51 protein-coding genes and 4 pseudogenes (2 of these 55 cut by a window edge) are annotated in these 57,671 nt (G+C 38.7%); 23 read left to right on the top strand and 32 right to left on the bottom strand.

Going from position 1 to position 57,671, the window contains the following annotated elements; genetic code table 11:
• The 13 genes from AOR04_RS21360 to AOR04_RS21300 form a co-directional block, all read right to left on the bottom strand.
• On the bottom strand, window positions 1-312 hold the 5' end (the start) of the coding sequence (locus AOR04_RS21360) for a tetratricopeptide repeat protein (RefSeq protein ID WP_096794624.1). Its footprint begins 1,029 nt before the window's first position; the window shows 312 of its 1,341 coding nt (coding positions 1-312); its start codon is at window positions 310-312; its stop codon lies beyond the left edge, outside the window.
• A gap of 51 nt (window positions 313-363) precedes the next feature.
• Window positions 364-969: an energy transducer TonB gene (locus AOR04_RS21355; RefSeq protein ID WP_007377598.1), complete on the bottom strand. Its 606-nt coding sequence runs from the start codon at window positions 967-969 to the stop codon at window positions 364-366.
• Between the two features lie 9 nt (window positions 970-978).
• Window positions 979-1,389 (bottom strand): ExbD/TolR family protein, encoded by a 411-nt coding sequence (locus AOR04_RS21350; protein WP_007377599.1) that lies wholly within the window; start codon window positions 1,387-1,389, stop codon window positions 979-981.
• Between the two features lie 51 nt (window positions 1,390-1,440).
• Window positions 1,441-1,968, bottom strand: a complete 528-nt coding sequence (locus AOR04_RS21345; RefSeq protein ID WP_007377600.1) for a MotA/TolQ/ExbB proton channel family protein — start codon at window positions 1,966-1,968, stop codon at window positions 1,441-1,443.
• Window positions 1,969-1,971: 3 nt separating this feature from the next.
• Complete coding sequence (locus AOR04_RS21340) at window positions 1,972-3,339, bottom strand: MotA/TolQ/ExbB proton channel family protein (RefSeq protein WP_008139039.1); 1,368 nt, start codon at window positions 3,337-3,339, stop codon at window positions 1,972-1,974.
• A gap of 10 nt (window positions 3,340-3,349) precedes the next feature.
• The gene (locus tag AOR04_RS21335; protein ID WP_096794623.1) at window positions 3,350-4,102 is read right to left on the bottom strand and encodes a DUF3450 domain-containing protein; all 753 of its coding nucleotides are present in this window, start codon (window positions 4,100-4,102) and stop codon (window positions 3,350-3,352) included.
• A 231-nt stretch (window positions 4,103-4,333) separates the two neighbouring features.
• Window positions 4,334-4,948: a DsbA family protein gene (locus AOR04_RS21330; RefSeq protein WP_007377603.1), complete on the bottom strand. Its 615-nt coding sequence runs from the start codon at window positions 4,946-4,948 to the stop codon at window positions 4,334-4,336.
• 8 nt (window positions 4,949-4,956) lie between these two features.
• Window positions 4,957-6,045 carry a GGDEF domain-containing protein gene (locus tag AOR04_RS21325; RefSeq protein WP_033029660.1) on the bottom strand — a complete coding sequence of 363 codons (1,089 nt, stop codon included), beginning with the start codon at window positions 6,043-6,045 and terminating at the stop codon, window positions 4,957-4,959.
• 933 nt (window positions 6,046-6,978) lie between these two features.
• Window positions 6,979-8,232 (bottom strand): sugar MFS transporter, encoded by a 1,254-nt coding sequence (locus tag AOR04_RS21320; protein ID WP_096794622.1) that lies wholly within the window; start codon window positions 8,230-8,232, stop codon window positions 6,979-6,981.
• A 291-nt stretch (window positions 8,233-8,523) separates the two neighbouring features.
• Window positions 8,524-9,417: a substrate-binding periplasmic protein gene (locus AOR04_RS21315; RefSeq protein ID WP_096794621.1), complete on the bottom strand. Its 894-nt coding sequence runs from the start codon at window positions 9,415-9,417 to the stop codon at window positions 8,524-8,526.
• A gap of 363 nt (window positions 9,418-9,780) precedes the next feature.
• The gene (locus AOR04_RS21310) at window positions 9,781-10,293 is read right to left on the bottom strand and encodes an RNA methyltransferase (RefSeq protein ID WP_096794620.1); all 513 of its coding nucleotides are present in this window, start codon (window positions 10,291-10,293) and stop codon (window positions 9,781-9,783) included.
• Window positions 10,293-10,805, bottom strand: coding sequence for a YcgN family cysteine cluster protein (locus AOR04_RS21305; protein WP_096794619.1), 513 nt, complete (start codon window positions 10,803-10,805; stop codon window positions 10,293-10,295). The genes AOR04_RS21310 and AOR04_RS21305 overlap by 1 nt, the downstream gene beginning before the upstream one ends.
• A gap of 97 nt (window positions 10,806-10,902) precedes the next feature.
• A complete protein-coding gene (locus AOR04_RS21300; RefSeq protein WP_096794618.1) occupies window positions 10,903-12,744 on the bottom strand; it encodes a DUF885 domain-containing protein in 1,842 nt (613 codons plus the stop codon).
• Window positions 12,745-12,898: 154 nt separating this feature from the next.
• Here AOR04_RS21300 and AOR04_RS21295 point away from each other — a divergent pair, with 154 nt between their 5' ends.
• Entirely contained in the window at window positions 12,899-14,176 is a 1,278-nt protein-coding gene (locus tag AOR04_RS21295; RefSeq protein WP_096794617.1) for a Xaa-Pro dipeptidase, read from the top strand.
• 319 nt (window positions 14,177-14,495) lie between these two features.
• On the top strand, window positions 14,496-16,916 hold the full coding sequence (locus AOR04_RS21290; RefSeq protein ID WP_096794616.1) for a TonB-dependent receptor: 2,421 nt from the start codon (window positions 14,496-14,498) through the stop codon (window positions 16,914-16,916).
• Window positions 16,917-16,987: 71 nt separating this feature from the next.
• On the opposite strand, the gene adhP is transcribed toward AOR04_RS21290, so the two are convergent.
• Window positions 16,988-17,998: an alcohol dehydrogenase AdhP gene (adhP, locus tag AOR04_RS21285; protein ID WP_096794615.1), complete on the bottom strand. Its 1,011-nt coding sequence runs from the start codon at window positions 17,996-17,998 to the stop codon at window positions 16,988-16,990.
• A gap of 207 nt (window positions 17,999-18,205) precedes the next feature.
• Here adhP and AOR04_RS21280 point away from each other — a divergent pair, with 207 nt between their 5' ends.
• A complete protein-coding gene (locus AOR04_RS21280; protein ID WP_033015088.1) occupies window positions 18,206-18,751 on the top strand; it encodes a GbsR/MarR family transcriptional regulator in 546 nt (181 codons plus the stop codon).
• 40 nt (window positions 18,752-18,791) lie between these two features.
• Here the strand turns inward: AOR04_RS21280 and AOR04_RS21275 are convergent, their stop codons facing one another.
• Window positions 18,792-19,808, bottom strand: a complete 1,017-nt coding sequence (locus AOR04_RS21275) for a lytic murein transglycosylase (protein ID WP_096794614.1) — start codon at window positions 19,806-19,808, stop codon at window positions 18,792-18,794.
• A complete protein-coding gene (locus AOR04_RS21270) occupies window positions 19,801-20,088 on the bottom strand; it encodes a YcgL domain-containing protein (RefSeq protein ID WP_008134235.1) in 288 nt (95 codons plus the stop codon). The genes AOR04_RS21275 and AOR04_RS21270 overlap by 8 nt, the downstream gene beginning before the upstream one ends.
• A gap of 155 nt (window positions 20,089-20,243) precedes the next feature.
• Between AOR04_RS21270 and minC the strand changes: the two genes are divergently transcribed.
• Genes minC through minE form a run of 3 tightly spaced genes read left to right on the top strand, consistent with a single transcriptional unit; the run spans window position 20,244 to window position 22,028 of the window.
• Window positions 20,244-20,948: a septum site-determining protein MinC gene (gene minC, locus AOR04_RS21265; RefSeq protein WP_007377617.1), complete on the top strand. Its 705-nt coding sequence runs from the start codon at window positions 20,244-20,246 to the stop codon at window positions 20,946-20,948.
• A gap of 5 nt (window positions 20,949-20,953) precedes the next feature.
• Window positions 20,954-21,763 carry a septum site-determining protein MinD gene (minD, locus tag AOR04_RS21260; RefSeq protein ID WP_007377618.1) on the top strand — a complete coding sequence of 270 codons (810 nt, stop codon included), beginning with the start codon at window positions 20,954-20,956 and terminating at the stop codon, window positions 21,761-21,763.
• A gap of 1 nt (window position 21,764) precedes the next feature.
• A complete protein-coding gene (gene minE / locus AOR04_RS21255) occupies window positions 21,765-22,028 on the top strand; it encodes a cell division topological specificity factor MinE (RefSeq protein WP_007377619.1) in 264 nt (87 codons plus the stop codon).
• Between the two features lie 155 nt (window positions 22,029-22,183).
• On the opposite strand, the gene rnd is transcribed toward minE, so the two are convergent.
• The 3 genes from rnd to AOR04_RS21240 all read right to left on the bottom strand — a co-directional run bounded on the left by rnd (window position 22,184) and on the right by AOR04_RS21240 (window position 25,985).
• Complete coding sequence (gene rnd / locus AOR04_RS21250; RefSeq protein WP_007377620.1) at window positions 22,184-23,314, bottom strand: ribonuclease D; 1,131 nt, start codon at window positions 23,312-23,314, stop codon at window positions 22,184-22,186.
• A gap of 51 nt (window positions 23,315-23,365) precedes the next feature.
• Complete coding sequence (gene fadD / locus AOR04_RS21245; protein WP_096794613.1) at window positions 23,366-25,018, bottom strand: long-chain-fatty-acid--CoA ligase FadD; 1,653 nt, start codon at window positions 25,016-25,018, stop codon at window positions 23,366-23,368.
• A 115-nt stretch (window positions 25,019-25,133) separates the two neighbouring features.
• Window positions 25,134-25,985 (bottom strand): alpha/beta hydrolase, encoded by an 852-nt coding sequence (locus AOR04_RS21240; protein ID WP_096794612.1) that lies wholly within the window; start codon window positions 25,983-25,985, stop codon window positions 25,134-25,136.
• 520 nt (window positions 25,986-26,505) lie between these two features.
• On the opposite strand from AOR04_RS21240, the gene AOR04_RS21235 reads away from it, so the two are divergent.
• Window positions 26,506-27,858, top strand: coding sequence for an IS4 family transposase (locus AOR04_RS21235; RefSeq protein ID WP_096794611.1), 1,353 nt, complete (start codon window positions 26,506-26,508; stop codon window positions 27,856-27,858).
• Window positions 27,859-28,189: 331 nt separating this feature from the next.
• Window positions 28,190-29,479: an alkaline phosphatase gene (locus AOR04_RS21230; protein ID WP_096794610.1), complete on the top strand. Its 1,290-nt coding sequence runs from the start codon at window positions 28,190-28,192 to the stop codon at window positions 29,477-29,479.
• A 98-nt stretch (window positions 29,480-29,577) separates the two neighbouring features.
• Here the strand turns inward: AOR04_RS21230 and AOR04_RS21225 are convergent, their stop codons facing one another.
• From AOR04_RS21225 to AOR04_RS21205, 5 genes are all read right to left on the bottom strand, one after another.
• Window positions 29,578-29,907, bottom strand: a complete 330-nt coding sequence (locus AOR04_RS21225; protein ID WP_033029686.1) for a hypothetical protein — start codon at window positions 29,905-29,907, stop codon at window positions 29,578-29,580.
• 68 nt (window positions 29,908-29,975) lie between these two features.
• Window positions 29,976-30,677 carry a tRNA (adenosine(37)-N6)-threonylcarbamoyltransferase complex dimerization subunit type 1 TsaB gene (tsaB, locus tag AOR04_RS21220; protein WP_096794609.1) on the bottom strand — a complete coding sequence of 234 codons (702 nt, stop codon included), beginning with the start codon at window positions 30,675-30,677 and terminating at the stop codon, window positions 29,976-29,978.
• A 9-nt stretch (window positions 30,678-30,686) separates the two neighbouring features.
• A complete protein-coding gene (locus tag AOR04_RS21215; protein WP_008138579.1) occupies window positions 30,687-32,603 on the bottom strand; it encodes an ATP-dependent DNA helicase in 1,917 nt (638 codons plus the stop codon).
• 106 nt (window positions 32,604-32,709) lie between these two features.
• Complete coding sequence (locus AOR04_RS21210) at window positions 32,710-34,572, bottom strand: M28 family metallopeptidase (protein WP_096794608.1); 1,863 nt, start codon at window positions 34,570-34,572, stop codon at window positions 32,710-32,712.
• An 89-nt stretch (window positions 34,573-34,661) separates the two neighbouring features.
• On the bottom strand, window positions 34,662-36,854 hold the full coding sequence (locus AOR04_RS21205; protein ID WP_008138583.1) for a M4 family metallopeptidase: 2,193 nt from the start codon (window positions 36,852-36,854) through the stop codon (window positions 34,662-34,664).
• Between the two features lie 520 nt (window positions 36,855-37,374).
• Between AOR04_RS21205 and AOR04_RS21200 the strand changes: the two genes are divergently transcribed.
• Together AOR04_RS21200 and AOR04_RS21195 are read left to right on the top strand one after the other, a co-directional pair.
• Window positions 37,375-38,658 carry a cation:proton antiporter gene (locus AOR04_RS21200; protein WP_096794607.1) on the top strand — a complete coding sequence of 428 codons (1,284 nt, stop codon included), beginning with the start codon at window positions 37,375-37,377 and terminating at the stop codon, window positions 38,656-38,658.
• Between the two features lie 283 nt (window positions 38,659-38,941).
• Window positions 38,942-40,798, top strand: coding sequence for a cytochrome c/FTR1 family iron permease (locus tag AOR04_RS21195; RefSeq protein WP_096794667.1), 1,857 nt, complete (start codon window positions 38,942-38,944; stop codon window positions 40,796-40,798).
• Window positions 40,799-41,154: 356 nt separating this feature from the next.
• Here the strand turns inward: AOR04_RS21195 and AOR04_RS21185 are convergent, their stop codons facing one another.
• A complete protein-coding gene (locus AOR04_RS21185) occupies window positions 41,155-41,391 on the bottom strand; it encodes a hypothetical protein (protein WP_096794606.1) in 237 nt (78 codons plus the stop codon).
• Window positions 41,392-41,810: 419 nt separating this feature from the next.
• Here AOR04_RS21185 and hisG point away from each other — a divergent pair, with 419 nt between their 5' ends.
• The 10 genes from hisG to AOR04_RS21135 all read left to right on the top strand — a co-directional run bounded on the left by hisG (window position 41,811) and on the right by AOR04_RS21135 (window position 49,763).
• Window positions 41,811-42,710, top strand: a complete 900-nt coding sequence (gene hisG, locus AOR04_RS21180) for an ATP phosphoribosyltransferase (protein WP_007376294.1) — start codon at window positions 41,811-41,813, stop codon at window positions 42,708-42,710.
• A 5-nt stretch (window positions 42,711-42,715) separates the two neighbouring features.
• Window positions 42,716-44,017: a histidinol dehydrogenase gene (hisD, locus tag AOR04_RS21175; RefSeq protein ID WP_008138593.1), complete on the top strand. Its 1,302-nt coding sequence runs from the start codon at window positions 42,716-42,718 to the stop codon at window positions 44,015-44,017.
• A complete protein-coding gene (gene hisC, locus AOR04_RS21170; protein WP_096794605.1) occupies window positions 44,007-45,116 on the top strand; it encodes a histidinol-phosphate transaminase in 1,110 nt (369 codons plus the stop codon). Before hisD ends, hisC begins: the two co-directional genes overlap by 11 nt.
• Window positions 45,113-46,174, top strand: coding sequence for a bifunctional histidinol-phosphatase/imidazoleglycerol-phosphate dehydratase HisB (hisB, locus tag AOR04_RS21165; RefSeq protein WP_008138596.1), 1,062 nt, complete (start codon window positions 45,113-45,115; stop codon window positions 46,172-46,174). Before hisC ends, hisB begins: the two co-directional genes overlap by 4 nt.
• Window positions 46,171-46,761, top strand: a complete 591-nt coding sequence (gene hisH / locus AOR04_RS21160; protein WP_002960265.1) for an imidazole glycerol phosphate synthase subunit HisH — start codon at window positions 46,171-46,173, stop codon at window positions 46,759-46,761. Before hisB ends, hisH begins: the two co-directional genes overlap by 4 nt.
• A gap of 33 nt (window positions 46,762-46,794) precedes the next feature.
• Window positions 46,795-47,529, top strand: a complete 735-nt coding sequence (locus AOR04_RS21155) for a 1-(5-phosphoribosyl)-5-[(5-phosphoribosylamino)methylideneamino] imidazole-4-carboxamide isomerase (protein ID WP_096794604.1) — start codon at window positions 46,795-46,797, stop codon at window positions 47,527-47,529.
• The gene (gene hisF / locus AOR04_RS21150; RefSeq protein WP_007376298.1) at window positions 47,511-48,290 is read left to right on the top strand and encodes an imidazole glycerol phosphate synthase subunit HisF; all 780 of its coding nucleotides are present in this window, start codon (window positions 47,511-47,513) and stop codon (window positions 48,288-48,290) included. Before AOR04_RS21155 ends, hisF begins: the two co-directional genes overlap by 19 nt.
• Window positions 48,281-48,895, top strand: coding sequence for a bifunctional phosphoribosyl-AMP cyclohydrolase/phosphoribosyl-ATP diphosphatase HisIE (gene hisIE, locus AOR04_RS21145; protein ID WP_096794603.1), 615 nt, complete (start codon window positions 48,281-48,283; stop codon window positions 48,893-48,895). The genes hisF and hisIE overlap by 10 nt, the downstream gene beginning before the upstream one ends.
• Before the next feature lie 119 nt (window positions 48,896-49,014).
• Window positions 49,015-49,569, top strand: a complete 555-nt coding sequence (locus tag AOR04_RS21140; RefSeq protein WP_096794602.1) for a hypothetical protein — start codon at window positions 49,015-49,017, stop codon at window positions 49,567-49,569.
• Window positions 49,570-49,571: 2 nt separating this feature from the next.
• On the top strand, window positions 49,572-49,763 hold the full coding sequence (locus AOR04_RS21135) for a DUF1289 domain-containing protein (RefSeq protein ID WP_033029706.1): 192 nt from the start codon (window positions 49,572-49,574) through the stop codon (window positions 49,761-49,763).
• Window positions 49,764-49,797: 34 nt separating this feature from the next.
• Here the strand turns inward: AOR04_RS21135 and AOR04_RS21130 are convergent, their stop codons facing one another.
• On the bottom strand, window positions 49,798-51,069 hold the full coding sequence (locus AOR04_RS21130) for an O-acetylhomoserine aminocarboxypropyltransferase/cysteine synthase family protein (protein WP_096794601.1): 1,272 nt from the start codon (window positions 51,067-51,069) through the stop codon (window positions 49,798-49,800).
• Between the two features lie 867 nt (window positions 51,070-51,936).
• Between AOR04_RS21130 and AOR04_RS21125 the strand changes: the two genes are divergently transcribed.
• Complete coding sequence (locus AOR04_RS21125) at window positions 51,937-52,242, top strand: hypothetical protein (protein WP_096794600.1); 306 nt, start codon at window positions 51,937-51,939, stop codon at window positions 52,240-52,242.
• Between the two features lie 472 nt (window positions 52,243-52,714).
• On the opposite strand, the pseudogene AOR04_RS21115 reads toward AOR04_RS21125, so the two are convergent.
• A pseudogene (locus AOR04_RS21115) lies at window positions 52,715-52,888 on the bottom strand (S46 family peptidase); the annotation flags it as partial.
• Between the two features lie 210 nt (window positions 52,889-53,098).
• Here AOR04_RS21115 and AOR04_RS21110 point away from each other — a divergent pair.
• Window positions 53,099-53,305, top strand: a complete 207-nt coding sequence (locus tag AOR04_RS21110; RefSeq protein ID WP_096794598.1) for a ParD-like family protein — start codon at window positions 53,099-53,101, stop codon at window positions 53,303-53,305.
• Window positions 53,298-54,074: a type I methionyl aminopeptidase gene (gene map, locus AOR04_RS21105; RefSeq protein WP_096794597.1), complete on the top strand. Its 777-nt coding sequence runs from the start codon at window positions 53,298-53,300 to the stop codon at window positions 54,072-54,074. The genes AOR04_RS21110 and map overlap by 8 nt, the downstream gene beginning before the upstream one ends.
• Before the next feature lie 293 nt (window positions 54,075-54,367).
• Here the strand turns inward: map and AOR04_RS21100 are convergent.
• From AOR04_RS21100 to AOR04_RS21085, 5 genes and pseudogenes are all read right to left on the bottom strand, one after another.
• Window positions 54,368-54,580, bottom strand: a pseudogene (locus tag AOR04_RS21100) (S46 family peptidase); the annotation flags it as partial.
• 29 nt (window positions 54,581-54,609) lie between these two features.
• Complete coding sequence (locus AOR04_RS21095) at window positions 54,610-55,707, bottom strand: ISAs1-like element ISPsesp1 family transposase (RefSeq protein ID WP_096792602.1); 1,098 nt, start codon at window positions 55,705-55,707, stop codon at window positions 54,610-54,612.
• 55 nt (window positions 55,708-55,762) lie between these two features.
• Window positions 55,763-56,338 (bottom strand): annotated as a pseudogene (locus AOR04_RS21090) (S46 family peptidase); the annotation flags it as partial.
• 48 nt (window positions 56,339-56,386) lie between these two features.
• A pseudogene (locus tag AOR04_RS21990) lies at window positions 56,387-56,469 on the bottom strand (hypothetical protein); the annotation flags it as partial.
• A 391-nt stretch (window positions 56,470-56,860) separates the two neighbouring features.
• Window positions 56,861-57,671, bottom strand: the end of a protein-coding gene (locus tag AOR04_RS21085; protein WP_096794596.1) for a M61 family metallopeptidase. Its footprint extends 977 nt past the window's final position; only the last 811 of its 1,788 coding nucleotides appear in the window; the start codon falls outside the window, past its right edge — the gene reads right to left on this strand; the stop codon is at window positions 56,861-56,863.

The raw sequence follows: 57,671 nt of genomic DNA, 5'->3' as shown, positions 1-57,671 counted from the left end.
CATCATCGCAATTTCGTACGAGTTCATACTCGATGAGCGCTCATTTATGCTATCAAGTGCTTCAAGTCCTGCCTTAACATCGCCATCATCGGCGAGCTTTTGTGCACGTGCCAGCTGGCTGTATACTTTTTCACGTAAAGCTGGCACACGTTTAGTTTTTTGCTCTTGCGCCGCATTGGCTGTAGCTACATCTACACTGGGTAAAATGCTCAGTGCACTAGGAGTAATAATACTTGTACTTATCGCTGCGGTACAAAACAGTGTTAATTTTAAAAGTTTTGCCACAGGTTGTAATGTTGTCATTGATTTCATAATCGCCTCGCTTTTCGAACCATTTACTCGTAGGTTTAATTAATCGCTAAATTAACCACTGATCTGGAAAGAAATTTTGTTCTGAACACCCGCAACTTCAACAGCTTCGCCATTAACTACGCGCGGTTTGTATTTAAATTTAAGGGCTGCATCCATTGCAGCTTTATCAAATAGTGACTCAGGCTCTGCTTTTAAAACGTGGGGCTCACGCACAGTACCTTGTTTAGTTACAGTGAATTCAACAATAACGTAACCCTCAATACCACGTGACAATGCACGGCGCGGGTAAACTGGAGCCACTTTTACTATCGGTAAATATTCGCCATCACTTGAGTCCAGCGATAAGCCACCTGATAAATTGACATCCGCATCAACATTGGCACCAAAGTCAAAGTTGTTAGCATTTGCATTAGCATCACTACTTTGCATTTGCGGTGACTCCATTGGTGGAGGCGGTTCTTTTGGTGTGGGTGGCTTTTGTGGTTTACGTTCTTTTTTTTGTACGCTTTCTTCTTTTTTAAGCCTTACAAAATCAAGTACGTTCCCTTTAGCGGGTTCACTCATCGCTCCATCGCCGCCAGTTATAAGTGCTTGCATGCCTAAAAAAAGCATGAAAGTCACTACACCAGCTATAATTAATGCTACTAAATAACGCATTGCTAACCCTTATGCTTCTTGAGCTGCAATCGACACATCAAACACACCTGCGGCACGTGCTGCATCCATTACCTTTATCAAGGTATCTGTTGTAGATTTTTTGTCTGCCTGAATTACAACACTGCCTTGAGGATTTTCAGCTTTTAAACGCTCAATGTTTGCTTGAACTGCTCGTATATCAATTTGACGTTTATTGATCCAAATCTCACCTTTGTCTGAAATAGCCACTAGTATGTTTGCACGTTCCTTTTTTACAGCTGTTGCAGCTTCTGGACGATTTACATCAATACCAGCTTCTTTAACAAACGATGCTGTCACAATAAAGAAAATAAGCATTATAAAAACAACATCTAACATAGGTGTCATGTTTATTTCTTCTGCTTCATCTTCTTGCATTAAATTACCTAAAGGGGCTCTCATTTTTTATTCTCCTAGGATAAGCGAACTTGTAAGGCGCTTATCAAAATTTATTTAATGGTCTAACACCATGCTGTCTTCAAGAAGCTCTACTTCGCGCTTAGCTTTACGTTGTAAGTACGTTGAGGCAAACACTCCTGATAACGCACCTACCATACCTGCCATTGTTGGAATAGTTGCTTTAGATACACCTGACGCCATTGAGCGAGCACTACCGGTACCTGTAATTGCCATAACATCAAATACTTCTATCATTCCGGTTACCGTCCCTAATAAACCGAGTAGCGGGCATAACGCCACCATCACATTAATTAAAGGCAAATTGGTATTAAGGCGCATACTTGCTCGCGAGATCATAGCTTGACGTATTTGTTCAGCATTCCAGCTATTACGCTCATCACGAATAGTCCATGTGCTTTTAACACCTTTTTTATAACTGCGAAAACCATTGAAAAAGTAAATAAATCGCTCGAGTATCAATAACCACATCGCGAAGATTAACACCCCGATGACCAACAGGACTTGGCCACCGGTGTCGAGAAAATCACGGATAGCATTGATTGAATCAATCAATAGCACCATGGTTTATGCTCCCTTCTCGCTTCGCTCTGCGATAATACCTGCGCTCTGCTCTTGTAAAATAAGCAGTAACCCTTTTGAACGTGTATTAAGCAGCGTATATATGAACACAGTAGGAATCGCGACAACTAAACCTAGGACCGTTGTTACTAGTGCTTGTGAAATACCACCCGCCATGAGTTTTGGGTCGCCTGTGCCAAATAAAGTAATTGCTTGGAAAGTATTAATCATACCGGTTACCGTACCTAATAAACCCAATAACGGTGCAACAACAGAGATGATTTTAATGAGAGTAAGGTTACGTGTTATTTTTGGCATTTCACGTAGAATAGCTTCGCTTAATTTTAGTTCAAGCGTGTCGTAGGCCACATTTGGATAGTCGTCTTTTACTTTCATAACACGACCCAGTGGATTGTCATCTCGCGCTACATTATCTTTTAGTTGACGACGAATTTTGCCACCAACAAGTAATAAAGATACAAAGCGTTCTATCGCAATCAACAGTGCAAGTAAACCTACACCTAAAATAACATAACCAACCGCACCACCTTGGTGTACTTGCTCAGCAGTATCTGGGGCTTGTACTAATAAACCTAAAATTGAACCGCCTGTTGGGTCAAGTGCAAACTGAACTGCACCACTTTTAGCATTTTGTAGATCACTCGCTGTTGCGGTAAAACGTGAAACAGGCTGACGAGTAAGTTCACTTAACGTGTTTGTACCTGGATTGTACTCTAAGTATTTACCATTTGAGATTAAATTAAATGCACCAACACGAAGTACTTCTTGCTCTGCCTTGTTACCACCTTCGACTATGACGGTGGTATTAAAGCGACTTACTTTGCCCTGCTCAGTCATTTCACGTTGTAATTCGTACCATACTTTTTCAATATCTTCGATTGATGCAAGTTTAGACGTCGACCCCATTTTTTGTGCTAACTCATCCATAAATGCGCTGCGACCAGGGATTTGCGCCGATACGACAGATGTCGCAAATTTATTACTCGAATCACCAGCAACCTGCTGTAATACACCAAATAGTTCTTTAAGTGAGCCCATACGCTTTGATAAGGTATCCGTTAAATTGGCTAATTTAACTTCATTTTCTTCAAACTGCGTTTCCAGTCGCTCTGACTCAACAAGCATTTGATTACGTTTTGCTTGTGTGTTTTTTAACATTTGCACTTGTTCATTTTGACGCGTTGCAAACGCTTGCTCTCGTTGTTGGTTTTGTACGCTTTGGGCTGATTTACCCTCTTCTAACGTTTTAAGTAATGAATCAAGGTTCATTGGCTCAGCGGCTAAACTCGAACCGGTAAAGCTAAGGCTTGCAACGAATAAAGCCATTTTTGTCATTTGAGTAAACAATTTCATTTTCAACCTCTTATTCTGCTGCATGTACTGGCAGAGTTAGCATATCTGGGGCAAGTTGTTTACGCGCTATGCGCAAACCTTTGTTAATTTGACTTATTGTCGAATCAGGCAGTGCTGCAAACGATTTCGTTTCTATATTCCAGCTACCTGCTTGTTTGCCATCACGTGTTAAGTAAATAAGTTCTAAACGGCCTATGCGTAAGAAATCAACTTCACGTTCTTTGCCACTAACTTCTAACAAAGCGGTGTACGCTTCGATTGTACGGCCGTAATCAACTTCTACTTGGTACGCTTCGAGAACACGACGAAACTTTTCGCTTGAAGTAATATCAGCACGATCCATCATCGTTTTTAAAGACGTTAAACGTTTTGCACGTTCATCTTGTAAAAATGGCACATCAAGAGATATGAACTGTTCAAGACCAGTGATCATGCGCATCATTAAAGGTGTTATTTGACGTTCAATAATCGAAACCTGATCCATTGATAAATTCAATGATTCCATTTCTTCGATTTGATTATTTAATTGCTTAGTTAGCTGAGAGTTGTAAACAGCTAAGCCGTCAATTTCTTTATTTAGGGTTTTAAATTGCTGTAAACGTCCCTGCATTGAATCTGCAATCTTGTCTATTTTTGTTTGTGATTGCGCAGCGGATATATTAATTTCACTGCTTTTATCAATAATCTTATTTAAATCGTTTGCCTGTACTGCTGCACTTGCGGCCACAATACCAGCTAAGATTAATGGTTTAACGCCTTTCATCGCATACACCTTCACTCGTTAATTAGCAGATTTGCTAGTTTATTTTTCAAGGCCAAAAACTTTGTTAGACAAATAATTTATGGCTTGAGATTTCCAATGAGCAGAAGTTTATAGATAAAACATGACAGGGATGTTGCGCAAAAAAGTCTATTTTATGACAACTGAAACAATTAAGACTTAAAAGGAAGGAGTGAGTATTTGTTGAGCAAACACTCACAATAAAGAGATAAATTAATCTAACAGTTTAATAATTTGATTATACGTGTGGCGCCAGTCTTTATAATTAATCTCAATTGAATACAGCTTATCCTCACGAAGAAATACTAAAGATGGGAATCCATGAATAGGTAAACTCCGTGTATATTGTAATTCAGCTTTGAGTTCATTATTAACTTCATCTGATAGGAAAGCGACGGTAAATTCATTTTTATTTAAACCTATTTGTTCAGCTAAACAAATTAAAACGCTATCATCTGACGGGTTTTGTGCATTTAAATAATAAGCATGTTGAATTGCTTCGATCATTTCACTTTCTTTATTTTTTTTTCGTGCAATTAATGCAGCTCTACATGCTGGGTATGTTGAACGTCTTGGTTGGTTTTTCTGCCAAAATTCGAAATTAAATTGTGTACCTAATTCGCTCTCTATTTTATGCCATATACTTTCAAGCCGCTCTTTCATATTTTGCGTCATTGCAGTTTGGCTATCAGGGGCTAAACCACCTACTTTATATTCAACCGTCAGTTTATTTTCAAGCTCAGCTTTTAATTTAAGCCAGGTTGGTGTGTAGCCCCAACACCAGCTGCACATTGGGTCATGGATATAAATAAGTTTACATTGATTCATATTAATCCTTAATCTTTTGTAGAAACAACCTTGTTACGACCAAGCGCTTTGGCGTTATAAAGATACTCATCAGCTTGTTTTAGCGCACTATTATAATCGCCTACTTTATCAACTTGTACCACACCAATACTACAGGTAAGTGATATTTGTAGGTTATCTTCAGCTAATAACACTTGTGCTGCTACGTGTTCACGAAAACGGTTAGCAATATCAACAGCATTCGCACTTGTTTCTTTTGGTAAAATAACAACAAATTCTTCACCGCCGTACCGTGCTTTTACTGCTGATGTAGGAAATTGTGATTCGAGTATTTTGGTAAATTCAATTAACACAATATCACCAAAATCATGGCCGTACGTATCGTTAAGTCGTTTAAAATGATCTAAATCCAGTAATAATAATGAAAATGGAAGGTATTCATTCGGTCGACTATCAACAAGCTTTAAAAAATGAGAAGTAATAAAGCGTCTATTAGCAATCCCTGTAAGTTGATCGGTATAAGCATCTTGTTTTTGTTCCAGTGTAATATCAGCAATTGCCATATGACTTCGATACCTAAAAAACTCACCAATAAATGAGAATATGTACACTAAGGTAAACGATGCTATAAATCGTGTTTTTTCAATATCACCATAAACAACTTGACCGAAATTTGGACCATATAAAATGGCGATACAACACAGTAATAAAGTTAAACCTAGCCATGTGCCCAGTCTTACACCTAGAGAAGAAAAGGTAACAACAGGATAAAACATGAGCCAATACAATGCAGTATTTTCTTTTCCTCCAGTATAAGTAAGGACAATACACAATATAAAAACAATACTCATACAAATTAATGCGACAGTTTCTAATTCCCCAGTTTTTATAAAGTAAAACATACTACAAATAATGGTTACATTAACTGCAATTAATGCACTTGTTAATATTGGTGAGTAAACATCATAATTCAAAAAAATTAGAATGCTAATAACAACAATAGATATAGCAATCATAGTGAATAAAGAAAACGCTTGACGTTGTTTGTCAGAACTATAAACACTGTCAATGTTAATTAAGTTTAGCCAGCTTTGTTTGTTAGAAATTTTATTCACCATTGTTTTATTACTTTAAATACTTTATGAGAGTTGTTAAATGCCTTGTATTTCAATAAGAATACGTCGACAAGGAGGGTTTTCACTCGTCATCATACTGGTATAAGGTAAAGCGAAAGCCATTTTTAATTTTTCTTCAACTTATTTATACGTATAGCCTATCAAAAATAAAACCGCTTCATCATTTAGTAAAAATAACTGACTAAATTTATTCACATACATGTAATTAATCGAATACGGCTAAAATACGAAAGCTTAAATGCATAACGCTGCAATAGTCACCTTGCTATAAAGTTCAGGCTTAGCGGACATAAATGCATTATTTTTATATTCGTTAGCCTGTTAATTTTAGCAAAATTTAGAAAGTTTTCTTACTTAATAACCCCTGTAAGCTGCGATTTCGTTAAAAATAAGAGTAAAGGACTAACTGACAGAACGTAGATTTTCTGTGCGATGAGTTAAACATAAAATTGGAACGTTCTACAAAGTAACGGCTTGATTAGTAATTGAATACGTATTCAATCACTAAAAACATTGTGCATGAAGGGATGAATGTACGTTAACTAAATAAGGTTTAATCACTGCAAAGGAGTATTTACCATGGTCGGCTTATTTTCAGGCAGACCTATGTGGTGTCGTTATTTCCCGTAAATAACCGAGAATACAGTGTAGACGTCAAACATGCGCAGCGCGGTAATTAAATTTACTCGTTAGAGCAACTTTCGAATTGTAAAAGTTAGTAAGCCCTAATAAAATCTTCAATCGCCTTTTATAAAGACAACAAGCTGAGCTAGTTTACTTGTACCAATCTGCATAGGTATTTGGACAACTTAACAAATTAAATTACCTCATATCTAAGCAGATTGGTATTATTTAAACCAAATATAATAAAAGCTTAAACTTATGAAATTAAAAAGATTAAGTACAACGGCTCAATCACCATTTTTTTGCTAGTTTAACTACGTTCAAACCGTACCAAGCAATAAATACATAACACAACATTGGGACAAAGAAACTAGCTTGTATATTAACCGTGTCAGCAAAGTACCCTTGTATCAGAGGGATCAACGCGCCACCGACAATTGCAAGACACAACCAACCAGATCCTTTACTCGTTAATGAGCCTAATCGTTCTATTGCAACAGAAAAGATGGTTGGAAACATAATAGAATTAAATAAACCAACTGCTAATACTGAATATAATGCAACGTCGCCGTCGCTAAATATTGTTATCAATAATAAAACAATGACACTGCATGCATTAAAAGCAATAGCTTTAGATGGTGCAATTTTTTGTAAAAGTGCAGAACCAATAAAGCGACCGACCATGGCACCTCCCCAGTAATAACTAATGAGTTTAGCTGCTGAGTGTTCTTCAAGACCTGCAATATGTGCCTCGCCAAAGTAATTAACTAAGAAGCTTCCTATAGCAACCTCTCCTCCTACATAACAAAATATAGCTAACACACCCATTGTTAAATGAGGCGCTTGAGTTAATGAGCGAGTTTGAGTTTGTTGATCGTTATTGTCTTTATGCGCTTCTATTTCTGGTAATTTAATAAAGGCAAAAATAATAGCAATTGACAACAGAGCTGCTGCTAGCAGTAAGTAAGGAATTTTCACTGATTCTGCAGAAACTGCTGAGACAGCAAGGCTACCTGCAGCGCCAAAAAACAATAACCCACCAACATAAGGACCAACGGTGGTACCTAATGCATTAAGAGCTTGTGCTAAGTTTAAGCGCGACGAGGCTGTTTTTTCAGGACCAAGAGCGGCCACATAAGGGTTTGCAGATACCTGTAAAACTGTAATACCTGAAGCAAGGACAAATAGCGCACTTAAAAAAAGCCAATATTCATGCACAACCACAGCAGGATAAAATAACATGCACCCAATCGATGCCACAACTAAGCCAGTTAAAATACCTTTTTTATAGCCTAGTTGTTTAACTAAAATTCCAGCGGGTAACGATACAATAAAATAAGCACCAAAAAAGCAAAATTGCACAAGCATTGCTTCAAAGTAGCTTAAATCAAATACGCTCTTTAAGCGGGGTATTAGTACATCATTTAATACCGTTATAAAACCCCATAAAAAAAATAGGGTTGTCATTGCAGTCAGCGGAAACAGATAATTTTTCTTTTGCTGTTCGTTGACCGAAAATGATTGTTTTGTATTTATTTCACTCACGTCGTTTTCACTCCATTAACAAATTGAAAACGATTTTACATGTTTATTTGTGAATAATACGCCACCTACTAGGAACGTTCCACTACAACATTTATTGTTACTAACCTAAACTCTGGTAAAGAGATTTACTAACGTATTGAATTATGATTAAATTTATTTTCTCTAACCGGAGATTTTAAGTGGGGACAAGGCGAATTTACGCGTCAATAGCTGACCTATTGCAGTAACCCAACGCAGTTAGCGCTGAAAATAGCTGCTCGAGATAGATTTATTATTCACAGTTCAGGTTAACTAGTATCCACACTCAGAATTAAGGCTATCAATTAAACGTTGAGTTTCGCCGCTATTATTAAATTTATATAATCCCTTATTAATATCCTCCAAAACACCAAGCCAATTATGGCTCAATTTACTTATTGCAAAATACAGAGGGTTATTTTGTAGTGGGATACTTTCTTCTTCGATTGAATTTAATAAAAGTTGTTTTTGTGAATGACTTAACGATGAGTATTGTACTGAAAACTTTAACACTGTCGGATCGCCAATAATTAAATCAACTCTTTTCGCCACTAATAGCTGAACAAGCTGTAAGTCATCAACTGAATGCATTATTTGAAATTCATTATTGTCCATCATTGCATCAAACTCAGGCGTATTTTGATAGCCACGGACCACACCAATCCGTTGACCTTTGAGTGATTTCAAATTGCCAGAAAAGCGGTCAGCCTCATGCTTTCTTTTTAGAAACGCAATTTCGCCCCCTTTAAATGAATTTGATAAACCTAATAAGTCGCTGCGAGTTTTTCCTAATACATAATCAGAAGGTGCTGTGTCTTCAATAAAATATTCAGGCATTAAAATATCTGCTTTGCCTAACTCAACATTTCTTACCGCTCGTGCCCAAGGTAAAAATTCAATATGGACGCTATAACCTTGACTATTAAGTAGTGAAACTGCAAATTGGTACACCCACCCTTTATTGCATAATTTATCACCAATGTACGGGGGCCAATCTAATGTCGCAATATGAAGCGTTTGTTTACTGTTATTTGCTTTATAGAGCGTCCCTGATTTATAAGGTTCACCGTGCAGCATAATATTATTACCGCTACTTTGATAAGTAATCGGTATTTCAGCAGCCGTCTCCGCAGTAAAGATCAAAAGGAGAATAAACAAAAATCGCATGGCATACCTATTAAAAAAATAGTATTAATAGCAATAAGTGTAGGAGAAAATTTAGCCTTGTGTATTTATATTCTCTTTAATTAGCCTAATTAAAAAGTTAATAATGTTAAACACGACTTTACTTAATACTTACCAGCTTACTTAAATCATCGAAGCCAACTTCTACGCAAGTGAGAGCAAGCAAGTGTAATTCGTTTACTCTATGTCCAAATCTTTTAAGCACAAATATATTAACTGCGGCATGCTGAATTAGGGTTATCATTTTAAATAGGCAAAAAAAACACCAACCCATTTAGATGCGGAAAGATTAAAAAGCCAGTAAATTAAATGACTTACAATGATTTGCGTAAGAAAAAAGATGAGCTAAGATTTCACCCATTTCATTTTATTGTTTGTATCACGAGAGCTAATAATAGTATCGTCACTACTCTCAACGCCGCCTAATTTAGCTAAGCGATCATACAAAACAACATTACAGGTAGCCGCTAAGTTCATGCAGCCAATAGTTGGAATATACACAACTTCATCACACCACTTTAGAACGTCTTTTGATACAGAGCCATCTTCGGGGCCAAATACATAAAATGCATTTTCAGGGTGTTTAAACTCAGGTAAAGGTGTTGCACCTTCAATAAGCTCAATAACAACAACGGTAGCGCCCTCTGGTTTTACCGTCTCTAAACTGTCGGTTTCAGTTAAAGGAATACGTTCAACCACATTTTTTGTATCTGTATGAAATTTTTTAGCATTTAAGTAACGATTGCCTGTAAAAAAAACTTGTTTAGCATCGTAACAACCTGCTGCACGCAATACACCGCCAACATTAGTCGGGCTTTTAGGATTGATTAAACCAATTACGGCTTGTTGCTTACTCATTAATCTACGTCCTTTGTTGGCCATTCTGCAATGTACAAATCAAAGTCATCGAGCTTAACATCACAATCTTTAACTGTTTTGTCTTTTACAGAAATACCTAACTCATGCATACTCGTTTTATCGCCATTATTTAATAACGGGTGCCAAGAAGCCAAACCACGACCTTCGTGTAAACGACGGTAACTGCAGCTTTGTGGCATAAAAAAGATGTCTTTAAGGTTTTCTTTTGTGAGTTTTACACAAGAAGGAACAAGCGTTTGGCGGTTTTCGTACTCGCTACAACCACAGGTGTTGTTATCAAGATACTGACATACAATATTAGTAAATATTAATTGCTCACCTTCGCGTAACTGATCGGTGGCGGTAAATTCGTCTTCATCTTCGCTATCAATAAACGTATTTAAACAACATTTTCCGCATCCATCACAAATGGCTTCCCATTCATTTTGACTCATGTCGCTTAAGCTTTTTTTAAGCCAAAATTGTGTATTTGCTAATTGTTGATCAAACATAGTTTACTCGTGCCCCCTAAAGAGCGCGCATTCTACCGTATTGCTGTAAATGGCGCAAAGCCAATACCCTTTCAAAGTACAGGCTTTGCGCTACAAATTAGCTTTGAGATTTAACCCAACGCTTAATTTTTTCCTCTAATATTGGCATTGGCAATGCGCCATCAATTAATATTTGCGTGTGGAACGCTTTAATATCAAATTTATCACCCAGTTGTTTTTTAGAAAAATCACGTAACTCTTGAATTTTAAATTGCCCTAACTTGTAAGAAAGCGCTTGTCCTGGCCATGCAATATATCGCTCAACCTCTGCAATTACATCGCTCTTTGCCATAGACGAATTTGTAAGCATGTAATCTATTCCCTGCTGACGCGTCCACCCTTTTGCATGAAAACCGGTATCAAGCACTAAACGCATTGCACGTAATTGCTCATCCGATAAACGCCCGTACCACATGTAAGGGTCGGTAAATAAACCTAGCTCTTTGCCTAAGCTTTCTGCGTAAAGCGCCCAACCTTCTGCAAACACAGTGTAACCACCAAATTTACGAAAATCAGGTAAGCCCTCTATTTCTTGCTGAAGTGCTATTTGAAAGTGATGACCTGGGGCTGCTTCGTGAATTGATAAAGTTTCGAGTAAAAATTTAGGCTGCGCTTTTAAGTTATAAGCATTGATATAAAAAATACCTGGGCGAGAGCCATCAGGTGCCGGAGATGCATATGATGCACCTGCTGCAGACTGGGCTCTGTATGCTTCAACCGCTTTTACAACGTAAGGGGCTTTGGGTGAGATGTTAAAAAGCAGAGGCAAACGCGCGTCTATTTTTTTCTTAACGTTTTCATATGCTGCAATTAACTCCTCAGGCGTGTCGTAGTAAAATTCATCTGAATCACGTAAATGATCAAAAAATTCAGATAGTTCACCTTTAAAGCCTACGGTTTCTTTTACTTTTTTCATTTCGCTTAAAATGCGCGACACTTCACTTAAACCAATGTCATGAATTTCATCTGCAGATAAGCTAAGCGTTGTGTTTTTCTTAATTTGGTATTCGTACCACGCTTTACCGTTTGGTAAATCACTGTAACCTACGCTTTCTCGACTATTAGGAATATACTGATTAGCTAAAAAGTCACTCATGCTTTTATAAGCCGGTACTAAGTGCTGCATAATCAATTGACGATACTGCGCTGTAATTTTTTGCTTTTGCTGTGCGCTAAACGATTCTGGTAATTTTTTAATTGGTCCCCAAAACAATGAATCTTCGGCATTTTTAACTACATGAGCTGCAAATTGTGGCTGCAGTTTTTCGGCAAGTGGTTTTGGTAACGTAATACCTAGTTTAATGCCTTGCGCCATTGAACGCTCTACACTGGCAAGCCACTTTACAAAACCTTCGCTACGCGAGATAAAAGCCGTGTAATCTTCAACGGTATTAAACGGCTGAGCACTTTGGCCTGAACCAAAACCTGCAAAGGTGTTATGCGCACCCGCCATTTGATTTATTGGTAGTAAATAATCAGGAAACTGCATGCCTTCTAATTTAAGTGCGAGGTCGCGCTCTAATATTTCAAAACTTAAAAGCGACTGCCCTGTTAACTGTGCTTTATCTATAAAGTTTAAGTGCTGTTGATATTTTTTATAAAAAGCCGCTTTTTTAACTCTATTTTCTTTTGAAATCGCAGGCGTAAATTGGTCGTTAAACTCATTACGACCATTGTACGTTGCGCTGATAGGGCTGTATGTGAGCGATTCATCGTAATACTGCGCAACAAGTACATCGAGTTGTTGCTCTGCCGAAAGCTCTGAAACAATACCTGCCGATGCGTTAACGGTGTTTAACTGCGCACTGGTATTAGTGTGTGTACTAAACCCAGTATTCATACAGCCACTTAAAGCAAACATAACGCCGCTGGCAACTAATGCTAATTTAATTGATTTCATGATAATCCTTTTTAATATCGTTTTTTAATTATGCGCATTAAACCGTGCTTAATAAAGAAATTACGATAGATTGCATTCATCGTATTAAATTTGCACTTTTATCTGAACTTGTTACATTTCTATTAATTCAAATATGATTTAAAAGAAAAATAAAATGAAAAAACAACTACTCAGCACCTCTATTGCCTTACTTTGCTTAACCACTTTTAATACCTATGCAGTTACATACCTATCAGCTAAAGCCATGGTTGATGTTAAAGATGGCAAGCTCATTAAATCCCCCTTAATTACTATTGATGATGGCGTGATCACTAATATTGAACAAAATAAAAAACCAACGCTGACTAAAGATGATAAACATATTCAACTACCTGATTTAACCCTTATGCCAGGTTTAATGGATATGCATGTGCATTTAACGAGCGATCCTACGGTGCCGCGCAGCGAACGTTTAGGCCAGTCAGTTCCTAGAATGGCGATTAAAGCGGCTCATTTTGCAAAAAAAACCTTAGAAGCCGGATTTACAACTGTACGTAATGTTGGCGCAGAAGGTTACAGCGTTATAGCGGTGCGTGACGGCATAAATGCGGGTGACATAGTTGGCCCTCGTATTTGGGCTGCGGGGCCATCACTCGGAATTACTGGCGGGCACTGTGATAACAACCGACTACCTCCTGAGCTTAAATATACTTCAAGTGGCGTCGCAGACGGTCCATGGGCTGCACGTATAAAAGTACGCGAAAACATTAAATATGGGGCAAACGCTATTAAGTTTTGCGCCACAGGTGGAGTATTTTCGAAAGGGACTAAAGTAGGTGCACAGCAGTATTCTTTTGAAGAAATGAAAGCCATCGTTGATGAAGCCCATATGCGAGATTTACCTGTTGCAGCTCATGCACACGGTACAAGCGGGATTAAAACAGCCATTAAAGCAGGTGTTGATAGTGTTGAACACGCCAGCTTTTTAGATGACGAGGCCATAGCGCTTGCCAAAAAGCACGGTACTTGGCTTTCTATGGATATTTATAATACCGAATACACGCTAACTTATGGCGAGCAAAACGGCGTAGACGAAGAAAACCTAAATAAAGAACGCCAAGTATCTAAAAGGCAACGAGATAGCTTTAGCCGTGCTGTAAAAGCGGGTGTGAAAATGGTGTTCGGTACTGATGCAGCAATTTACCCGCACGGAGATAATGCAAAACAGTTTAGCCGCATGGTTAAGTTTGGCATGACAGAGCTGCAAGCAATCCAAGCATCAACGATTAATAGCGCGAAACTATTAAAAGTGGATGATCAGTTAGGACAAATTAAAGCAGGCTTTGCCGCAGATATAATTGCCGTAAAAGGCAATCCATTAACAAACATATCCCTTTTAGAGCAAATCCCTTTTGTTATGAAAGCAGGTGTTGTGTATAGAGCTAAAAAATAATACCGAGCTTTGGGTAAAGCCGCTATTTTCAGCGCTAACTGTGTTGAACTTACTTACCATAGGCCACAAAACCTAATAAAAGGCTGAATAATTAAAACTCAGCCTTAATTATTTTTTAACATATACATTTTCTATTTTACCAAACTACTCCCAAACTAAATGTTAACAAATTTGCATTAATGTTTATAAAAAATCACTTAAAGCTCAAATATAAAGCAATCAACTCTATTAAATAAAAATTATTGAACTTTTTATTCACTTTAAAAACAATAACCATTATCATTCGCGCAAATAGTTAAATACGAATGCTTATCTCCTTATGAAAAAATTTAAATACTCATTACTTACCTTAGCTTGCTTGAACGCGCACGCAACAATCGCAGCGACAACCTCTGTTGTAGACGATATTGAACGCATCAGCGTATACGAAAAACAAAACCGCGTTGTAATGAGCTCTGGTCTTGCTACTAAGTCAGACATGTCTTTAATGCAAACACCCGCACCGGTTGTAGTTATTGACCGTGAATTAATTGAATCTCAGGGCGTTGATAGCCTTCAAGATTTAGTAAGGAACGTAAGTGGCTTAACGCAGGCTGGCAATAACTATGGTATTGGTGATAATTTAGTAATTCGTGGTTTAGACGCAAACTACACCTACGATGGCATGTACGGTGGCGCAGGTTTAGGCAATACATTTAACCCAACTCGTTCACTTACAAATGTTGAATCTGTTGAGGTTTTAAAAGGCCCTGCAACAGGTTTATATGGCATTGGTAGTGCAGGTGGCGTAATTAACCTAATTGAAAAAAAACCGGAGTTTGAAGAAAAACACAAAGTAGCGGCTGAGCTTGGCCAGTGGGATAGCTATTCATTATCATTTGATAGCACTAACGCTATAACAGATGATTTAGCTTATCGTGTAATGGCTAAAACAGCGTCAAGTGACGGCTTTCGTGATTTAAAAGAAGATCGCGATGAAATTTATACCTCACTTAAATACGTGCTTAATGACAGACAAAACATCATACTTTCTGCAGCCTATATAAAAGATGAAATAGCGGTTGATTCTATTGGTCACCCTATTCGTATTTACAATGCAGAAACTGCAAACGGCTTAAGCGCGGGTGAAGTAACTGGTGCCGATTTAGTAAACGATCCGACAGGAAGCGGCGTACAGTTAAGTGATGCACAACGCGACCAACTTGCTAATTCACTATCGGCATCTGATGGTTTAACACCTTACAGCTTTGGCACAAATGGTATAATTTCGCCAATGGCAGATGCTAATGAAGGTGAAGAACTGCGTTTTAAATTAACGCATAACTATTATATTACTGACGATTTGTTTTTAAACCAGCAGCTACAGTACCGCAACTACACATCAAGTTTTGCACGCCAAACCGGTGCTTATAACTACGTTTATTCAACGCGCAGTAACATTATTAATAATGACCCTCGTGCACCTTTAGTTGAAGACGGCGTACTTTACCCGTTTGCAGCACGCCGCCAAGAATACCGCCAAGTAGAAGCCGATGAAAAATCATGGCAGTACTTTTTAGATTTACGCTATGACTTTATGCTAGGCGACGTAGATAACGAGCTACTTGTTAACGCAAACTACGAAGATAGAGATATTCGTTTTAAACAATTCTCAATATGGGATCAAGATTACGTACTCACAAACAATGATGGTGATGTAACGTACCAAGGTTCATTGCCATATATTTACGACATCAGAGAACCAAATTGGCCATCGGGTAGCTTTGATGATTACGATCCGCTTAAAACAAGCAACTATAATAAAAAAGTACAAGCATGGGGCTTAGGTATTCAACATGTAGGTTATCTAACGGAAGAGCTTACAACGCGTATTGGCGTGGCATATAACCGAATTGAGCAAACTTACGAGCACTTTGGTGTTGATGAGCGTTACAGCTCTAGCCGTGCAGAGCCAACTCCTGAAGCGAGTACATCAGATTCTGGCTTAACATATAACCTTGGTGCAACTTATCAGCCATCTGAAGATTTATCTGTATTTGTAAATCATTCAAAAGGCCGTACAGCGTATAGTGTATTAGGCTCAGTGGCAGGTAATGAAGCTGACCGAGAAGATTCAGAGTCTATAAGTAACGACCTAGGCTTTAGATTTAAAGCATTTGATGACCAACTACTGGCATCTGTTGTTATATTTGAAAGCGCTCGTACAAATTTAGAATATGCAAATCCACTTTATGACGCTTTAACATCAAGCTCAGATGTACCTGAAAGCTATTATGATGGTAAAGAGCAAACAAAAGGTGTTGAGCTTGATTTAAACGCTTACTTGAACGATAAATGGAAAGTAAACGTAAACGGTATTTATCAAGATGCACGTGACAAAAGTAATCCTAACAGCAGCAGTTACGACACACGCCAAAAAGGTGTGCCTTACGTAACAGCAAGTACGTGGGTAACCTACTACGCAGATATGTTTAACTTACCTGAAGCTGTGAATATAAGTGGTGGTATTACGTTTGTAGATAACCGCAGTACTAATTCAAGTTCGTTCTCGATCCCTGATGGTTATGTACCAAGCTACACGATTTACGATACAGCGGTATCGTACACCACCGATAAATGGCATATGCAGTTAAACTTAAATAACTTGTTCAACAAAAAGTATTACTCAAAAGCGATGTTTTTAGGTGGTATGCCAGGGGAAGAGCGTAATGCAAAACTAAGTTTTAGTTACACACTTTAACTAGTTAAATACTTAAAAAGCACGGTTTTTTAGAAACCGTGCTTTTTTGTTTGATGAGCGCTTAATTTAGGTCAGATAGTAACCACTATGCGACCGTTAATTTCACCTTTGAGCATATCGTCAAAAATTTCGTTAATGTCCTCTAAGCGCTTTTCTTCAATAATTGCTTTTACTTTACCTTGAGCAGCAAATTCTAAACATTCTTGCAAATCTTTACGTGTACCAACAATAGAGCCCACTACTGACACGCCATTGAGCACTGTATCAAAAATAGGAAGTGGCATATCCTCTGGAGGTAATCCCACTAATACACATTTACCGCCTCGGCGTACACTCTTATAAGCTTGTTCAAACCCCGCTTTAGAGACCGCAGTACACACAACACCATGCGCGCCACCTACTTGTTCGAAAATAGCTTCACTCGGAACCACGTCTTTAAAATCGAGTGTTATATCTGCGCCAAGCTCTTTAGCAAGCGCGAGTTTTTCTTTGCCTGTGTCAACAGCTATTACATTAAAACCCATTGCTTTGGCGTATTGAACCGCTAGGTGCCCAAGACCACCGACGCCAACAATAGCAACCCACTGCCCTGGTTTAGCACCGGATACTTTTAATGCTTTATAGGTTGTAACGCCTGCACAAAATAATGGAGCGGCCTCAGAAAATCCTAACCCCTCTGGTATTTTTACAACGTAATCGCCATGGGCCAAGCAATACTCTGCATAACTACCATCAATAGAATAACCAGTATTATGCTGCGATAAACACAGTGTTTCTTTACCATCTAAACAAAACTCACAATGCCCACATGCACTGTATAACCAAGGAATACCCACTCTATCGCCAACTTTAAGGTGCTTTATGTTACTGCCTAGCTTTTCAATAACACCAACCCCTTCATGCCCTGGTACTAGTGGCATTTTGGGTTTTACAGGCCAATCACCATGACAGGCATGCAAATCAGTATGGCAAACACCACAGGCTGCTATTTTTACTAGTACATCGTTAGTTCCAACCTCAGGAATTGGCAGGTCAGTAATTTCTAATTTACCTTTATATTCATTATTTATTGCAGCTTTCATAATCATTCCATCGTATGTAAGAAGTCGTAAGTTAAAAAAAGTATTTTCGTGAGGTTATTTAAATAACATAACCTAATATAGGCGGATACAAGTTAATCTAAATCAAACTTTAGTAGCGAAAAACAAATTTTACACTGCGTAAGATCTTGCTATCCAAAATCAGCGTGCTAGCATTTACTTTCTGAAATTATTGAAAGTTAATAAGCTATGAGTTTATCCGAAAAGAATTTTGCCTTTGTAATGCATTGTGGTGAGATGGGCAGCCGCTGGGGATTCAATCGTACCATCGGACAAATGTGTGGTTTGCTGATTATTACTAAAAACCCAATGACAGCCAATGAGATTGCAGATGCGCTTAGTATTTCTCGCGGTAATGTAAGTATGGGTATTAAAGAGCTGCAATCGTGGCAGTTAATTAAGGTGCAACATATACCTGGAGATCGAAAAGAATACTACGCCCCTGCAGGTGAGATTTGGGATATGGCAAATCGAGTATTTGAAGAGCGTAAAAAGCGCGAAATTGAGCCCACCTTAACGCTACTACGCGATAACTTGTTAGACGAAGCCAGTAATGACGATGAACTTTACGCGCAAAAACAAATGGGGGAAATTCACAACCTACTTGAAACCGTCACTAAATGGTCATCAGAGCTGCAACGTTTAACGCCAGAGCAACTTAATAAGCTGATGAAGCTAGGTTCTGGAATTGGTAAAGTTATTGACCTAAAAGATAAGATATTCAAAAAAGAATAAAGCCGCAATTGCGGCTTTATTTATAGGTATATTTCAAAAATTAGATTTTTGGATAACCAATTCTATCCGACAAGTAACCTACGCTAGTAGCAAAGTAATACGAGCGATTCCAATGCATAAACACTTTGTAGTTATCGTACGCTAAGTACATACGGCCATTTATATCATCAGGCATAACCAGCGCAGCACGTACGTCTACATTCGGTAAATCAGAACCATCAGCTTTACGAACACCCAGTGCTTGCCAATCAGCTAATGAGCGCTCTGAGTCGTTCCAATATTCTAACCACTGCTTGCGTGTTTTTGTTCCACGCACTAAAACGTATTTACTATCAAAGTTTTCAGGTAAATGAACTTGGCGACCCCACGTAAGAGAGTCGTTCCAGCCTTCTTGCTTTAGATAATTAGCAATTGAGGCAAAAGCATCTTCTTTTGTAGTCCAAATATCTTTACGACCATCGTTGTTGTAATCAACCGCGTAAGCATTAAAAGAGGTAGGCATAAATTGCGTTTGCCCCATTGCGCCTGCCCAAGAGCCCTTAAATTTATCAAGCGTTATGTGGCCCGACTTTAAAATATCCAGTGCAGCCCAAAGTTGGCGCTTATAAAGTGCTTCTCGGCGTCCATCAAAAGCAAGTGTCACTAATGATGAAATAACGTTATGACCGCCTTGAATTGTACCAAAGTTACTTTCAAGTCCCCAAAGCGCGACTATAAAGCGTGCTTGTACGCCAAACTCTTTCGCTACTTTTTCAAGTACCTCTTTGTTTTCTGCGTAAAGCTTACGTGCGCGGTCAATTTTCCATTGTGGTACACGTTTTGGTAAATACGTTTCAAGGGTTTCTTTTACTTCTGGCTGGTTTTTGTCAGCCGAAACCACTTTTTCTTTATACGTTGCTGTTGCAAACGCATCGTCAATAAGTTTGGCCTCATAACCTTTTGCAATAGCTTCTTGCTTTAAATTAGCTAAATAATCTTGAAAATCAGCCTGAGTTTTTGCAATCACAGGTGAGTTTAAACATACACCACATAATATAACGATAAGTTTTTTAATCACTATCGACTCCATTGTCTTTTCGTAATTGGCTTAGCAAATTTTGCTCAGGTGGTGGAATTTGTAAGTAGTAGCCTTTATCAGGGTTTGATAACGCTGCTTTTACTGTTTCTAAATCTGCCCCACCTAAATGCTCACGTTTTGCTAAATTGATGATCATCACATAAACAGGTTGACCAAACATAGTCATCAAAGGTTCCGGAACTTTACTAAAATCATCTCTTTTTTCAACAAATAAGAACGTATCCGCTTTTTTCTTACTTTTATATACTGCAGTGAGCATTATGGCCCTATAAATTCTTGCTTAACAATGCCGCACACTATAACATGAGAGTAATAATAAGTTAGAAAAATTAGATTAGAAATTTCATTAAAGGCCTTATTCAGCCTATGTTTATCTAAGATTAATTTCTGATCAGACAATTCAATTGAGCGTGTATGTCGGACCAAATTTTTGAGTTAAAAGGGAATCTTTTTACGTTATCAGTTTTGCATCTCTATACTACTGATATAAACCTTTTAGCAGAACAACTGTATATAAAAATAGCCCAAGCACCTAAGTTTTTTGAGGGTGCACCTATTGTTGTTAACTTAATTGAGATAAAAAATAGTTCACTCGATTTTGTTCACTTAAAATCATTAATCGAGCGGATGAGTTTTAATGCTGTTGGTGTGTGTAATGGTTCTGATGAACAACACATAGATGCGAAAGCTGCTGGGCTCTCTGTTTTAAATTATTCACAAGACGTTAAGAGTGAACCTGTTAAACAGGAAACTAATACGTCTATCATTGAAAAAAATGTAATTTTACCAGCACAAATTATCAATGGTGCTGTACGTTCGGGACAGCAAGTTTATGCAAAAGACAGAGACCTAATTGTGTTAGGTGCTGTAAGTCATGGCGCCGAAGTTATTGCCGATGGTAATGTGCATATATACGGAACTCTTCGCGGGCGGGCTATCGCCGGTGCAAAAGGATTAAAAAATGCACATATATTCTGCCAAAAATTAGAGGCAGAGCTTGTTTCCATTAATGGTAATTATTGGATCAGTGATTCACTCCAAGGTGAGCATTGGGGAAACGCCGTGCAAATACAACAAAAAAATGAATCATTAGAAATTTCAGCTTTGGTTAAAGGATAAATCTCATGGCAAAAGTAATTGTCGTTACCTCAGGTAAAGGCGGTGTTGGAAAAACAACATCAAGCGCTGCAATCGGCACAGGCTTAGCACTAAAAGGCTATAAAACTGTTATTATAGATTTTGATATTGGTTTACGTAACCTAGACTTAATTATGGGTTGTGAACGCCGTGTGGTTTATGACTTTGTAAACGTAATCAACGGTGAAGCAAAACTTAATCAGGCGCTTATTAAAGACAAGCGTGTTGATAAATTGTTTTTACTCCCTGCATCGCAAACGCGTGATAAAGACGCATTAACACGTGAAGGTGTTGAACGCGTACTAAACGAATTAAAAGAAGACTTTGATTACATTGTTTGTGACTCGCCAGCTGGTATTGAAGCCGGTGCAATGATGGCAATGTATTTTGCTGACGAAGCAATTGTGACAACTAATCCAGAAGTGTCGTCAGTTCGAGATTCGGATCGTATTTTAGGTATTTTACACAGCAAATCGAAACGTGCTGAAGAAGGCCTAGAAAACATTAAAGAACACTTACTATTAACACGCTACAATCCTGATCGAGTTGCTAAAGGTGAAATGTTATCAGTCGAAGACGTACAAGACATTTTAGCTATTGATTTATTAGGTGTTATTCCAGAATCTCAAGCGGTACTAAGTGCATCTAACTCAGGTCAGCCAGTTATATTAGACAGTGAATCTGACGCTGGGCAAGCTTATGCAGATGCTATTAACCGCTTACTCGGTGAAACCGTCGATTTTCGCTTCTTAGATGTAGAGAAAAAAGGCTTATTTAAACGGATTTTTGGAGGTTAACGTGTCTTTACTTGACTACTTCCGCTCAGAAAAGAAAAACAGTGCGTCATTAGCAAAAGAGCGATTGCAGATCATTGTCGCGCACGAGCGTTCTCAACGAGGAACGCCGGATTACTTACCACAATTAAAACAAGATATTTTAGATGTGATCCGTAAATACGTGAACGTAAGTAGCGATGCGGTACAAGTTCAATTCGATCAAAACGAAGATGATCTAGCTGTTCTTGAGCTAAACGTTACGTTACCTGATGAAGAAAAGAAGTAAATATAAAATGGGCGCTTAAAGCGCCCATTTTATTTATATCTGCTTTGTAATAGCGGCTCTAAATACCTATGCTTTGATCCTCTGCGCTGAACTAAAAGTTTTTCACCATGCAAATCAACAGATAAATGTCACACAATTAAAGGGTATATTTAATCTTAAGTATCCCACTCTTTTAGCGCATCTTGAACATATGAATAACGCCAAGAGCTAAGTAAGTCAGGCTTTATATGACTCCTTTTTTGCTCATTAGTAAGCTTCCAATTCCAACTGATCAATTGATTAATTTGCTTTTTAGAAGCCATAACGTCTTCTGGTATATTGTGCTCTTTAGCTACTTTGGTGATTTTTTGCTTTATATCTTTAGCAACTTTTTTGTAAGTAGGAAAATCAATTAAGCGCTTAAGTACTTCGGGGTGCTCGCTCTCAGGTATTGCTTTAGCTGCTTCAATACATTTTAGTACCTCAACACCAGAACGATTAACTTCTATAGCTTCAACACCAGGAATTTGACGAAGAGCATTTAGACTAGAAGGGCCACGTTTTGCAATTTCAGTCATGTTATGTTCTTTTAAAACAAAATTAAGCGCTAAATTTTTTCTAATTGCTTTATTTCGTCGCCATACAGCAAGCTCTTTTAATACAGCCAGCTCATGTGGTTTAAGTTGCCATGCATTTTTAATATCTTTATATAAAAGTTCATCGGGTGTTTGAAACGCACGTTTATTAGCAATTAATTCGCTTTCATTAATAACAATATCAAATAAATCAGCTGCTTTAATACGCTCAATAATTAATTTAAAACACGGCAGCAAATGAAATGTGTCAGCTGCTGCATAATCAAGTTGTTTAGTCGTTAACGGACGTTGCAACCAATTAGTACGCGATTCACTTTTATCTATTTCAATACCCAGCAGCTCTTTTACCATAAGCGCAAAACCCATACAGTTGCCTTCACCTAGCAATTGCAGTGCAAATTGTGTATCAAATAACGGCGCAGGGACAAAGCCTGCGTATTTTTGAAATACTTCAATATCCTCTGAAGGTGAATGTAATACTTTTAGTACGGTGGGGTCTTTTAATATTTGCCAAAAATCAAACAAAGAAAGTTCAGCCAGTGGATCAATCAAAGCTAAATGCTCGCCATCAAATACTTGGATAAGTGCAACTTCTGGATACAAAGTGCGACGACGCATAAACTCGGTATCAATAGCTAAAATAGGCTTGTTTTTTATTTGTTCAACAAAAGTGTTCAGTTGATTTTGTGTTTCGATTAATTGATATTGCACTTAGTCTCCTACAATAAAAAAGCCGGCTATTGCCGGCTTTTTTATAGGTTGCTAATCTTTCAAGGCTCTTCTGAGTATTTTACCTACATTAGTTTTAGGTAATTCATCCCTAAACTCAACGAGCTTGGGAACCTTATAATTAGTTAAATTATCACGACAGTGATTTATTATATCTTTTTCAGTCAAAGAAGGGTCTTTTTTTACAACAAAAACTTTAACTTGTTCACCGCTTGCATCATGTGGAATACCAATAGCTGCTACTTCAAGCACACCTTCGTGCATAGCGATAACTTCTTCAATTTCATTTGGGAAAACATTGAAACCAGAAACAATAATCATGTCTTTTTTACGATCGACGATAAAAAAGAAACCTTCCTCATCATAGGTTGCAATATCACCTGTTGCAAACCAACCATCTTTTAAACATTCAGCGGTTGCATCTGGTCGCTTGTAGTAACCAAGCATTACCTGAGGTCCCTTAACCCATAGCTCACCAGGCTCACCTTGTGCAGCCTCTTCACCATTATCAAGAATTAACTTTATATCAGTATTTGGCGCTGGTAAGCCAATAGAACCGTTGTACGCTTTCAAATCGTAAGGACTGATAGTCACTAAAGGAGCACATTCAGTAAGGCCGTAGCCTTCCATTAATTTTGAGCCAGTTACTTTTTGCCATTTTTCAGCGACTGGACGTTGAACGGCCATACCGCCGCCTAATGACATTTTCAAATGGCTAAAATCAAGTTCAGCAAAACCTGGAGTATTTAACAAGCCATTAAATAACGTATTAACACCCGTAATGGCAGTAAATTTTGTTTGTCCTAATTCTTTAACAAACCCGGGCATATCGCGCGGATTAGTAATTAATAAGTTTAAACCACCATATTTCATAAAGGTTAAGCAGTTAGCCGTTAATGCAAAAATATGATAAAGCGGCAATGCGGTAACAACAACTTCTTTACCTCGTTCCAATACTTTATCTAAACAGCCCGATACTTGCTCAAGATTCCCCACCATATTACCGTGGCTCAGCATTGCTCCTTTAGATACACCCGTTGTACCACCAGTGTATTGTAAAAAAGCTAAATCGCTTAAGTTCATTTCCGGGCGTTTATATGCATCTGCATCTGCTTCTAACAAGTCAGAAAACTTAATCGTATTAGGTAAATTGTATGTAGGCACCATTTTTTTAACGTGCTTAACAACAAAGTTTACTATGTGTTTTTTAAGGCCACCAACCAAATCGCCTACTTGCGTAACTACGATATGTTTAACATCAGTATGTGCAAGTGATTTTTCAAGCGTATCTGCAAAGTTTGCAAGAATAAAAATTGCGGTGGTATCAGAGTCTTTTAATTGATGCTCTAACTCACGCACGGTATAAAGTGGATTAACGTTAACAACCACACAACCCGCACGTAAAATACCTAAAATTGATATCGGCGTTTGCAATAAATTGGGCATCATAACAGCGACTTTGTCGCCTTTTTTGAGACCTAAATTATTTTGAATGTAAGAAGCAACTTTTTTGGTTGCTGTATCAATTTCGTCATAAGACAATGTTTTACCCATATTAGTAAATGCAGGTAAATCTTTGTAGTCACTAAAACTTTTTTCGAACACTTCGAGTAACGAGTTGTAATGCTCAGGATCGATTGTTTCAGGCATACCCTCTGGGTAGCGCTTAAGCCAGATTTTTTCCACTCTTAGCCCCTGTTTATAATTATATTTTTATTAACCTTAATCTAAGTAAGGCACTTTAACAATTGAGCAAATACTCTAATGCGGGAATAATCCCACATTTATCGACAATATACAATTAACGTGCACCACTTTGCACCATAAATGCTTGAATATATTCAAAACATTCGTTACTACTTTGCATATGACAATGATGTCCACCACCAACATTAATTACACTTAAGTCACTGTAATAACTAATATACTTAGCTAAATTCTGTTTTACAAACGTATAACCTTCATTACCTATAATTAATTGACATGGTGCAATTAAATCTTTTATTGCACCAATACATTGCGCTTCATCAAACCTAAAACCTGAGTGATTTTTAAGCTTTGGGTCAGTCGTTAATTCAAACCCTCCATCGATTGCTTTTATGTTTCGATTCATTAAAAGCATAATTAGTTCATTATTCAAATCGGTAGTTTGTGAGCGTGCTTCATAAATTAGCGTTTTCGATTTATAAATTCTCGATTTCTTATTTTTTAATCTTGCTCTATTTAATACCGCATTTTTTAACTGTTCGCATACATCTTGGCTAGGGGTTGTAACGCAGCCAATGCCTTCAATAAAGGTAACCGACTTAACATAATCGTTAAAACAGCTAGCAAAAAGTCCTGCCACCATGGCTCCCATCGAGTGACCAACTAAATGTACTTTTTTTACACCAAGCGCATTTATAAACTGGTATAAATCATCAATATAATCAACAAAATAATAGTGAGCATCTTGACTTCGCCAAGATGACAAACCGTGGCCTGCAAAGTCAATACAGTACCAAGTATGCTCAGGTTCAACGCCATCAAGCATAGGAGCAAAGCTATTACTATTATCGAGCCAACCGTGCAGTGCAATTACAACATCAGCGCCCGACCCTTTCTTTTGACCACGAATATTTAAATTGTTGGTTTGAATATTAAATGGCTGCATACCAAACCTCTTGTTGTTTTTAATGCATTGTCATTTATAGCATACAAGTTGTCAGACCACTAACATCTCCCTATTTGTTCAGCCTTGATGAGACTTTCACTCAATAAATAAAAAACAAAGTAACCATTAATTTTCAATAAGTTAAATAAACCCTAAATTTAAGAAAAGATCAATTTTCTAAAAACTAAACAGCGTTTTAATCTATTGCATGTTTTTATAAATAATAACAAGTATAAATACTGTGAATGACAACTTTAGGGCGTGTTGACCTTTGTAAATTGAAATTTGTTCAATCTAGGGACGATTAAATCGCGGCGCGAGGTTTGTAACCTAGTGGGCTCGGTAACTGCTCCTGCGTTACCCTAATGGCTTACATCCATGTAAGAATAAGTAAAAACCGAGCAAAGCTTCCGCGTCCTGCTCCCCCCCCCTTACCTACATCCCTGTCTCTTATACACAAGCCTTTGAATATCGTTAAGTCTGTGATCTAATCGATCATCATCACTCATAGATTTATCATATGCACACAAACACTTCTGAAGAATGGGCTCAATTAATTTTTGGTAACGCTAATTTAGGAGATCCGAGACGCACCCGACGATTAGCTCTACTAGCAAGCGATATGGCTGAGAATGCAGACAGCTCAATTGTTAAGGCTTCTGATACACCCGCAAAAATTGAAGCCGCTTATCGTTTCATTAGAAATGAGAAAATATCCCCTCAAGCGATTGCCTATTCAGGATTCTCACAAACGAGTGAAGCGGTAAAGCAGTTGCCTTTGGTTCTCGCTATCCAAGATACGACAGGATTGACATTTAAACACAGTGTTTGCAAAGAATTAGGCGATGTGAACTGTACAAATACATTAGGAAAACCATCAAAAACAAGAACGCTATATGCGCATTCAACTTTAGCAATTGATGCAGATACGGAGCACGTTATTGGTTTACTCGACCAGTACTATTGGTTTAGGAAATCAAAGGTTAAAGGGACTAAAGATCAACAACAGCAACGCCCTTACGAAGAGAAAGAAAGCTATCGCTGGCAACAGACATTAATGGATATAAAAAAACGTACAGGTGAATTATCAAATATACTTAACATCTGCGACAGAGAAGCTGACATTTATGAGTACATGACTTACCAAAAAGATGAAGGGCATCGATTTTTAGTCAGAGCAAAAGAAAATAGAAAATTAATAGAGCCTCAATGCAATCTCAATCAGTTAATAGAAACAGCGCAGGGTCAGTGTTGTTACACTATTAATATAGCGCAACGTGCGGGAAGAAAAGCGCGTCAGGCCCGAATTACATTGAGCGTCAATGTCATTGTCTGTCAGGAAAAAGAAAGTACGCAAAAAAATCCATTATGTTGGATTTTATATATGACAGAGCCCGTAAATACAGCAGAAGATGCCCAGAAATTAGTAAGATACTATGAACTTCGCTGGCGTGTAGAGGAGTTTCATAAAACATGGAAAACAGATGGAACCGAAGTAGAAGATTTACGTTTGCAGCACAGTGATAATATTTTACGAATTGCGATCATTAAAGCGTTTATTGCTGTCAGGTTATTACAGCTGCAAAATATGGCGCAAAGGAGTGAATTAGACAAAGAAGTGAGATGTACAACTTGTGTTAAAGAGATGACGTGGAAATTACTATGGGCAAAGGTTGAAAAGGATGTGCTGCCGGATAAAGTACCGTCTCTCCATTGGCTATACTATAGTTTAGCGAAATTGGGAGGGTGGTATGACAGTAAAAGAAATGGTCGAGTTGGCGTAAAAGCACTCTGGAAGGGGTGGTTGAAATTAGCAGAAATGGTCGAATCTGCCGAATTGTTAATATCAATTCAGCAGACAGAAAAGTTGTGATCAAGAGACAGACCTACATCCATGTAGGCAACAAAGAGTTGATCGTCCCTAGAAAGAACCCAAAGGGCAGCGCATGTTTGGTATTTATGCGGCGTTATCGCCTATTCATGGGGAATAACCACACAACATAGGCTCTGCCTTGCCTAAAAACCAAACATACTGCTGCAAATTCACCCACCAAAGATCAACACGCCCTAATTACTATTTATAACCTATCGGCTTAAATAATCCACCTACCGAAATGGTTTCTTACAAATATTCATTTATTTATCATACTAAGTCTATACAATAAAAGCGGCTATTAAATAAGGTACACTCATAAGGTACAACCATGAAAAAACAGATCAGCTTATTGGCACTTTTATGCGCCACATCGGGTGTTTACGCAGAATCAGCACCTAAAAATGTAATTTATATGATTGGTGACGGCATGGGTCCGGCTTACACCACTGCTTATCGCTATTTTAAAGATGACCCTGCGACTAAAGAGATTGAAGGAACTGTTTTCGATACAATTTTGAAAGGTATGGCACATACTTACCCTGACGATCATACTTATGTAACCGACAGCGCAGCAGGTGCAACAGCACTGAGTAGCGGTCATAAAAGTTACAATGGCGCAATTGCAGTAGATACAGACAAAAAATCAGTTAAAACCATGCTTGAAATAGCAAAAGAGCGCAGTATGACAACAGCGCTTATAGCAACATCACAAATAAATCATGCCACTCCAGCAAGCTTTGCTGCACATAATGAATCGCGTAATAACTACGACGATATTGCCAACGATTATATTGATAATAAAATTGTAGGTAAATTACCTGTCGATTTAATGCTCGGTGGTGGTACTCAATACTTTATTAGAGACGATCGTAATTTAGTTGATGAGTTTAAAGCTGCTGGTTATCAATACGGTGACGATATTAAAAACCTTGGCCAGATAACAAAAATACCAGCCATTGGCTTATACGCACCTAAAGGACTGCCTTTCGCACTTGATGAAAATCCAACTCGCCTAACTCAGCTCACATCTAAAGCGCTCAATTTGCTAGATGACCAAAACAAGAATGGTTTTTTTGTAATGATTGAAGGCAGCCAAATTGATTGGTGTGGTCACGCAAACGATATAGCCTGTGCAATGGCTGAGATGGATGATTTTGCTAAATCAATAGAACAAGCAAAAGCGTATGTTGATAAAAACAAAGACACTATATTAGTCATAACGGCCGATCATTCAACAGGCGGGTTAACCCTTGGCGCACATGGTCAATACAAATGGGAAACTGATGTAGTAAAAGGTGTTAAAGCAACTGCTGGTAAACTAACTCAACTTTTACTGGATGCTGATGATTTAAAACCAGTATGGACTGCTAACACCAATATTGAATTTACAACTGAAAACCAAATAAAACTTGAGCAAGCTAAAAAAATGGGTGAAAAAGCACTTAATTTAGCTGTTAAAAGCATTATTAGCGATGCAAGCTTTACTGGCTGGACAACCGGCGGACACACCGCTGTAGACGTGCAGGTATTTGCTTATGGTAAAGGCAGTGAACAATTTATTGGATCGCAAAACAATACCGATATTGCTGATAAACTAATCGGCTTTATTGAAAAATAAAAATTGTATTTCATTTTGAATGACAAAAAGCCCGAACACATGTTCGGGCTTTTTATTAAATCTTATAGCTATATTCAAGTAAAGCGCGGTAATGCACTTTAAGCGTATATATCAACGCCTATTAAATTTTGTACTTCTGCTCTGCGTTCTAAATTAGCAAATTCAGTATAAGTAGAAATCGCTTTGCTTACTTGAGCTGTCGGTTGGTCGTAAATTGTTTGCCTGTACTCATTGCTTTTAGCACTGCTTTTAAACAGCTGATTAGCCAGTTCAACACCCTCGACACTGCTTTTTACATAATCGGTATTCGTTTTTTTAGCAGCCGGTTGGTCTAATAAGCTCTGTGGTTTATTAGTAACAACTTTGGTAGAGCTAACCCTACCCGGAATATCTCCGGTAAAAAAACCTGAACCAATAGGCAGCGTCATTACGCGTCTCCAACCTTAATAATGCATAAAATTATGATTTAAAAACAACCAATTTGCAAATAATATGATTACTCACGTCCTGGTAGCTTTTTCCAAGTCACCGTATCGCGCACATATTTAGGTTGAGCGTCGCTCGCTTTTACAACATCACCCGCTAAAAACGCGGCTTCAACATGCGCTAGCATATAACGTGCATCGGGTAATGTAATTTCACTATTAATTGTCACATTTTCAAAGTCATTAAGAGCATCAGGATAGGTTTTAAAACCCGTGCCCACCGCTACAGATGGCTCAGTGGTTGCTATATAATCATAATTTAGTAAATCAGGTTTTATAACGCATTCTTGGTTAACTAAAAGCATTAAATTATTTTGCGCTTGGTAATGGGCAAAATATATTTCCCCCATACGCGCATCTATACTTGGGTAAACACTAAGACTGCCGTTTTGTTCAAACGCTTGTTGCGCCATAATTGCAAGTGTAGAAACACCTACTAGCGGTAAGTTAGTTGAGTACGCTAAACCCTGTGCTATTGCTACACTAATACGTACACCAGTGAAACTACCTGGCCCTTGGCCAAAACCGATTACATCTAAATCTTTTAATTTGCAGTTTGCTTTAGTTAACAGCTCATCCACGAGTGGAAGTATTTTTTGGCTGTGCTGCTGCGGACACTCTTCAAAATGATGAAATGTTTGGCCCTGAAAATGTAAAACAATTGAAAGCGCCTCAGTAGAAGCATCAAGGGCTAGAATGTTACTTTTTATCATTTTATTACTCTAATTAATTTGTTGTAAAAATTTATTGGCATCTTCTAAACTTCGTGTTCGGCGCATTGGCGGTAAGCTTTTTAAAAATACTTGGCCATATTGTCGTGTAACTAAGCGATTATCACATATGACAAGTACACCTTTATCTTTGCTATCGCGTATTAAACGCCCAACACCTTGTTTAAGTGCAATAACAGCTTGTGGCAATTGTATATGCGCAAAAGGGTCTTTCCCCTGCATTTGGCAATCTTGCATTTTAGCTTGTAATAATGGGTCATCGGGTGCTGCAAATGGCAATTTATCAATAATAACACAACTTAACGTACTGCCGCGTACATCAACACCTTCCCAAAAAGAAGCCGTGCCGAGTAATACCGCATTACCATGGCGGGTAAATTTCTCTAAAATAATACGCTTAGACATTTGCCCTTGCATATAAACTGGGTAGTCTATTTGTGTAGTTAGCCCTTCGGCTACCAAATGCATCATTCGATAGCTAGTAAATAATACAAAACAACGCCCTTGTGCTGATTTTATAAGCTCAAGCGTTAATTTTACAATTGCATGGGGCATATTATCAGCGTGTGATTCGGGTAAGTAGCGAGGTAAACACAGCAGCGCCTGATTAGGGTAATCAAATGGGCTATCTACCATCATGCTTTGTTTTGGTTTTAAACCTAGGCTTGCATTAAAATGCGCTAGTTTGTTGTCAACCGAAAGTGTTGCTGAAGTGAATACAAAACCTGCGCCCGTGTCTTGCATCATTTGAGCAAACTTAGCTGATACATTTAATGGCGTTATATTAATTGTTAAATAACGGCGCGTTGTTTCATACCAATAACTAAAGCCGGTTTGGGCTGTATCAAAAACCCGCTCTAACTGCCCTTTAAACGCAAGTGCACGTTCAAATGGATGCTCAATTTTGTCGCTTCTATCTAGGCAAAGCTTAAGTACTTGGTAAACAAAATCTAAATCACTGATCACACGATGAAGTGCTGCGCATATTTGTTTATCACTGAGCTTTTCACGCCAATCGCCACGGCTGCCATCAACGCCAAACTGTAATCGTAAATCAGCAACGCTTGTCTCAAGCTTATTTAAGCTTTTACCGAGCTGCAGCATATCGGGAATTTCGGCTCTATAAATAGCACGTAAGTCATTAATTAAGTCCACCAGCTTTTTAGTGCTAACACTTTCACCAAAGTAATCGCTGGCAATTTCGCTTAACTGATGGGCTTCATCAAATATGTAAGCATCTGCTTTTGGCATAAGTTCAGCAAAGCCACTTTCTTTTACGGCCATGTCGGCAAAAAACAAATGGTGATTAATTACAACCACATCGGCATCGGCCGCAGTTAAACGTGCTTTGCGTATATAACAGCTTTGAAAATCTGGACACTCTTTACCTAAACAATTATCGGCTGTTGAATTTACATAAGGCAGTACTTTGGCATCATCTTCTATACCTATACAATCAGCCAAATCGCCCGATTGTGTTTCGCTTGCAAACTTAGCTACCATAGCTAGTTGATGCATTACGTCAGAGTCGTCAGTAGGTACATGTGCAACATGTTGATTAAGTCGGTAGGTGCATAGGTAATTGGCGCGCCCTTTTAATAAGGCGGTTTTTTTTGAAGCACTTAAAGCTTTAACTAGTTGCGGTAAATCTCGGTGATAAAGCTGCTCTTGTAGGGCTTTAGAGCCTGTCGATATTATCGTTCGACCTTTTGATTTAAGTGCTGGGGCTAAATATGCAAACGTTTTACCCGTACCAGTACCGGCTTCAACGACCAATTGCGAACTGTTTTTTAATGCATCAGCAACGGCGACAGCCATATCTATTTGAGGTTGGCGAGGAGTGTATCCATCTAAAGACAACGCCAAAGGCCCGGTTGCGCTAAACAGTTGTTTGATAATACCAATCACTTTACAATAAATAATAGCGGGATTTTACGTAAGCTAAACATCAAGGGCAAGTAATTAAGTAATCGGTTTGAGTATATAAATAAGGGAGCAGAGCTCCCATTAGTTATTATTGCGCATTTATGGTTAAGGTTATTCCACTAGCTGCGCTGTACCCCTTTAAGTCAATATACCACTTGCCCGCTTGTGGGTTGGTAATACTACACGTTTCAGCATTACCATTTTTATACGGTCTACATTGATATACAGATTCAGTTGATTGACTGGCAAAATTTACATATAAATCGGCATCGCCTGAGCCACCAGCCATAGTTATATTTAAAGAGGAATACCCAGCTTCTAAGTCTTGTGTAAACCGCCCCCAATCTCCCGTAGCAACACTAATATCAGTTTCTGTTCGATTAATGGGTTCAATCGCTGTTGTTTCACTATAACTGGCAATAAGAGAAACATTAGCAATAGCGTTCCATGCTTCTACCATAACGTAATAAATACCGTTTTGGGCACTCGCAATATCACAACTTTCATTGCTCGATGATGTTGTACTTTTACAATCAAAATTTTCTAATGTAGGCGCTGTATTAAATTTAACATATAGGTCTGCATCACCGCTGCCACCTGAGGTAGTAAAGTTTAAGTTACTTGCATTATTAGGTACCTGTAGCGTATAGATAAGCTGCGCTTTAGCATCACCTGCAAGGCCAGAAACTGCAACACCATTTTGTAACTCATTATTAGCTGGTGGCACTATATCACCAGCATTTTTTGCCATTTCAGCTAAATAACTCACAGCAAGTTTTGCAAATTTACTAGCGTGGTCAGCATCAAAATTAGCGTCATTCTGTGTATGAATTAGCGGATTAATATCAGCCATCCTAGATTCAAATGGCATTGATGCTGCAAAGCCTTGTTGATACCATGATGCATGATCAGAACACCCATACCCACATTGGTCAAAACCATAGGTAATGTTAGGTAAGTAGGTATCAATTAACTGACCTAAAAATTGGTTTTGAGCATTTGTAGTGTAATCAGTCATCATTACAATATCTTCGCTACTGCCATTGTTTCCAGTCATATCAAATTGCACCATGCCGATCACATTTTTTCCTTGTGATTTATAAGATGAAGCAATATCTTTTGAACCTCTTAAACCAACTTCCTCTGCAGCAAAAGCCATTATATGAATTGTTTTTTGCGGTTTATAATCATTTTCAACAATCGATCTTAACACTTCAGATAATACAGCAATCCCCGATGCATTATCATCAGCCCCTGGTGAGCGACCGTTGCTTGGATTTGATTGATTAATTGAGTCTAAATGCCCACCAATAATGACAATTTCATCAGCCTCTTCATCTCCTGCAATAGTAACAATGACCGACGACTGCGCCCAGCTATGAGTAAAGTAATCAACATTTATATCATTACGCGTAGCTGCTAACTGTTGCCAGTAATCTTTTAGCCATTGTGAGGCATCTACCCCAGTTTGAGCCGTGTAATAGCGATTATAAAAGCTACTCATCGAATTAACTGTGTTCGTCAAATTATTTGGACTAATACTATTTATTAATTGCTGAGTTGTTTGCGGATTGTCAATGCTATATGTAGCAGCTAACGCACTTAGATTTTGATTTTGAACGGCAGCTAACTGCTGAGTGTATTCATTAGCCTCGATTAACGAATCATGAGCAACAAACCCTCCACAGCGATGATAATTATCATGCATAAACTCACTTAAATGAGCAATATTTGCAGGCCTTATTTTTAACAAATTCACTGTTTGTAATGTTGTATCTTGTATACTCAATAATTCATCATTTGGTTTAAGCGAGTTTTGAACCTGTTTATAATGTTTGGCTGCAACGGGATCTATCGTTACCCAAACACTTTCAGTGTCTTGTGCGTATGAGGGTTGGGTAAGTAATAAAGTACTAGCACTGAATAGCATAATTTTTATCGCGTGTTTCATTAATTGATACCTTTTAAGTCGAGTAATGCCTTTGAGAAGAGGGAGTTTTGAAAAATAAAAAAGGGAGCGAATGCTCCCTAGAAATTAACTTAATTGGCTGAAATACTTAATGTTATACCGCTTGCCGCGCTATAACCTTGTAAGTCTATATACCATGTACCTGCTTGAGGATTTTCTATCGTACACGTTTCAACGTTTCCATTTTTATATGGGCGGCACTCATAAGAGCTAGTACTAGATGCTGAACCAAAATTTACATATAAATCAGCATCACCAGAACCACCGGCCATTGAAATATCGAGTGAAGAATACCCTGCATCTAAATTTTGCGTAAAGCGTGTCCAACCACCTGAAGCAACGCTCACATTGCTTTCTGTACGGTTAATTGGCGAAACACCTCCGCCAGTAGACCCGTCATAACTACCTGTTAATGAAACGCCTGAAATAGCATTCCATGCCTCTACCATAACGTAGTATGTACCCGCTTGAGCACTACCTATAGAGCAGCTTTCAGTACTTGTAGAAGTTGTACTGTTGCAATCATAAGTGCTAAGTGTCGGTTTGCTTCCAAATCGTACGTATAAATCTGCATCACCAGAGCCGCCATTAGTATTAAATACTAAATTGCTAGCACCCGCTGGTACATCAAGTGTAAAAAACAACTGCTCTTTAGCTGAGCCACTTATACCAGTACGAGTAACGCCATTAGATAACGCTTCATCTTCCGCTGGCGGAGTGGTTGTGCCACATGAACTACCCGAACTTAAATTAGAGTTTACGCCAACAGCACTTAGAGCTGCTTTAACAGCACTTGGATCGTAATTTAAATCACAAGCTGCATCCATAACGCCGTTACCAGCAAGATCCCAGTTAGTGCTTGCAGTCCAATATAATTGGTTTGCACGTGCCATCACTTTAAATGCCTTTTCAGTATCCCAACCAGATGTAGTTGCTAAGTTATAAAATGCTTTATTAAACACCCCAGAACTATAATGAACATCCATTCCTGAAGAGTAGCTTGATTGATTATCAATTGATCTACCATCTTGTGTTGGATTATTCATGTAACGAAGAGCACCGTTGCCTTTAAATATATCTTTACCAACTAACCAATCGTTTGTGCCTTTCATGTAAAATTCAGCCGCTTCACCAGCCATATCAGAGAATGCTTCGTTTAAACCACCTGACTTTCCACTGTAAACTAAACCTGAGTTTTGCTCAGTAAAGCCGTGGCTTACTTCATGAGCTGATACGTCTAGGCTAACAAGTGGATAAAACGTATTTTGGCCATCACCAAAGGTCATCGCACTGCCATCCCAAAATGCATTTTCATAGTTACTACTATAGTGAACTCGCATTTGCAGTTGGAATGAAAGCGGCGGCGTACCAATCCAATCGTTATACATATTAAAAATTACGTTACCAAAATAATGTGCATCATTAAGTGGCGAATAGGCACCATTAATTTCTTTAAAGGTGTTTTCAGGACATGTAAATGAATATGCACTTGAGCCACTAGTACCACCATTTAGGTTAATGGTTTTTACATTTGTGGTATTCATTGAACAGTTATTGCCTGTCTGACTTACATTTAAGCTATCAAAATCAGTGCCATAAATGTATTTCCCAGTTTTTAGATTACCACCTGGGCCTGTCGCATCAGCATGTTGAAGGTTATCAAAGCTAAAAAGTACATCTCCAGAATTTGCATCTATGATTTGATATGGACGTGATGGGTTACTTCCGTAAGTAACATAAGACACTTCATAAACCAAATGCGCTTCACCTTGCTCATCAACCCAAATGGCTAATTGTGATTTTTCATTATGTTTTTCTAAGCCAACAGACTTTATCGCTGCAGATGATTTTTGCAATCCCTTAGCTACTGCCAATTTTTGATTTAACTTTGGAGTAACTGTGTCAATATCGCTTGATATATCATATACAGCAGCACCATGAGCACGTTTAAGTTGCCCATTATTGTTAAACGTCAAGCTCACCGTATCTCCAATTACCGGTAATCCATTATATACTTGTTGATAACGACGAGTTGTATCACCGTTATTACTTTTTATTTCTTTTAATACAACCAGCTCATTTCCTGCCTCTAAACCTACTAACTGATCAGGGCTAACCATCAATACAGAAGACACACCATTTTGTGCTGAATTATTTATATTTGCTTGTTGATTTAAATATTTTTTATTTGCAGCTACTGCGCTTGTTGCTTGTACCAAAGTAAAGGCAGCAAGTGTTGCTATTGTGATTTTTGATAAATTCACGTTTACGCTCCATTTGTTTATTTGTTTGAATATACTTTTATTAATCGGTACATCTTGTTCCCGATTAAAGCAATCCTAGGCTACAAATCATACAATTGAAAATGAAACAAAAAATTTACAATTAAAGTATTAAAAAATAAATTAAAAGCTTTTAATTCAATATCTTAATAAGAACACACTAAATATTAAAAACATTCAATTAACATAATGTAAACATTTATTTACTTTGAGTAACATATTGAAATAAAAATAATACAATTAAGTGTATAAATTTAATAAAGTGATTTTTACAATACAAACACTATTAAATTTAACAAAAGGCCTAAAAAACAAACCTATTTTTAAAGGCGCGGCTGAAGCTTTAACATCTTTAATTTCTTATTTACCAAAACTATTTTTATTAAAAATAAAAATACAAATTGTCTAACAAACACTGTGACATAGCTATATCTCGGGAGTAACATAGGCATGTTTAGATCCCGCTTAACCATATGTTTTTCTCGTTAATTAAGGTTATTAAATGAATGCTTGGTACCTCATTTGTTTTCTCTCTGCACTTGCAATTTTTATTGCATTTGCAAATCAGTACATCCTCAAAATGCAAACTACTATTGCAATAACTACAGGCTCGGTTGTTATTTCTTTACTTTTGATTGTTGCAGTAAAATTATTAGGCGATCAAAACGCACTTGAAATGACAAAAATCGTCTCGAGTATTAACTTTAACGAATTACTCCTCAAAGGTATGTTAGGTTTCTTGCTTTATGCAGGTGCACTGGAAATAAACCTGTTAGCACTTAGAAAACAACGCTGGGAAATAACGGTGTTGGTACTGTTTTCCACTCTTGTTTCTACTTTTATTGTTGGCTACTTAAGCTTTTACTTATTTGCTTTTCTTGGCTGGCCAGTGCCTTTTATTTATTGTTTATTATTTGGTGCGCTTATTAGCCCAACCGACCCTATTGCTGTACTTGCTATTATTAAACAAATGCGAGCGCCAGAAGGAATCTCAATTCAAGTAGAAGGTGAGTCGCTATTTAACGACGGTATTGGTTTAGTAATATTTACGACCATTTTTTCGGTTGCTTTTTATGGCACCGATGCACAATTTGGCGATATAGCAGAACTCTTTTTTGTAGACGCCCTAGGCGGTATTGCGTTTGGTTTGGCTATCGCTTTGGTTGGCCACTTTTTAATTATTAACAGCCGCGATGTAAATATTCGTTTATTGATAACCTTAACTATTCCTACTGCAGGTTTTGCTGCTGCAAATATTTGGGAAATATCAGGCGCACTTGCCATGGTAACCAGCGGCATATTAATGGGTAACATTACTCGTACTAAAGCAACAGAGCGCACGGGGCCTGAAGATACTCGTTACGTAAAAGATTTTTGGCATGCAACCGATAGCTTTTTAAATGCCCTACTGTTTTTAATAATAGGTATGCTAATTGTGACTATGCCTATTACAATCGGGGAAATTGGCTTAGGGTTGTTAATGGTACCGGCTGTATTACTAGCGCGTTTTATAAGTATTGGAGCACCGTTTATTATCTTTAAACGCTTTAGAACTTACGACAAGCACAGTGTTAAAATATTAACTTGGGGTGGTTTACGTGGCGGACTTGCACTTGCAATGGCGGCAGCAATCCCTCGCGAGCAAGTTTTTGTAGGCGGCTCTGACTTACACAACCTTATTGTTATTGTTACTTACGTTGTGGTTATATTTTCTATTATTGTACAAGGTTTAACTATCTCGCCGCTTATTCAAAGCAGCATTAAGTCAGCTGAGCAAGCAAAGTAATAAATGCTTTGTGAGCAATCAAATCAGTAACCAAGTTATTATATAAATCACTTGGTTACTGTTACTCTCGTGTTACAAAAACACTTTAAAGTTCTATAAATTGTTATCCTTTTTATTTATCTGCTTTGTTTAAATTAATCCGCTTGAAATACAAATGAAAACAATTATAATTTTGGCTTTTCCTCTGTAGGGCTTTTCAATGTCCAAAAATAATTCTCACGTGTTTTTTAATTTTGTATCTCTGGGCAAACATCAATTTCATTGTTTTTTTGTGCTTTTTATAATGGCTATGGCAAGCTTTAATGTGTCGGCCTCACCTAATGAGCAAACAAAAATAAAACAAATTGCACAGCTTGCAGAGTATGTAGGTGTAGATTACGTGGCAGCTGTTGGTAATGGTGAAATACTTGACCCTGACGAATATCAAGAAATGACTGAATTTTCGCACGTCATTATTGAGCAAGCTGGACAGCTATCAAGCCAAACCAATGAGTTTGATACAGTAAAGGCACAAGCTAAAGCACTGCATACAGCGATTGCTAATAAATCGAGTGTTGTAGATGTACGTGCAGCAAGCTCAGCACTTCGTGAGTCACTACTTACCTTTATGCCGCAACTATCGTTACCTACATCACTACTTCCCGTTGAGCAAACTAAAGCGCTTTTTGCTACTAACTGCTCAATATGCCACGGCCCAAATGGTCAAGGCGACGGCCCGCTTGCAAAAAACTTATCGCCAGAGCCTACCAACTTTACCGATGAAGAACGCGCAACAAACCGCTCTTTAATGGGGTTGTTTGACGCTGTAAGTAACGGCATTAACGACACACCTATGGTTGCTTTTACCCAATTTAATGAACAACAACGATGGTCTTTAGCTTTTTATGTAGGTAGCTTGGCATTTAAAGATGTTCAAAAACCACAAACTGTAGAACAAAACATTACCGCTTCGCAGATTGTAAACCTAAACCCCGCACAATTATCGGCAGGTCAAAGTGAAGCACAAGCACATTACGTTAAATGGCTTCGTGGTAATCCAGAGCAATTATTTAGCGCTAACAAAAATCCGATAACAGTTACTCGCACGCAGTTACTTGCAGCGCAAGCCGCACATGCTAAAGGCAATTACTCACAAGCAAGTGATTTAGCAATTAGCGCATACTTAGATGGCTTTGAGCTTGTTGAAAACAACTTAAATGCCTACGATGAAACACTGCGTAAAAACATCGAAGTACGACTGATGAACCTGCGCCAAACATTCAAAAACGAAAAAGATACGGCCGTTGTTGCCGAAAAAGTAAGTGCGGCACTAACTCAACTCGCTAAAGCAGATAGCATGCTAAACGAAACTAAGCTAACTGACGGCGCGCTACTTTCAGCAAGTTTAGTTATATTACTGCGAGAAGGCTTAGAAGCACTCTTAGTTATTATTGCCCTTATGACTGTGCTTATTAAAACTAAACGCAAAGATGCGCTAAAATATGTACATATTGGTTGGATAACAGCACTTATTGCTGGTGGTTTAACGTGGGCTGCTGCGCAAACATTAATAGAAATAAGTGGTGCGAGCCGCGAAGTAATGGAAGGTGTTGGCGCATTATTTGCCGCTGTAATTTTACTGTATGTTGGCGTATGGATGCACAGTAAAACAAGTGCGCAACAATGGCAAAAATATATAAAAGACAATATAGATAAGCGCCTTGAGTCGGGTACATTATGGGGATTAGCGGGGCTTTCTTTTATTGCCGTATACCGAGAAGTATTCGAAACCGTGCTGTTTTATCAGTCATTATTAACGCAAAGCTCGCCTGCTCAATATTCATCTATTGCATCGGGTTTTGCGATAGCTATAGCAATACTGGCTATTATTACGTGGGTATTAATTAAATACTCAATTAAATTACCGGTGGCTAAGTTTTTTGCCATTACCACTTACCTACTATTTGCACTCTCGTTTGTGCTTATGGGCAAAGCCGTTATTGCATTACAAGAGGCCGATATAATAGGTATTGCGTCGCTGCCGATGAGCTTTGATATAGCATGGCTTGGTATAAAATCGACATGGCAAGGTATTGTGGCTCAGGTATGTGTGTTTGCAATATTTAGCTTTTATCTATTAAAAAGTAAAAGTCAAAACTAATTAGTTCAACAGAAAAGGGAAGCCTATTTACTAGGGCGTGTTGACCTTCCGAGGTTGAATTTGCAGCAGTATGTTTGGTTTTCAGGCAAGGCAGAGCCTATGTAGTGTGGTTATTCCCCATAAATTGGCGATAACGCAGCATAAATACCAAACATACGCTGCCCTTTGGGTTCTTTCTAGGGACGATTAACTCTTTGTTGCTCGGTTTTTACTTAGCCCACTAGGTTACAAACCTCGCGCCGCGATTAAATCGCCCCTAGATTGAACAAATTTTAATCCTCAAAGATCAACACGCCCTAGGCTTCCCTTTTTAAACTCTAGCAATATATAAGTAACTGTTACCTATTAACCGTAACCTATGCCCATGTATCTAAATGGGGGTTTTCGTCATCGTCTACGTTAGACTTTTTTTTACTACTTTGATCATCAAGCATATTGAGCTTTTTCTTTTTCTGTAACTCACGCCTTTTTTTATTCTCTAGTTCAACTTTTTCAGTAGCCGATCCACTTTGCACACCCGCAATATGGAAAGCGCCTTTTGACTCAACTTCTAGCCTGGTGATTCTTCCTAAATAAGGGATCATGATATCCATACGTACTTCCTTATTTAACTGTTTGATTATCAAAATGCTAAATTTGAATGATAAACAAACAATTATTCGCTAAAATTGCGCTTATTATCTTAATATTATCGACAGTTATAACATATGCTTTAATTAAGCTAAAAAAAACTTGCCATAATATGGCCGTTTATGTTTTTATGAATGCGAAATTTATTTAAACAAATAACAACTGCACGTTTGCGAACTTACGGGCAGTTACATAGGACAAAAAATGCGCTTAAACCTGACAACAGTACATCATCACCACCATTCACCGGAATAACCTGTCAGGTCTTTCGCTGAGAGGTTATTCCTAAAAGGAACCTCTGGCGATTCAAATAACATTGATTCATTTTCGCCCTGAGGTTCCTCTCGGGGTTTTTAGTTTTTAAATTAAAGGAAAATGAATAATGAACAACAGTAATCGTCTACGTATCGCCATCCAAAAAGGCGGCCGCCTATCTAAAGATTGTCAAGATCTACTAAAACAGTTAGGTGTTAAACTTAACCTTCGTGAACAACGCTTAATTGCACACTCAACTAATATGCCAATTGACGTACTACGTGTGCGCGATGACGATATTCCGGGTTTAGTAATGGACGGTGTATGTGACTTAGGTATAGTTGGCGAAAACGTACTAGTAGAAGTTCAAGCAGAACGTGAACGTCAAGGTGTTCCCAGCGAAGTAAACAAACTTTCAAAACTAGATTTTGGTTACTGTCGTCTTGCACTTGCATGGCCACAAGAGCTAGGCGCTCGCGATAAGAGCTGGTTTGAAGGCAAACGTATTGCAACTACCTACCCTGAAATTTTAACTCAGTGGTTAAAGCGCGAAGGCATCAACGCAAGTACAGTAATGCTTACTGGCTCTGTTGAAGTAGCACCACGTGCAGGTTTATCTGATGCAATTTGTGATTTAGTATCTACTGGCGCAACACTTGAAGCTAACGGCTTAATTCAAGGTGATACAATTTTAGAATCAAACGCATGTTTAATTCAAAATAAAGATCTGCAAGACGCTGACAAACTAGCACTAATCAATAAGCTTATGCCGCGCCTACGTGGTGTTAGACAAGCTAAAGAAAGCAAATACATCATGCTACACGCACCAAAAAATAAACTTGATGAAATTTGTGAAATTTTACCTGGTTCTGGTCAACCTACTCTACTTGCCCTTGCTGGTAATGAAGAATACGTAGCACTGCACATGGTAAGCAGCGAAACATTATTTTGGGAAACAATGGAGCAGTTAAAAGCCCTAGGCGCTAACTCTATTTTAGTTATGCCAATTGAAAAAATGATGGAGTAAGTACCATGCTTCGTTGGAATGAGGAATCTTCACAAGTACAAGCCGCGGCGCTAATGCGCCCTGCAGTTTCTGTAAGCGCAAAGGTTGAAGCAATATGCAAAACTATTTTAGCTAATGTAAAAGAGCAAGGCGATGAGGCCTTACTTAGCATGGCCAAAGAGTTTGATAATAGAGCTAACCCACGTTTGCGTGTACCGCTAGATGAAATTAACGCATCAGAGCAAGCACTAAGTGCAGAGCTTAAATACGCAATTGATACCGCTTATGCAAACGTTAAACGTTTTCACGAAGCGCAGTTGCCAAAAGATATTAAATTATCGACCCAACCAGGCGTTGTATGTGAACTGAAATATCAAGCCATCGAAGCAGTCGGTATTTATGTACCCGGTGGCAGTGCTCCACTGCCATCGTCGGTTATTATGCAAGGTGTATTAGCACAGTTAAGCGGCGCTAAAACCGTTGTACTAGCTACGCCGGTACAAGGTGACAAAGCAATTAACCCTGCTATTTTATATGCAGCTAAGTTATGTGGCATTACTACTTTGATAGAAAGTGGTGGCGCAGGCGCAATTGCAGCAATGGCTTATGGCACCGAATCAGTTCCTAAAGTAAACAAAATTTTTGGCCCAGGTAATAGCTTCGTAACAATGGCTAAACAGCTCGTTGCGCAAACTATCCCAGGTATGGCAATTGATATGCCAGCAGGTCCTTCTGAAGTATTAGTTATTGCAGATGAACGTGCAAACCCAGAATTTATAGCCGCCGATTTACTCTCTCAAGCAGAGCACGGGGCAGACTCGCAAGTTATTTTACTATGTAACAGCGAAAGTATTATAGAACAAACTCAGCAGGCACTTACACGCCAGTTAGCTAATTTGAGCCGCAAAGAAACAGCCGAGCAAGCGCTCGCTAATTCTTCACTTATTTTGGTTGATTCAGTTGAGCAAGCATTTGACGTATCGGCGCAATACGGCCCAGAGCACTTGATTTTACAACTAGGCGCTGCAACACCTTACCTAGATAAAGTTAAAAATGCAGGCTCAGTATTTGTAGGTGACTACACACCAGAATCTGCAGGCGATTACGCATCGGGTACTAACCACGTGTTACCAACATATGGTTACAGTGCAACTTACTCGAGTTTAAATTTGCTTGATTTTTTCCGTACATACACAGTGCAAACAATTACTAAAAGTGGTTTAACGCAGCTTTCAAAAGCAATTTTACCACTTGCAGATGCAGAAGGCCTTGATGCCCACGCTAATGCGGTTTCAATTCGTTTAGAGGCAATTAAAAATGAGCAATGAGAGCGCACAAGCGTCTAGCTTATTACCTAAGAATATTGCAGCCCTTGCTGCATACAGCTCTGCAAAAAGTGAAAAGCTAACCGGTACTACGTGGCTAAATGCTAACGAAAGCCCGTATGCTAAAAATCTTGAACTGAGTATTGAGGATTTAAATCGCTACCCCGACCCACAACCGCAACTGGTTATTGACCGTTACGCCGCTTATACAGAGCTTGAAAGCGAAAATGTATTAATGACGCGCGGCGCAGATGAAGGCATTGAGCTTTTAGTGCGCACATACTGTGAGCCAGCTAAAGATAGTATTGCGCTATTTTTACCAACCTACGGTATGTACAAAGTTACCGCCGATACACACAACGTTAGTATTAACGCGCTTACCCAAGAATTATTATTAAGTGGCAGTGTTGATGAAATAGTTGAGGCAGTGGGCAACTCAAAACTGGTATTTATTTGTAACCCAAATAATCCAACGGGCAGCCTAACACCACTTGATAAAGTAAAAGCGATTGCAACAGCACTTATGGGTAAAGCACTGGTTATTGTTGACGAAGCCTATATAGAGTTCTGCCCAGAGCAAAGCGCCACAAAACTTATTAATGAGTTTAGTAATGTAGTGGTTTTGCGCACGCTTTCTAAAGCCTTTGCGCTAGCAGGGCTCAGAACGGGCTTTACGCTTGCACAAGCAGCAACACTAGCGCCAATTCGTAAAGTCATTGCGCCGTATCCGGTATCAGGTGTTGTAGCAAGTATTGCAGCGCAAGCAATTGCACCCGATGTAATTACATCAATGCGCCGCCAAGTTACTATTTTAAATAGCTTAAAAGCTAAGTTGGTAGATTGGCTAAACGCCTCCCCTGCTGCATTAAAAATTCTCACTGGTGAAGGTAACTTTGTTACTTTAAAATTAGCCGATAAAAACTATTTTAAAATTGCACTTGAGCAAGGTTTGGTTATGCGCGCTTTTACACTATACGGTGAAGACGACTGGCTACGAATTTCAATTGGCAGTGAACAAGAACTTGAACAAGTAAAAATTTGGTTAGATGGCTTACAAACGCCGGCTACCGCAGCATCTTTAGCAGGAAACGAAGTATCATGAGTAACCCCTATTTATTTATAGACCGCGACGGCACTATTATTGAAGAGCCAATTACCGACAAACAGGTAGATAGCCTTGAAAAGCTAGCATTTTTACCTGGTGTTATTCCTGCGTTATTACAATTACAAGCGGCAGGTTACCGTTTAGTAATGGTGTCTAACCAAGATGGTTTAGGCACAGATAGCTTTCCTACTGCTGATTTTGACATAGCACAAGACAAAATGATGGACATAATGCAAAGCCAAGGCATTAGCTTTGACGAAGTATTAATTTGCCCACACTTTGACGAGCAAAACTGTGATTGCCGTAAACCTAAAACGGGCTTACTTACCGAGCTTATGCGCTCTGGCAAAGTAGACTTAGCGCGCTCTTTTGTTATTGGCGATCGCCAGACCGATATTGGCCTTGCACAAAACTTATGTTGTGAAGGTATTTTATACGACGGCGATTGGAGTGCCATAGTAACTAAATTGACCACCGCAAACCGCGAAGGTCGTGTTACACGCAACACCAAAGAAACCCAAATTGATGTAGCCATAAACTTAGATCAAACTAAAAATGGCAGCATAGACACCGGCCTTGGCTTTTTTGATCACATGCTTGATCAAATCCGTACTCACGCAAACATTGGTTTAAATATTAAAGCCAAAGGCGATTTACACATAGATGAGCACCACCTTGTTGAAGACATTGGTATTGCACTCGGTGTTGCACTAAAACAAGCCCTCGGTACTAAATCGCAAATTGCGCGCTATGGTTTTGCGCTTCCTATGGATGAATGTAAAGCTGAAGCACAAATTGATTTATCGGGTCGTGCATCATTTGTATTAAACGCTAACTTTAGCCGCGAAAAAGCAGGCGATTTAGACGTGCAAATGGTTGAGCACTTTTTCAAAAGCTTAAGTGATAACGCCGCCATTAGCCTTATTTTATCGGTAAGCGATGGTAACTGTCATCACCAAGTAGAAGGCTTATTTAAAGCGTTTTCACGTGCTCTTCGTATGGCAGTGGCACAAGACACGACCCAACAAACAGCCAGCTCTAAGGGATGTTTATGATTGCCATAATTAATACCGGTTGTGCCAATATTAATTCAGTACGCTTTGCGTTTGAACGCTTAGGCCAAACGCCAACAGTAATTACATCACCAGAGCAATTAGCGGGTTTTGAGCGCGCTATATTGCCAGGTGTAGGTCACGCGTCGGTTGCTATGAAACGCCTAGTAGATAACGGCTGGCAACAAGCTATAAATGAATACCAGCGCCCGCTTATGGGCATTTGTTTAGGTATGCAGTTACTGTGCGAAAGTACCGAAGAAGGTAACGTACAGTGCTTGGGTAAAATACCAGGGCAAGTAAAAGCGCTTGATGTAGGCAATTTAACGTCGCCGCATATGGGTTGGAATAACTTAAGCGTTAACAAAGAGCATGCATTAACTAAAGGGCTGACGCTCGATGAGCAAGTGTATTTTGTTCACAGCTTTGCGCACACCGTAAACGACGCCACATTAGTGAGCGGCGAATATGGTCAAACCTTTTCAGCCATTGTTGCTAAAGACAATTACGCAGGCATGCAATTTCACCCAGAGCGCAGCGCAAAAGTTGGCGCACGTTTATTACAAAATTTTGTTGATTGGCAGTTGTAAGCTGCCCATTAACTAACAAAAAAGAGATTATTTGTGATTATTCCAGCATTAGACGTATTACAAAATCAAATTGTGCGCTTGTACCAAGGAAAATACGACACAGCACAGTTTTACCCTTTCGAACTTGGCTCGCGTTTAAAAGAATACGCCGACAGTGGCGCAGGTAAACTACACCTTGTTGATTTAGAAGGTGCACGCGATCCAAGTAAAAAGCAGTGGAAACATATTCAAGCTGCGACCAAAGCACTTAACGTACCGTACCAAGTGGGCGGCGGTATTCGCTCAGAGCAAGATGTAAGTGATTGGCTTAAAGCCGGTGCAAACCAAGTGGTTATTGGTTCAATGGCAGTAGAAAAACGCGAACAAGTAAAAGTCTGGATTGAACAATTTGGCGCAGAGCATTTTGTAATTGCTCTTGATGTAAATAAAACATCCACGGGCTGGGCACCTGCTACGCACGGTTGGTTAAGTGAATCTGAATTTGGTTTACTTGAGCTGGTAGATTTTTATGTGAGCTTAGGTGTTATCGATTTTTTATGCACGGACATCAGTAAAGACGGCACTATGACGGGTCCATCGTTTGAATTATATGAAGATTTAACTCGCCATAACAGCACAATCAAAGTGCAAGCTTCAGGTGGCGTAAGCTCACTAGATGACATTAAAAAGCTTAAAGAGCTCGGTGTGGGCGGCGTTATTTTAGGTAAATCATTGCTTGATGGTGCATTTAGCGTTGAGGAGGCACTGGCATGTTATCAAAACGCATAATCCCGTGTTTAGACGTTAAAGACGGCCAAGTAGTTAAAGGCGTTAAGTTTAAAGGCCATGAAGTTGTTGGCGACATTTTAACAATGGCTAAAGCCTACAGCGAAGCTGGCGCCGATGAACTGGTTTTTTACGAAATCAGTGCAAGCGTTGAAAAACGCCTACTTGATGTAAATTGGGTAGAAAGTATTGCACGAAATATCGATATTCCATTTTGTGTAGCGGGCGGTATTAAATCAGTGGCTGATGCAGCGCGTGTTTTAGAACGCGGTGCTGATAAAATAAGCATCAACAGCCCTGCTATTGCGCGCCCTGAACTTATTAAAGAATTACACGATGAGTTTGGTAAGCAATGTGTTGTAGTCGGCATTGACAGCTTTTTTGATGAAATTACCGGCGAGTATTTAGTGTATCAATTAACCGGCGATCCTAATGCATCAAGCCGTACGCGCTATAAAACACAAGAATGGGTTAAACGCGTACAAGACCTAGGCGCAGGCGAAATTGTATTAAACTGTATGAACCAAGATGGCGTTCGTAACGGTTACGACAACGAGCAACTAAGTAAAATTCGCGAGCTGTGTGATATTCCTTTAATCGCCTCTGGCGGTGCGGGTAGTATGCAAGATTTTGTTGATGTATTTAAACAAAGCAAAGTAGATGGTGCATTAGCCGCCAGCGTTTTTCATAAAAATGTGATTAACATTGGCGAACTAAAACAATTTTTAACAGATAACCAAGTGGCAGCAAGATTATGCAAGTAACACAACAAAACCAAGCTCAAGTCGATTTCGCTAAAAGTGACATGATCCCTGCTATTATTCAAGATGCCCGCTCGGGTGTTATTTTAATGCAAGGCTTTATGAACAGCGAAGCACTCGCTGTTACGCTTGATACCAATAAGGTAACGTTTTACTCGCGTTCAAAATCGCGTTTATGGACTAAAGGTGAATCATCAGAAAACTACTTAAACGTAGTATCTGTGCATACAGATTGTGACTACGATTCAATTTTAGTACTTGCCAATCCAGAAGGCCCAACGTGCCACTTAGGCACACAAAGCTGTTTTGGTGATGAAGCAAAACCAAGTTTAAGCTTTTTAGCACAATTAGAAGATGTGATTGTAGCGCGTAAAAATGACGACCCATCAAAAAGCTACACTGCCTCATTATTTGCAAAAGACTTAAGCCGTAGTTGTCAAAAAGTAGGTGAAGAAGGCGTAGAAGTTGCCCTTGCCGCTATGAAACACGATAACGATGAGCTAACAAACGAATCTGCTGATTTAATTTATCACCTGACAGTATTACTACAACGCCAAGGCTTAGCCCTTGAAGATGTAGTTAAATGCTTGCAAGGTCGCCATAAATAGCACTTGCTAAAGCAAATTACAAAAGGCCCATATTTTATGGGCCTTTTTGTTTTTCGCTTTTAGTTGAGTAAATTATATATGGTATAGTGCAAGGCTCAATTAATCGGTTACTGTGAACTATGAAAAACTATATTACTCCTTCCTTCGTCGCATTTATTTTAGTTACCGCGTTTATTTTAGCGGGCTGTACAAGCAAAACTGATCAGACTACAACTACAACAACCACTACTACAACGAATCAGTCTGTAAAAACCACAGTAACACCCGGTGAATGCAGCACCATAAATAACCTATTAAATGGTTATGAGTCTGGTTTTAATTCAATCAAAACAGATAAAGTAAATAACCAGTTTACTAATCAATGGCGTACTAATACTCATATGATTGGAGCAAACTGTACGGTTACTTTAAATAAGTCAGGGCAAGCAAGCTACCAATGCCAAACACCTGTTAAAACACAAACGCAAACAATAAAGTCACATCAAAAACTGGCTAAGCAATTACGCCAATGCTTAACCAAAGCAGGCTGGTTTGAAAGCCAAAAAGAAACAGCAAGTTCAATTTACAGCACCTTTGTCCTTGATACTAAAACCCCTGTCATTACACTTGCTACTAATCAAGAAGGTAATGGGTTTTCTTCTCGCTTTGAAATTGCACCACCATTAGGACTTTAACAATGCGCCAATTAAATCAAAACAAAAAACCGTCTAAATTTAAAACTGATTGCCTAGGAATATGCGAAAGGCGCAGCGGTTACTGCACCGGTTGTGGGCGTACCAACGAAGAAATATTTGATTGGATAATATTATCTGAAGATGAAAAAAAAGCGATTTTAGAAACACCACGAGTTGATATAAGAAAAACATAATAAAGCCTCGATACCTCAAGGCTTTAAATTAACGTTATGCTTTATCGAGCGCTTGGCTTACATCGGCAATTATGTCTGCAATGTTTTCAATACCGACTGACAAACGGATTAAATCGCGACTTACACCCGCATTAGCAAGCTCTTCATCATTTAGTTGGCGGTGTGTAGTTGACGCAGGATGGCACGCAAGCGACTTGGCATCGCCAATATTAACTAAGCGTAAAATCATGTTTAGCGCATCAATAAAACGAGTACCCGCTTCTAGGCCACCCGTAATACCAAAGCTTAAAATACCCGATGCTTTACCACTGGTAATTTTTTGACTCATTTCGTTATACGGGCTTGATTTAAGCCCTGCGTAATTAACCCAAAGCACTTTTGGATGATTTTCTAAATACTCAGCCAGGTGCTGTGCATTTTCGCAGTGGCGATCCATTCTTAAGCCTAAGGTTTCAAGGCCGATTAAAATGTCAGATGCGTTTTTAGGGGCAAGCGCTGCGCCGGTATTTCTAAGTGGCACTACTCTACAACGTCCAATAAATGCAGCTTCAGCAAAAGCTTCGGTATAAACCACATTGTGATACGACGGATCGGGCTCGTTCATCATTGTAAAGCGCGTGGCATTCGCTTTCCAATCAAATTTACCTGAGTCGACAATCATGCCGCCAATGGCAGTACCGTGCCCGTTTATATACTTTGTAAGTGAGTGAACCACTATGTCGGCGCCCAGCTCAAATGGGCGGCATAAATACGGCGTAGCCACGGTATTATCAACAATAAGCGGCACACCTTTGCTGTGTGCAATACGTGCTAAACGTTCAATATCAACAATATTACCTGCCGGGTTACCAATAGATTCACAAAAAACAGCGCGAGTGTTGTCGTCAATTGCATTCTCGAACGCGGTAAAGTCATCGGCCTTAATCATGCGCGCTTCAATACCTTGCCGAGGTAAGGTATGAGAAAATAGGTTATACGTGCCACCATATACTTGGCTGATGCTCACAATATTAGTACCGACTTCACACAAACATTGAATAGCATACGTAATAGCAGCCATCCCAGAGGCAACAGCCAGCCCACCAATACCCCCTTCCATCGCGGCAATACGTTGTTCAAGTACAGCATTGGTTGGGTTCATTATGCGGGTGTAAATATTTCCAGGTACTTTTAAATCGAATAAATCAGCGCCATGCTGCGTGTTATCAAATGTATAAGAAGAAGTGTGATAAATAGGCACGGCTGCCGATTTGGTCGTAGCCTCAGATTCGTAACCGTGGTGCAGTGCTAATGACTCTAATTTCATAATTATTCCCTTCAATTAATTTACCACTAACCTAGCACTTCTTGGTTATAAAATGCACATGAAATATATTAAAGGGTGTTGAGGTGGTTTGATTTAAGTTAAAGGCGGTGATTAGCGGGCGAAAGCACGCAGCAGTGTGCAAAATGCAAGATGTGAATCCATTTATTCGCATTGAGTAAAGAATCTTAGCTCAATGAAAAAATGTATAAAGTAACTTAGTGGCTTATAGCCAAATTTATTTTGACAAGAGACTAGGGTCTGTTGATCTTTCAAGGTTAAATTTGCAGCAGTCTGTTTGGTATTTAGGCAAGGCAGAGCCTATGTAGTGTGGTTATTCCCCATAAATGGGCGATAACGTAGCATTAATGCCAAACAGGCGCTGCCCAAAGGGTTCTTTCTAGGGGCTATTTACTCTTTGTTGCTCGGTTTTTACTTAGCCCACTAGGTTACAAACCTCGCGCCGCGATTAAATAGCCCCTAGTTTGAACAAATTTTAATCCGCAAAGATCAACAGACCCTAATACATCATGACGCACTTGGTAGTAAAAATGACAAAAACTGGCAAATCACCCTTTCTTACATGCTGGTATTGATTACCGTTTTTTTCTTGGTAACAGTATTTGGTCAGCGACAAATATACTTGCAAACTTAAAGCTTCTATGTGAAGTATTATTTCCCTTATCTACATTAATCGTCGCCTGTATAGGATTACAAAGTTGGAAAAAGGCAGAGCGCTTTAAAATAAAATTCAAATTAGCAATCGAAGTTCTCGAAAAAGTCAAAGAACAAAACAATCAATGTATCAAAGCCACAGTAGAGCTAAACATTCTGCTTGATAAAAAAGAAAGATTTGTAAAAGATGGCACGTTGAAAAGATCAGAATTTCTGACCGATGGGGTGACATCTCAATTTAGATCGCTGGATGACCAGCATAGACTACTTGCAGAAGCTTATCGTAATTATTTTGATGAGCTTTATATCTTAGATGAAGAGTTACTCAAAAAAGTAAACCTATTTCTAATATTTAATCAGCCTCTTTCGAACTTACATATTGAGGTAAACTTTAAAACTCAACCTACAAAACAGTTGGATGCATGGATTGCAAGACTAAAAACTCAATGTGAACATAGGACATCTATCTATAAGCATCTGTTAGAAATTGCGGCATCATGACTTATAACATTGGCGAAAGACAGCTTGTATTTCAGCGGCAGTCTCTCGCTAAGAGTCATGGAAAATCTTAACTTAGATTTTCAGTTATTTTAGATAGAATGCCAAACAAAAGAATTAGGATGACACAGAATTTTGAACGCCCTCGTAGCCGCTGCTTTATACCGAGTTTTTGCGTTTCTGCTTTACTGCGCGCGAGGTAAACTCCCACCTGCAGGGCTGACGTTATATTGGTGGGCGGGGCTTTATGCCGCGCTTTACGGTTTTACTATATTTGTGCGAGTTAAACTCCAGCCTACAGGGCTGACGTTATATTGGTGGGCAGTGCTTTATGCCGCGCTTTACGGTTTTACTATATTTGTGCGAGTTAAACTCCTGTATAAAGAAGAAAAATTTATTAATCGGTTTTAATCCAGCCCTAACAAAAAAGGCGCTTCCTTTACGGTAAGCGCCCTTCTCTTATCTCACTAATTACTTATTTTACGATTGTCATTTCGTCTAACAAGTTTTGTGCATTATCTACTTTATCAATTACCCACAGCATGTAGCGTGAATCAACGTGGATTGAGCGATTAAGCTCTACTTTACCGTTAAGTGTTGGCGAACCTGAGTTACCACCTGTTGGGTCATCATTTAATAAAAAGTTAACAATCATTATTTTGAGCGAAGTAAACTCCTGCCTACAGGCATACTATAATCATTAAATTTATTAACCTAAAAATACAGTTTAAAAGTGCTAGCCGTATAATTAAATATAAACACAAAGGGTAGTGAGCAAAAACATACTGTAAAACGTCTATGTTGACATCACAACCCTCAATGCATACGATGTGTATATAAATCATATACGGTATATATAATGGGAATAGTAAAAATATCAGACGGGCTGCATGAAGAAATTAGAAAATCGAGTAATATCATGTCCAGATCTATCAATTCACAAGCAGAGTTTTGGATTAAAATAGGCATGCTTGCTGAATTAAACCCAACACTCACTTACCAAGAAATAATTAAAAAACAACTTATAAAAGAAAAGCTTACTATTCAGGAGCTTTTGCATGAGTAAAGTAACAATAAAGACTGATGCAGAAATTGAGCTCATGAGAGAATCAGGTAAGCTTTTAGCTCAGGTATTTAAAATGCTTGATGATTTTATTTGCGAGGGCATAACTACGTTAGATATAGACACTAAAGTAGAAAGCTATATTACCAATGTGTTACATGCTCGTCCTGCCAGTAAAGGCCAATATGGCTATCGGTATTCATTGAACTCATCTGTTAATGACGTAGTGTGCCATGGTGTACCCAATAATATTTATAAATTAAAAAACAAAGATATTTTAAATATTGATATTACCTTAGAGAAAAATGGTTATATCAGTGATTCAAGTAAAATGTATACTTTTGCAGCGACAAGCTCAGAAGCCAAAAGTTTGGTTAAAACGACTTATGATGCTATGTGGGAAGGTATTAAGGTGGTAAAGCCAAAAGCAACGCTTGGTGATATTGGTTATGCTATTCAAAAGCACGCTGAATCTTCTGGGTATAGTGTAGTACGTGAATATTGCGGTCATGGTATTGGTAAAGAAATGCATGAAGAGCCGCAAGTTTTGCACTATGGTAAACCTCATACAGGGTTGGTACTTGAAGCAGGTATGACCTTTACTATAGAGCCTATGATCAACCAAGGCTCCAAGAAAGTAAAAACTAAAAAAGATGGATGGACAGTCGTAACAAAAGACAAGAAACTTTCTGCTCAATGGGAACATACCGTTCTAGTAACAGAAACGGGCTTCGAAGTTTTAACACTTCGCGATGAAGAGAAGAGTGCTTAGCATTATTTGCGCGAGGTAAACTCCCGCCTACAGGGCTGGCGTTATATTGTAGGCGGGGCTTTATGCCGCGCTTTTGCGGTTTTCCTATCTTTGCGCGCGGTAAACTCCCGCCTACAGGGCTGGCGTTATATTTGTAGGCGGGGCTTTATGCCACGCTTTACGGTTTTACTATATTTGTGCGAGTTAAACTCCTGTATAAAGAAGAAAAAATTTATTAATCGGTTTTAATCCCGTCCTAACAAAAAAAGGCGCTTCCTTTACGGTAAGCGCCCTTCTCTTATCTCACTAATTACTTATTTTACGATTGTCATTTCGTCTAACAAGTTTTGTGCATTATCTACTTTATCCATTACCCACAACATGTAGCGTGAATCAACGTGGATTGAGCGATTAAGCTCAGGGTTGTAATCCCAGTCACCAATAATACTTTCGTAAACACCGTCGAACAGTAAGCCTACAAGCTCTGCTTTACCGTTAAGTGTTGGCGAACCTGAGTTACCACCGGTCAGGGCGCGAGCATACTTTGTTAAAAATGTTAACCAAAAAGAAGTTCTTCTCTAAAAGCATCATCATAACAAGCTCTTACACACTTACTTCTTATTGACCCCTTGCTTTTCGTATGCTGCTTTATCATGTTCCTAACGACGCGTCTAAATAGTGCCATATGTTGCGCACTTAATGGCTCATTTATTTGACAGGCATCTTCTTTAAATACGACATCCAGTATCCAGTGTTGCTGATTTTCTATCAGCCAATGTTGTCTTATTGCTTTACTTATCAATATATTGTCTGTCAACGATGTTAGGTAGTAATGTGTGTCAATACTCGTTCTATTACCCTTCGTTCGCTCTCGCTGCACCGCAACGATTGTCCTAACTGATGGCCAGCTCTCTTTAATTTCACTCGGTAATAAACGCGCATCAAGACAATCTATCGTGCGTACTTCTTTTCGCCCATGCCCTGCATCTTGTGTTACATGACTAAGTATCTCTGAGTTTTCAGATTCATACTGGTGTGTAAATGCATCTTGAATCGCGCTATAAAGTTTCTTTTGATTACCCTTTGCTTGCACTAGATAATCTGCATGTCTGCTAATTAGCTGTTTTAGCGTTTCTTTTTGGCAGTGCAAAGCATCAAGTGTAATGACGGTGTTATTGATATCGAGTATTTTCAATAAATCCCGAACTGCCGGTATTTCATTCGTCTTACTGCCAACTGTTTGGTGGAATAATGTGAGACCTGCCTCACAATCAAATGCTGAGACGAGGTGTAATTTATCAGCAATGTGTTTACTTGCTCCGCGAATAGTTTTGCCATCGAAGGCAATGACAGGATGCGCTGATTTAACGCGGTTTTGATTGACCCAGCTATACATCGCGAGTAGTAATGAGTCAGTATCAACGGTTCTAAAAATCCGAGCAATACTATGTCGAGTGGGTATGCCATTTTTGAAAGAACGAAATCCTCTTAACCAATTAAGCTTACTTTCGCCATAGACTTCAATATCTTGCCAGTTTTCACACCCTGATGTAACGGCAGTAATAATAAGAAAAAGCACATCAACTAAGTTATGGTGTTGATTTATATGTGAACGATTATCTTTGACGAGTTCTAAATGGGAGAAGAGTGACATAATAAGTTTAAGGTGATTAAATTTATGGTATTAGATCATAAAATTTGTTTATTTACAAAGTGTGATCCCGCCCTGTACCACCGGTAGTGTCTACATTTGATAAAAAGTTAACGGGTACTGTATTCATGCCGCCCGTGTAATCACCGTAAAGCTTGGCTTTAATTTGCTCTTGCAACTTTTTAGGTGCATTAAATGGGTCAACATCGGTGTTTTTAGCGAGTAACCCTTCAAGCGATGTAAAGGGTGTTGCTACCAAACCATCTTGAGGTGAGTAGCCGCCTACGGTGCCATAGGTTACACGTAGTGTGCTGTTGGCATCGGCGTATACAGGTTTGTTTTTAGCTTTGTTAAACGCAATGATTGCGCTCATTAGCTCTGGGCGAGCTGCTTGTAATTTACCTGCAAGTGCTTTTGATTTATCTTCCTCTGCTTTCATTACTTTAAATATTGCTTTAGCGTACTGCACAAATGGGTCTTGGCTTTGATTTAGCTGGCTAAATGATTGCTCAAATAATGAAGTGCGAACAGTGGCATTATCAAGTCTTGACTGCTCATACATGCTATCAAGTAACGCGCTTTGGCTTGCTTTATCAAACCCATTTTGTACTTTAAATACGTTATCAACGTCGCTGTACAGCCACCCAAGCTAATTACCGCATTCATTGGGAATTCGGTTAATTTAGAAATAGATTCAACATCAATTTCAAGCCCTTTAGCTTTTAAAATTGATTCTAACTCTGGAAGTTGATGAGGTTGCCACATGCCTTCGTCGGCAATGGCGTTACTTGAAAGTGATAGTGCAAATGTGGCTGCTAATGTAGACACAAGAGGTTTTAAACGTATTATAGAATCCTTTTTATTGTTTGTTCGATACTAACCAATCTACTTGTTAAATAATTGAGCCATTACTAAGATGGATAAATGACAAAGTAAAGGGAGCACACACTCCCTTACTTTAAATTAATGTATTTAAACTAGATTTAATACCAATCTGCTTATATATGAAGTCTATTTAACGTTAAGAAAATCACGCCAGAACTAGGCAAAAATTTTTGTATCTAGTTGTTCTAAATAAAAAATTTTTAACGACGTTATAGTGAAATTTAATTCGTTAAATTGTTCAAGTATTTATGCAGGTTGGTATAAATCACTTTTAGTCTTTTTTTACTTCTGCAGGGTGTTCTACACCTATCCACGCTTTAAATAGCGCTTTTTGTTCAAGCGTAGCGTCTTTATTAGCAACCACTTTTTTAGGTTTATCAAAATCTTCTGATAATACTAATGTTAAGCTATCAAGAGCATCGCGACGAATATAGTCAACGGTTACTTTCTCGCCTGCTTTAAATGTTTCTAGGCTCGTTTTTAAATCTTTACCTACATGATGCTTATTTATAGCAACAATTTTATCATCGGTAGTTAAACCCGCTTCCCATGCACTTCCGCCACGACGAACGTAACTTAGTGTTAGTAACTCACCGGTATTTTTAGCGGTGGCGTCAATACTCGCAAGCGCTTTTGCTTTTTCTGGTCGTTCATATTTTAAGCCCACTTTAGCAAGTAACTCATCAAAGTTGATACTTGCAGGCGATTCTACATTTTTTTGCCACCAGCTTGAGTAATCACGCCCTGTTAAATCTTTTAAAATGTTAAGCACATCTACGTCTGTAAACCCTGCTGGCATTTTATGATTGTTATAAAGTGCTTTGTGCACATCGCGGTAGCTTATTTTACCTTGGCTTTTTTCTAGTAAGTCGATATCTAAAGCAAGTGAAAGTAACGAACCTTCTGAATATATATTGGTGCTGTAGTTACGTGCGTGATCGCCACCTTGATTAATCCATTTATCAAAACTTGTTTCACTTGCGCTTTGCACTTCACGGCCCGGTGTTTGTAAATGACGGTTGATTGTTTTACTCATTACTTTAAAAAATTCATCTGTTGTTTGAATGCCTGAGCGCACTAAT

This window comes from Pseudoalteromonas sp. 1_2015MBL_MicDiv (assembly GCF_002407505.1).
Lineage (GTDB): Bacteria > Pseudomonadota > Gammaproteobacteria > Enterobacterales > Alteromonadaceae > Pseudoalteromonas > Pseudoalteromonas fuliginea.
This window is presented reverse-complemented; position numbering and strand designations above follow the sequence as displayed.

Bases quoted from the DNA above. Each gene is read 5' to 3' on its own strand.
- AOR04_RS21355 (WP_007377598.1), bottom strand. From the start codon at position 969: ATGCGTTATTTAGTAGCATTAATTATAGCTGGTGTAGTGACTTTCATG.
- AOR04_RS21350 (WP_007377599.1), bottom strand. From the start codon at position 1,389: ATGAGAGCCCCTTTAGGTAATTTAATGCAAGAAGATGAAGCAGAAGAA.
- AOR04_RS21345 (WP_007377600.1), bottom strand. From the start codon at position 1,968: ATGGTGCTATTGATTGATTCAATCAATGCTATCCGTGATTTTCTCGAC.
- AOR04_RS21340 (WP_008139039.1), bottom strand. From the start codon at position 3,339: ATGAAATTGTTTACTCAAATGACAAAAATGGCTTTATTCGTTGCAAGC.
- AOR04_RS21335 (WP_096794623.1), bottom strand. From the start codon at position 4,102: ATGAAAGGCGTTAAACCATTAATCTTAGCTGGTATTGTGGCCGCAAGT.
- AOR04_RS21330 (WP_007377603.1), bottom strand. From the start codon at position 4,948: ATGAATCAATGTAAACTTATTTATATCCATGACCCAATGTGCAGCTGG.
- AOR04_RS21325 (WP_033029660.1), bottom strand. From the start codon at position 6,045: ATGGTGAATAAAATTTCTAACAAACAAAGCTGGCTAAACTTAATTAAC.
- AOR04_RS21315 (WP_096794621.1), bottom strand. From the start codon at position 9,417: ATGCGATTTTTGTTTATTCTCCTTTTGATCTTTACTGCGGAGACGGCT.
- AOR04_RS21310 (WP_096794620.1), bottom strand. From the start codon at position 10,293: ATGAGTAAGCAACAAGCCGTAATTGGTTTAATCAATCCTAAAAGCCCG.
- AOR04_RS21305 (WP_096794619.1), bottom strand. From the start codon at position 10,805: ATGTTTGATCAACAATTAGCAAATACACAATTTTGGCTTAAAAAAAGC.
- AOR04_RS21300 (WP_096794618.1), bottom strand. From the start codon at position 12,744: ATGAAATCAATTAAATTAGCATTAGTTGCCAGCGGCGTTATGTTTGCT.
- AOR04_RS21295 (WP_096794617.1), top strand. From the start codon at position 12,899: ATGAAAAAACAACTACTCAGCACCTCTATTGCCTTACTTTGCTTAACC.
- AOR04_RS21290 (WP_096794616.1), top strand. From the start codon at position 14,496: ATGAAAAAATTTAAATACTCATTACTTACCTTAGCTTGCTTGAACGCG.
- adhP (WP_096794615.1), bottom strand. From the start codon at position 17,998: ATGAAAGCTGCAATAAATAATGAATATAAAGGTAAATTAGAAATTACT.
- AOR04_RS21280 (WP_033015088.1), top strand. From the start codon at position 18,206: ATGAGTTTATCCGAAAAGAATTTTGCCTTTGTAATGCATTGTGGTGAG.
- AOR04_RS21270 (WP_008134235.1), bottom strand. From the start codon at position 20,088: ATGCTCACTGCAGTATATAAAAGTAAGAAAAAAGCGGATACGTTCTTA.
- minC (WP_007377617.1), top strand. From the start codon at position 20,244: ATGTCGGACCAAATTTTTGAGTTAAAAGGGAATCTTTTTACGTTATCA.
- minD (WP_007377618.1), top strand. From the start codon at position 20,954: ATGGCAAAAGTAATTGTCGTTACCTCAGGTAAAGGCGGTGTTGGAAAA.
- AOR04_RS21240 (WP_096794612.1), bottom strand. From the start codon at position 25,985: ATGCAGCCATTTAATATTCAAACCAACAATTTAAATATTCGTGGTCAA.
- AOR04_RS21235 (WP_096794611.1), top strand. From the start codon at position 26,506: ATGCACACAAACACTTCTGAAGAATGGGCTCAATTAATTTTTGGTAAC.
- AOR04_RS21230 (WP_096794610.1), top strand. From the start codon at position 28,190: ATGAAAAAACAGATCAGCTTATTGGCACTTTTATGCGCCACATCGGGT.
- AOR04_RS21225 (WP_033029686.1), bottom strand. From the start codon at position 29,907: ATGACGCTGCCTATTGGTTCAGGTTTTTTTACCGGAGATATTCCGGGT.
- tsaB (WP_096794609.1), bottom strand. From the start codon at position 30,677: ATGATAAAAAGTAACATTCTAGCCCTTGATGCTTCTACTGAGGCGCTT.
- AOR04_RS21210 (WP_096794608.1), bottom strand. From the start codon at position 34,572: ATGAAACACGCGATAAAAATTATGCTATTCAGTGCTAGTACTTTATTA.
- AOR04_RS21200 (WP_096794607.1), top strand. From the start codon at position 37,375: ATGAATGCTTGGTACCTCATTTGTTTTCTCTCTGCACTTGCAATTTTT.
- AOR04_RS21195 (WP_096794667.1), top strand. From the start codon at position 38,942: ATGGCTATGGCAAGCTTTAATGTGTCGGCCTCACCTAATGAGCAAACA.
- AOR04_RS21185 (WP_096794606.1), bottom strand. From the start codon at position 41,391: ATGGATATCATGATCCCTTATTTAGGAAGAATCACCAGGCTAGAAGTT.
- hisG (WP_007376294.1), top strand. From the start codon at position 41,811: ATGAACAACAGTAATCGTCTACGTATCGCCATCCAAAAAGGCGGCCGC.
- hisD (WP_008138593.1), top strand. From the start codon at position 42,716: ATGCTTCGTTGGAATGAGGAATCTTCACAAGTACAAGCCGCGGCGCTA.
- hisC (WP_096794605.1), top strand. From the start codon at position 44,007: ATGAGCAATGAGAGCGCACAAGCGTCTAGCTTATTACCTAAGAATATT.
- hisB (WP_008138596.1), top strand. From the start codon at position 45,113: ATGAGTAACCCCTATTTATTTATAGACCGCGACGGCACTATTATTGAA.
- hisH (WP_002960265.1), top strand. From the start codon at position 46,171: ATGATTGCCATAATTAATACCGGTTGTGCCAATATTAATTCAGTACGC.
- hisF (WP_007376298.1), top strand. From the start codon at position 47,511: ATGTTATCAAAACGCATAATCCCGTGTTTAGACGTTAAAGACGGCCAA.
- hisIE (WP_096794603.1), top strand. From the start codon at position 48,281: ATGCAAGTAACACAACAAAACCAAGCTCAAGTCGATTTCGCTAAAAGT.
- AOR04_RS21140 (WP_096794602.1), top strand. From the start codon at position 49,015: ATGAAAAACTATATTACTCCTTCCTTCGTCGCATTTATTTTAGTTACC.
- AOR04_RS21135 (WP_033029706.1), top strand. From the start codon at position 49,572: ATGCGCCAATTAAATCAAAACAAAAAACCGTCTAAATTTAAAACTGAT.
- AOR04_RS21130 (WP_096794601.1), bottom strand. From the start codon at position 51,069: ATGAAATTAGAGTCATTAGCACTGCACCACGGTTACGAATCTGAGGCT.
- AOR04_RS21110 (WP_096794598.1), top strand. From the start codon at position 53,099: ATGGGAATAGTAAAAATATCAGACGGGCTGCATGAAGAAATTAGAAAA.
- map (WP_096794597.1), top strand. From the start codon at position 53,298: ATGAGTAAAGTAACAATAAAGACTGATGCAGAAATTGAGCTCATGAGA.
- AOR04_RS21095 (WP_096792602.1), bottom strand. From the start codon at position 55,707: ATGTCACTCTTCTCCCATTTAGAACTCGTCAAAGATAATCGTTCACAT.